The following is a 57,502-nucleotide window of genomic DNA, read 5'->3' as shown; positions in this document are numbered from 1 at the left end:
ATAAAGTAATGTTTGAATTGACTGTGCTGAATCCGAAGATTCAATGGTCACTTCGTATCATTGAAACCTAATTTGAAACCGCTCTTTATTAAGAGAAATTTCTAATTGGATTATCATCAACGAGTGCCCACACAGATTGATAGGTCTATATTGTTAAAGAGCTTGCTTCGTAAGCTTTGCTATCGAAGCGGAGGCGTATTCTAAGGAATTAACTTTCAGTGTCAAACACTTTTTTAAATTAATTTTTAGAAGCTTTTCTTTCGCCTTGTTGCCAACCGCTTTTGCGTTTCCGCTTTGCCCTGACAACGGAGGCGCATTATAGGGAGATGATTTTTCTTGGCAACCCCTTTTTAGAAAAAAAACTAAAAAAAAGCGTCGAGTGATTAAATCTCACTCAAACGCTTAATTTTAGCACTCAGTTGTTAACTTCAAGTAGCAAATAGGCAATCAGTATGTGTCTACCCAGCTCTCTTTAAAGCTGGTGATATCAAGATCCAGTGATTGCGCCGCTTCGATTTGCTCAATTGCCTCTAATTCTTTATTTACACTATTCATCGTCAATGTGTTGTTGTCTAACTCAAACACTTGTTGTTGAGTTTTGTAATAGAACTTAAGCGTAGTGAGCGCTTTTACATCGTCATTGCTCGCGGCTGCTTTAATGCTTTTTAGTTTACGAAATATTTTGTTGTGCAGTTGCTTGAGCTTCCAAACGTACAACACCTCTTCCATGTATGGCCGAGTTTTAATTTGATTCAATAAAGAGAGGGAAGTTGCGACTGCGAGAACGACACCAATCAAATTCCAATGGAAGTTTCCCGTTGATTGTTCAGGTACGACTTCAGTGTTACCAAACAAAACTATAAGCAAGGTACTAAAGGCAAGAGATGAGATAGCGAGCAACGCAACAAAACCGCCAATCACCAGGTTTACTTTCTTTTTATAAATGTCTTTATTTATCTTTTTGATTTCCATATACCGCTCCTAACAGGGTTGCCTCCTATTCTAACTAGCACACTCCGCACGACAATCGAAGCTTTGTAAGTAAGTTCACATTTACTATTAAACTCGCATCCCTTCCCTGCTTGGGTATATACTTCCGCGCATTCACTCTTCCTATATAGAGGCTAAACTCATGCGCTCTTTTGTTTTACGAGCTCGCGCGGCGCCAACCACCAGCAAAGCACTATTAGAAGGTGTTGGTAACGAGGCGCATACCGAGATCCTTGCTCATACCATGATGAACACCATGTTCGTGGCACAATCTCACCGTGAAGATGTGGTTGTTCACTTGGTATTAGAGAGCACGAAGGATTACTCGCGCACGATTACCATTCGTTCAAACGACATTACCAATATTGGTGGTTTTCACGAGTCAACGTTGATCGCTGCCGTTGCCCGTGCGTTGGACGCATCTGTTGGTATGGGTAAAGAGCAGCTTCGTGAAGTCGAACCTGGTATCACCGTTCGTACAGTGAGCTTCGAACGCTTGGTTCAAGAACTAGCCGAAGATCACCAACTTTATATGTTGGACAAGAAAGGCGAATTTGTTCGTGACACAGAAATTGGTGAAAACCCATGTTTCTTGCTAACCGATCACATCCCGATGCCGAAGAAGTCGTTCAACAGCTTGAAGCGCCTAGGTACTGAGAAGATCAGCTTAGGTCCTAAGATGCTTTTCGCTTCTCAGTGTGTGGTATTGATCCACAATGAGTTGGACATCCGCGAATTTTAGTTATTCGCGTACACGTTGCTAGATGATGAAAGAGGACTCGATTGAGTCCTCTTTTTTGTTTCTGATTTTCTATGCCGCGCTTATTTGCCGCCAATACTCAAGCGAGCAAAACGCACATCTGGCGCGAAGAAAGTGCGGCTATCATTAATAAGCTGGGTATCACCCACAGCTTCTACTTCTTGCAGCATCTTATAGAAGTTACCTGCAACTGTAATTCCGCGCACAGGTTGAACACGTTGACCATCACGACACAAGAAACCACTCGCACCAAATGAGAAATCACCACTGACAGCATCTGCACCAGAGTGAACCCCTTGCAGTTCCACTAATTCTAGGTATTCACCTGCTTTGACTTCTGGCGCACTGCTGTTGCCTGTCGCAATCACTTTGTGATTCGCTGACACGTCTAAGCTCGATTTTGCACCGCGAGCAGCACTTGCCGTCGACACTGCACCCAAATAACTCGCTGTTTGGCTATTGTGCAATAGCGTATTCAGTTGGCCATTAGCGATCAACACATTGTCTTGGGTGGCAAAACCTTCACTATCAAACCCTGCGATAGCCATACCATTCGGCATGTATGCCGCATCGGTAAAGGTAATCAAGTCACTCGCAACACGTTGACCAAGCTTATCACCCAGTGGCGTAATGCCTTTCATCGCGCTTACACCAGAGAAAGCACTGCCGAAAGCACCGAATAAACTTGCCAGCGCATTGATGTGGAAAATAGCGGGGTAGTTACCCGTCGCAACCGGTACACCTTCAAGAAGATCACGAGCAAGGTTATAACCGCCTTCTATACAATAAGCTGGATCCAACTCATCAAAACGGCGACCTAGCGACATTCTTCCCGCCATCGACTGTTTGCCGTCTTTTTCAAACAGGGTATACGCGTAACAAGTGAACGATCGCTCGAAATGTTGACATAACGTACCTTGAGTATTCGCGATGATGAGCTGAGTTTCACCGTCACTGTAACCATTGTATGGTGAGCTTGAAGCGTGAGGCAGAGCCACAACACCTTGCTCAAGCGCAAGGGACAGTTCAATTTTCTCATCGACCGATGTGGTATCGTCTTGCGCAATTTCTGCAATATCAGTGGTGATTTGGCTGTTCACGCAACTAATGCTCTGATGTTCATCTTGCTTGGAAAAGCGAGCACTTTGCAGCGCGTTTGTGAGCATCAAATCTAAACTTGGTTGCTCGAGTGATTCAGAATAACTTGTCGCGACACGAGCATCTTTAATAACTCGAACACCCAGCACTTGACTTGAGCTTACTTTGTACTCATCCAGCTTGCCTTGGTTTGCTTTCAGCGAAAAGCTGCTGTTGCAGTTTACAATGACGTCCGCTTCTGCGCCTTGACGCTTTGCTTCTGATAGTACGTAATCAACCGCATTAAGAAGTTGTTTTTCTTGGCTCATTAGTTACCGCCTCCTACCAGAATATTATCTACTTTCAGTGTTGGCTGACCGACTGTTGTTGGTACTGAACCACTTACTGAACCACACATGCCCGGCGCAAGCGCCATGTCTTTGCCGACCATGCTGATTTCTTTCAACACTTTTGGACCCGTACTGATCAGCGTTGCTGTTTTCAGAGGTTTGGTGATTTTGCCATTTTCAATGAGGTAAGCTTCACGAACAGCAAAGTTAAACTCGCCCGTTCCCGGTTGAACCGAGCCGCCGCCCATCTTCTTCGCATAGATACCACGTTCGATACCTGCCAGCATGTCGTCAAGTGAATGCTCACCTTCTTCGATAAAGGTGTTACGCATCCGCGAGGTTGGTGCGAACTTGTAGTTTTGACGACGACCAGAACCCGTAGGCTCATAACCTGTCTTCATGCCACCCATTTTATCGACCATGAAGCTGGTTAGCTTACCGTCTTTGATCAGTTGAGTGCGCTGAGTCTTCATGCCTTCGTCATCAACATGAATCGAGCCCCATTCGTTGGTCATGGTGCCATCATCTACAGCATTCACTGCAGTGTGAGCAACCATTTCGCCCATTTTGTCGTGGAATACGGACGCTTTCTTCGCAACCGAAGTGGTTTCTAGTAAGTGACCACACGCTTCATGGAAGATAACGCCGCCAAAGCCGTTACCAATTACCACTGGCATTTCACCTGATGGACAAGCATCAGCGCCAAGTTTCACTAACGCTTGCTGCGCGATAGTTTGACCCAGCTCTTTTGCATCAAGCTGTTCGCTGAACTCCCAACCAGCAAGAGCGCCAGGACCTTCCATACCAGAAGACTGCTCATTACCTTTTTGAGCAACGGTGTTACCCGCCACACGAATGTAGTGACGCGTATCGTCTACATGCAAACCTTCTGAGTTGAAGATAGACACTTGCTGCTCGCGCTGAAGCACACTACCAATGAACTGGCTGATGTACTCACTTTCTGCACGCGCAGCTTGGTCAACTTTCAATAGAAACGCGATTTTTGAATCTAAGTTAGCATCCTGACTTAACGGCATGCGGCAACCGTGTTGGATTGGGTAGCGGTTCAAATTCAAAGAACCTGCTGACGCGATTTGTTCACGCTTGTCTTTTGCCGCAAGCAATGACGTTACGCGTTTTAGCTCGGCTTCGTCCGTGCTATTGGTGTATCCATAAAGCACTTTGTGACCGAAGAAGAGGCGAATGCCGATACCAAAATCAATCCCCGAATTGATCTTGTCCACCTCACCAGATGCGATCTGGACGGTGTTAGTTTGATGATGTTCAACGAATAGTTCAGCGAAATCAGCCCCTAAAAAGAGAGCATGATCGATCACTGACTTCGCTGTTGCAGAATTAAGCATGAAGTCTCCTTGCTCGATGATCGTCTTAGCCTTCCTAATTAACTGTCGAAAAGTTCAACAAAGTTAAATTGGCAACGCGTTAAATTTTAACAGTTTTTTAACCTTGTTTTGTGCTAATCCTTGCTTAACGAGACCACGATTATTTATTAAATATTCCAGGTTCAGCTCTTTCACCAGAGCGTTGCACTAGTAAATTCCACACGACGAACCATTTAGATGCTTACTCTATCACTCACCTCGCATAATTGAATACTCAATAATAATTACTCTCAAAAAACGTATCCCTTCTACAAGGGGCCTGCTATCATCCGAGCGAAATAGTCGGGGGGCCACGCGATAAGCGTTGGCTGAGATCGAGATTCGAGACCCGTTGAACCTGATTCAGTTAGCACTGACGTAGGGAACTATGCGCACTTTGCCTTTCGCCGCTCCTCTTTGGCGAGCGATAACGATCGAACAATCGATCTATCCACAACGGTCAAAGTCAGTTCCTATACGTCTTGTAGTAGGAGCGACCATGACGCAGCAATCACAGCCATCTTTACACCAGGCACAATCACCTATAACCACCCCAGTTGTCTTAACCATCGCAGGCTCCGACAGCGGCGGCGGCGCAGGCATCCAAGCCGATATCAAAGCGATGTCCGCAACTGGCAGCTTTGCCTGCTCAGTGATTACCGCCATCACCTCACAAAACACGCAAGGCGTTTCTGCGATTTTCCCTATTCCTCTTGATCACGTTGAAAGCCAACTCGATGCGGTGTTTACCGATCTCAATATTGTGGCGGTAAAAGTCGGCATGCTGGCGGATTCGAACATCATTAAAGTCGTTGCTAACAAGATTAAGCAATACCAACCTAAACATCTTGTGATTGATCCCGTCATGGTCGCCACCAGCGGCGATTTGCTACTTGAGCAATCAGCAATCAGCACATTAAAAGAAGAACTAATTCCACTGGCAGACATCATCACTCCTAACCTGCCAGAAGGTGCAGCATTGACGGGTAAGCCAGTGCCTCAATCAGAATCTGAAATGAACGATATGATTACCGACCTTCGTGCACTTGGTGCCAAAGCTATTCTGCTCAAAGGCGGTCATCTTGAAGAAAATGAAAACAGCAACGATCTGCTGATCATGCAAAACAGTGCGGAGTTAATCAGCGCCAAGCGTTTTCCGACCAAAAACACCCACGGTACGGGCTGTACACTGTCTTCCGCCATTGCGTCTTACCTTAGCCAAGGCAACAACCTACACAAAGCGGTGCACCTTGGTAAGCAGTACATCAGCCAAGCTATCGCACACGCTGATGAATTGGAAGTGGGGAAAGGTCACGGCCCTGTGAATCACTTTTTTTCGGGTCATACTTATGTTCGCTAACGCGATTGGCATTCAGCTTTCCGACGCCAGTTTGCAATACAAAGACAGCCAAACACCGACTTTAGCGGGAGTGAACATGACCATTCCTGTCGGTCAATGGACGGTATTACTCGGACGAAGTGGCTGCGGGAAAACCACAATATTGCGTTACTTAGCTGGCCTACTGGATGACCAAGTTGACTGGCATGGCGAACTCATCACAACCGATGGCGCTGCACTGCATGACCGTATCGCTTACATGGCTCAGCAGGATTTATTGCTACCGTGGCTTAACGTGCTGGATAACGTCTGCCTCAGCTCGCGCTTTTCTCACGCCAATTCAAATCCAGCGGATGAGAAACAACGCGCTCTCAACTTGTTAGAGCACGTTGGGTTGGCAGATTACGCTTACGCCAAACCCGCTCAACTCTCCGGAGGTATGCGACAGCGCGTAGCCCTTGCTCGCACTCTGATGCAAGACAAACCTTTGGTTTTGATGGATGAACCTTTCTCGGCATTGGACGCCGTGACTCGCCACAAATTGCAAACTCTCTCTGCCGAGCTACTAAAAGACAAAACCGTTGTCTTGATTACACACGATCCGCAAGAAGCGGTGCGATTGGCGCATCAACTCTATGTGTTACAAGGCACGCCAGCTCAAGCACAGCACTTGGTTGTTCCGAACTCCAAGCAACCAAGAGCTCTCGATGGAGAGTGCGCAGTTCTGCAGCAAGCGATTTTGGATCAGTTGGAGAAAGACTATGAGTGATATGACTCAGTACAACTCCGTTTCGGCGCGTATTAATAAAAAGGAACGCGTGACTCATCCGGCGTTGCGTCTGCTGATCAGCGCAGCCGTGATCTTAGGTTTGTGGCAACTCATTGTAGTGGTGTTTGACATGCCAAGCTTTATCTTGCCTTCGCCAATTGAAGTATTGGATAGATTAGTCACTCGATACGACGTGCTATTCAAACACACTTGGGTAACGGCACAAGAGATCCTACTTGGCCTCGCACTCGGCTTATCAATGGGTTTGCTATTCGCTTTGCAAATGCTGATGTTCGAGCCGCTCAAACGCTGGCTATTGCCGATTCTTATCGCCAGCCAAGCAATTCCAGTATTTGCTATCGCGCCAGTGCTCATGCTTTGGCTGGGTTACGGCATTGCATCGAAAGTAGTAATGGCGGCGATCATCATCTTTTTCCCCGTCACGACATGTTGCTACGACGGTTTACGCAATACACCAACTGGTTACCTCGATCTTGCCAAAACCATGGGCGCATCGAAATGGCAATTACTGCGCCATATTCAACTACCTGCCGCCCTACCAACGTTAGCGTCTGGTATTCGCGTTGCCGTGGTTATTGCGCCGATTGGTGCCGTGGTAGGTGAATGGGTCGGCTCAAGTGAGGGCCTAGGCTATCTGATGCTGCAAGCCAACGCACGCATGATCATCGATGAGATGTTCGCTGCCCTATTCATCCTCGCCGCGCTGTCTATCGCACTCTATTTCACCACTGACAAATTACTGAAAAAAGCCATTCCCTGGGAAAACAAATAGGGAAAGAAAAAGGAAGACCCCCGTGAATAAAAACAAACTCATGAGCGCTGCTGCTCTGCTCGCTTCAATCGTTTCAACTAACGTACTTGCTGCCGAAAAGGAGCTTACTTTAATGCTGGATTGGTTCGTTAACCCGAACCATGGCCCTATCGTGATCGCACAAGAGCGCGGCTACTTTAAACAGCAAGGTTTGAAGGTAGATATACAAGAACCCGCCGACCCAAGCACTCCACCCAAACTAGTTGCGGCTGGCAAAGTCGATATGGCGATTTCATACCAACCTAGCCTGACCATCGACGTAGCGGCTGGCTTGCCATTAATTCGCTCTGCGACCTTGATTGCTACTCCCCTCAACACATTGATGGTGTTGGATAACGGCAAGAACGACAACCTTGGCGACCTTAAAGGCAAGAAGATCGGTATTGCGATCGCAGGTAACGAAGAGGCGACAATCGGCACCATGCTTGCGCAGGAGAACGTGAAGTTTTCTGACGTGCAAATCATCAACGTCGGTTGGGCACTCTCTTCCTCTCTTGCCTCAGGGAAAGTAGACGCTATTTGGGGCGGCTTGCGTAACTTCGAAACCAACCAACTTGCGCTAGAAGGCTACAAAGCCAAAGCCTTCTTCCCAGAAGAACACGGCGTACCAGCGTATGACGAACTGGTGTTTGTGGCGAATGCAAAAACCTACGACAAAGCGGCTATTAAAGCGTTCAACAAAGCGCTGGAGCAAGCGACCACTTACATCGTCAACCATCCTAAAGAGTCTTGGAAAGAGTTTGTCGCTTACTCGCCAGACACGCTAAACAACGAGCTCAACCAACGCGCTTGGAATGACACGTTAACTCGTTTCGCGCTTCGCCCATCAGCAGTCGATCTAAAACGCTACGACGATTACGCCGAGTTCATGTACTCACAACAAATCATCGAAACGCTACCAAAAGCGAAAGATTACGTACCGAGCTTTGACTAATTACGAGATAGCCCAATTATGAAATACCAAGATTTGATTAACGCTTGTCGGCAAGATTGGCAAGAATACACCGAGCATGCCTTCGTGCAGCAATTGGCCAAAGGCACTCTGGCTCAACCTTGTTTTCTGCATTACTTAAAGCAAGATTTCTTATTCCTAAAACAGTACGCACGAGCTTATGCGCTGGCAATCTACAAAGCGCGTACGTTAGACGATATGCGCCGCGCACTACCAAGCGTACATGCGCTTTTAGATTCAGAGATTGCCCACCATGTTACCTACTGCGGTCAGTGGGGATTAACGGAATCTGATCTCGAAAACGAGCCGGAAGACTTTGGCACGGTGGCTTACACGCGCTACGTATTGGATGCGGGAATGACGGGTGACTTAGTTGACTTATATGCCGCGCTCGCCCCTTGCTCCATCGGCTACGCCGTCATTGGTAAAATGCTGATTGAAGATGAAAACACGGTATTCGAAGGCAATCCTTACGCAAGTTGGATTAACTTGTACGGCGGTGAAGAGTTCCAATCTGGCGTGGCAAGTGGGGCCGAACACTTTAACCAGCTACTGGCTGAAATCGACATCCACAGCCAGCGCGGTCAAAACCTGATTCAGGTCTTCAAAACCGCAACGCGTATGGAAGTGGCGTTTTGGCAACAAGGTCTAAACGCGCAATAAGGTTAATTGGAGAATCTCATGTTAATAGAACAAATCACTCAAGCATTAACCGCAGTGCGTCAGCAAAAGCCTTTAGTCGTGAACATTACCAACTACGTGGTGATGAACAACACGGCGAACGCTTTGTTGGCTATCGGTGCTTCGCCAATCATGGCGCATTCAAAGCAAGAAATGGCAGAAATGATGTCGTTTGCTGGCGCTTTGGTGATCAACATCGGCACCCTAGACAGCGTTTGGACGCCGCGCATGAGCTATGCCGTCGAGCAAGCCAATTCGAACGGTAAAATCGTTGTGCTCGACCCTGTCGGTTGCGGTGCAAGTTCACTGCGCACCGAAACCTCGCGCGAAATCGCCCGTCTTGCAAACAAGTTAATCATTCGTGGTAATGCGTCCGAAATCATTGCTCTCGCTGGTGAGCAAGCGCAAAGCAAAGGTGTAGATGCACTCGACAGTAGTGGTGCAGCCCTTGAGGCGGCTCACTTCTTAGTTGAAGAATACGGAGCGAGCGTGGTGATCTCCGGCGAAACTGACTACATCGTGACAAAAGAGCAAACCGTCCAGCTGAATAATGGTCACGAGATGATGCCATACGTAACGGGCATGGGTTGCACGTTAACCGCACTGACTGGCGCTTTCGCAGCAATCGGCGAGGAAACAGGCCTTGCTGCGGCAGCGGTGCTTGGCGTTGTGGGTGAAATTGCGGCTGAGCAAGCTCGAGGGCCAGGTAGCTTGCAAATGCATCTTTTGGATGAGCTTTACCAACTGGATGAAGAAACACTGGCAACACGTCTTAAATTACAAGTGAGATAAATCGCTTCTCAATGCTTTAAACGCCTCTCACTCCAACGAAAGTGGGAGGCGAAAGGAAACACAATGAACGCCTATCGTTTGTATTTGGTCACCGACGACCAACAAGATTTATCCACTCTCAAACACGTTGTAAGAAAGGCGGTAGAAGGTGGGGTCACCATGGTGCAGGTGCGTGAAAAACATGGTGACGTTCGTGCATTTATTGAACGAGCTCAAGCCGTAAAGACGATCCTTGAAGGCACTGGAGTCCCGTTAATCATCAATGATCGTGTTGATGTTGCCCTTGCTGTTGATGCTGATGGTGTCCACTTGGGGCAATCAGATATGCCCGCAACTATCGCTCGCGAGTTGATTGGACCAAACAAAATTCTCGGCTTATCGATTGAGACTGAAGATCAACTGGCAGAGGCGGATTCTCTGCCCATTGATTACATCGGCTTGAGTGCCATCTTCGCTACGCCGACCAAAACCAACACCAAAAAACACTGGGGTATTGAAGGTTTGAAGATGGCGTTGAACACCACGTCCTTACCAATCGTCGCTATTGGTGGCATCAACGAAACCAACATTCCTGCCCTGAGTGCGACAGGTGTGCATGGTTTGGCTTTGGTTTCTGCCATTTGTCATGCAGAAAACCCAACCAAAGCAGCAGAGTACTTACTTTCTCTGATGGATTAAGACCCCAACGCTTAAGGATGAGCGCCTTTACCCTCCGGATAAATGCCATCAATTCATCACTCAACCTTCATTCTCTCGTCAAATTGACAAAGCGTTGATAAGTTTTTCACGCCAGATAACGTAAGATAAGCCCCTTATTTTAACGTGGTTGAATAACCCTCAATAAAAACAAAACGCTCTCAATGAAAACCAAAAAATATGGATTGATGATGCTCGCCTTGTTTGTTCTTGGCATCATCCCAATGTCGCTGTTTGGCTCTTATCACAATCTCACTTCACAGGTGCCTGAAAGTCTGGGTATTACTTTTACTTTGCTCACAGATTCTGCTGGCAGCAAAGGCTTTTTAATTACCTTAACGCTGCTACTGCTTTCTTTATTTCGCTTTAAACCAAGTAGCACTGAGTGGATGCAAAAACTCTCAATGTTAGGGCTGTTACTTGTGATTGGCTTTGCCAGCAAAACGGGGCTAAAACTGATGACAGAAAGCCCGCGCCCGTACACGGAATTGCTCGCAGCAGAACAATTGATTGAAACACCAGAAACGTTTTATCAGTTGGAGACAAATCAACAAGCCAACGTAATTAACCAGATTTCTGAACAAGTCAGTGATTGGCGGACACGCCATTGGCAAGGCGAGAAAGACTATTCTTTCCCATCCGGTCATACAATTTTCGTTTCGATTTGTCTGGCTTTCTTTGGTGGGTTGTTCTTACAGAACAAGTGCTATACCTCTGCACTGTCATTATGGATGTGGGGAATGAGCGTCGCATATAGCCGCTTATGGCTGGGCATGCATCGCCCTGAAGATTTAATAGGTTCGGTCTTGTTTGTCGCGATTGTATTTACTTTACTCCCGACATTTCAGATTAAGAAACAGATGCCGTTTGTTTCTCTCGCTTCGCGCTAATGTGAACGATGACTAGATAAAAAAGAAGCCAGCGATTCGCTGGCTTCTTGCTTTCAAGCGCTACTTTTTTCTAGCCATTTTTTGGTGGTTCAAACGCTGTTAGTTCTAATTCTGGGCCAGTGTATTTTTCAATACGAACCAGTGCCGAGTTCGCCGCACAGCCGTTTGCAAGTCGAGAGGTCGGAATATCCAACGTTAACACATTACAACCGCCGTTCTTACAAATGCCGGTTTTCGGATCCAGATCCGGCCAACCGCCTTCATGAATACACACTGAACCTTGCTTGATTCGGTCAGTCACTTCTGCGCCAACCAATACTTGGCCACGGTTGTTAAACGCACGAACTAGATCGCCCGTTTTAATACCACGCGCTTTCGCATCTTCAGGGTGAATCCAAATAGGTTCACGGTTTGCAATTGCGTACTCTTCTCGAATCTTCGCGTAGTTAAACTGGCTGTGTAGACGATGCGCTGCGTGCGCGGTCATTAACTGCAACTCGCCATCTTTTGCATTGCCAGTGTACTCGGTTGGTGCCATCCACGTTGGGTGTGGAGGACAGTCTTCCAACTGGTAACCTTCAATCGTTTTCGAGAAGATTTCAATCTTACCACTTGGCGTACCTAGCGGGTTCATGATCGGGTCTTCACGGAAATCCGCGTAACGAACAAACTGTGCGTTCTTCTCGTTCCACTTCATCTCGATCAGTTGGTTATCTTCCCAGAACTTGCTGAAGTTCGGCATTGCTACGCGAGAGCCACGGCCACCTTGTTGCGCCGCCTTGTAGAAGCCGTACAGCCATTCCATTTCAGTCTTGCCTTCGGTGTACACGTCACGGCCACCCGGAGCTAGCATCTCTGCCATGTCCGCGAATACATCGAAGTCATTACGCGCTTCACCTTGCGGCTCAACCACTTTCTTCATTGGCACCAAGTGTTGGTTACTGTAGTCACCCGTCATCGTTAAGTCGTTACGCTCGAACGATGTGGTGATTGGCAGAACGATGTCCGCATGCTTCGCAGCCGCAGTCCAGTAAGGTTCTGAAATCACGATCAGCTCAGGCTTTTGCCATGCTTTAATCAAGCGGTTGGTGTCTTGGTGGTGAGTAAAGTTCGCACCACCTGCCCACCAAATCATCTTGATATCTGGGAACGTCAGTTCATGACCGTTGTGATGGTAGGATTGACCTGGGTTTTCCAACGCCTCGACAATACGCGCCACAGGGAAGCTTTGCACCGCGCCAGATACCGCCCAGTCGTTACCCGCAGAAGAGCCGCCACCCAGTGATGCTGAAATCGCAGGAAGCACGCCAGCGTCACGAGCAGGGTTACCACCGTTTGAGTAGTGGTAAGAGAAACCAAAACCACCACCCGGTAAACCGATTTGACCCAACATTGTTGCCAGTGTAACCAGCATCCAGTGACGCTGTTCACCGTATTGTTGGCGCTGCATGCCCCAACCCGCCATCAGCATGGTGCGGTTTTTACTGAAGATGTCAGCCAGTAGCTCAAGTTGCTTCGCAGGTACGCCACAGATTTGCGATGCCCACTCCGCTGATTTTTCTACGCCGTCTTCTTCGCCCATCAGGTACGCTTCAAATTTGTCGTAACCAGCGGTGTATTTATCGAGGAAGGCTTTATCGTGCTTACCTTGTTTCACCAAGGTGTGTGCGATACCCATCATCATCGCTACGTCGGTCATTGGGTGAGGAGCAATCCACTCCGCATTCTCACCAAAAAACTCAATGGTTTCAGAACGAATAGGGTCAATCGCAATAACCGTCTTGCCTGATTTTTTCAATTGATGGAAGAACTCAAGACCAGCGCAGTCTGTTGAGCTCCACGCGATTTTTAGGGTGTTGATCGGGTTTAAGCCCCAAAGCACAACCACATCGCTGTGCTCTAGTACCACTGGGTACGTGGTTTGTTGCTCGTACACTTCGATAGAGCCCACAACGTGCGGCATGATGATCTGCGCAGCACCCGTTGAGTAGTCACCCAAGTGGCCTGAATAGCCGCCCGCCATGCTCATGTAACGTTGCAGCAAGGTTTGTGCTTTGTGCAGCACGCCACTTGAACGCCAGCCGTAAGAGCCAGCAAACACAGAAGCCGGGCCATATTCTTTACGAATTCGCATGTGCTGCTCGTGGATCAGCTTGTAAGCCTCATCCCAAGACACACGCACAAACTCATCACTACCGCGCACACCTTCTGGCGACGATGGGTTTGCCAAGTAGCCTTTACGTACCATTGGGTACTTCACACGCGCCTTGGTATGCACTTGGTCAGGCCCAGTAGTTTGTAGACTATTTGGTACAGTTTGTGGCAGAGCATTAGTGGTCGATACTAGCTTGCCATCTTTCACTTCACATAACATTGGGCCCATGCGGCCCGCAGTCAAAATGCCCTTACCACGCTGGTTTGAAGACGCAATAGACATAGGCGCAAAAGAAGTAAATGCCATGGCGCCAGCCGCCAGACCTGTGCCTTTTAGAAATCCACGACGGGTTAAATTAGTCATAATCTTATCCTTCTATTTATCGTTAGTGACCAACCACATCTTTCGCGTGGTGCTGGAAGAACTTAGTAAGAATTTCTAGGTTTTCGGCAGTGATGTCTGTTCGATCACCCATACTCTTCGCCACTGGTCCCCATGCGTTCACCGTGAAGTGATTTGAAGGAATTTTCGCGTGACAAGTTGCACAATAAACGTTGTCTAGCTCTTCTGCGTATGACCAAACTGGGTCAAGCGTATCTACAACAGGAGAATCGATCGTGCCTGTTAGTGACACTGCGCGCCATTCGTTGCCGTAAACGTCGGCCTTAAACTCACCGCCCTCAAGAGCTTGCTGACCTTGCTCGGTTAGCGTTGCTACGATGGCACGTTGACCTTCACCCATGTACAGCACTTGCTCTGCGCCTTTCATTTGGAATGCGTCCAACTTAACAGTACGCTCATCACCTTCAGAGCTGATTACTTCTAACTTCGTCGTTGGGTTAATTTTACCCATCTCACCCATTGCGATTTCAGTCACAGGATAAACGACTCTGGCACCAGGTGATGTTTTTGTGGTGAAGCTCATCAACGTTTCAAATGCCTTGCTGTCTAGCTCAGCTTCTGGTGCAAAGTGAGCAACGCCTTTGTGACAATCGATACACGTTTGATCGTTCGCTTTTGCGTACTCGTGCATTTTCGCTGCATCGCGAGATTGCTCAAATTCTTCCATCGCGTCAAAGTCGTGGCAAGAACGGCACGTTGCAGAGTCGTTTTCACGGAACTGCTCCCACACCATCTCCGCAAGCTCTTTGCGGTGCGCTTCGTATTTTTCTGGCGTGTCGATCTTGCCAGTCACGAACTCATGGTAGATGTCTTTCGATGCACGAATCTTCGTGATCAGGTAGTCCATCGGTTCTTGTGGGATGTGGCAATCAGAACACTCGGCACGAATGCCTTTCGCATTACTGAAGTGCACTGAGCCTTGGTACTCTTTGTAAGGGATTTCCATAGAGTGGCACGAGAGACAGAACTCAGTATCAGAGGTGTAATGCATTACCGCTGCAGTACCACCTAATGTTAACCAGCCCACACCAATGCCGGCAGCAACCAGCAGTGCAACATATCGTTTTTTTATTGACATAATTAGCAACACTTCCAAATAAAATGTAATTATAGATCGCAAAATACTACTTTATGGGTAGTTCTCTCTTGATCCACATCATTTCCGTGTTGCTCTATGTGTCTCAAGTATGAAATTTCGTTATTTTCATCTCATAAATGAATATTCAGTAAGAATTCATTACCCAACCAGGCATTCACCACACAAATCACTTTTGTAAGTGCAACCGTTTGATTAAAGAGATAAGAGGATGAGAAACTGGCTCTCTACATAAATGCTGTAAGGACACGCATGTCAGTTTATATTGAGACTCACCGAAGCCGATTAAGACCTATCGAAGCCAGCGATTGGGAACTATTTCAGCGATTACATTCCGAACCAGAGATCATTGAGCTCTGTTTTGATCGCCCGAGCGAAAAACAAATAAAAGAAAAATTTGCTTCGCGATTATTACCATGGACACCAGACAGTCCGCACTGGCTTTGCCTCGTCATACTAAATAAGCAATCTGAACAACCGATTGGCGTCACTGGCCTTGCCATTGAAGAAGGTAACGCAGAGGTGGGTTACTTACTTTTGCCTGAATTTCATGGCCGACAGTTTGGAACAGAAACCCTTCAAGCGCTTCTAAATTGGGCGAGAGCAACACATGACATCGACCGCTTTTCCGCTACGGTCACTGAAGGGAATATTGCTTCAGAGCGTGTTCTCATGAAGTGCGGATTCGAGCTATCTGAAGTCATTCCTGACGCATACCAAATTGGCGACAAGCGTTACGCCGACAAAATCTACTCGCTACAAAAATAAGGATGTATTTTGAATAAAGTAGTCATCGTTACTGGCGCAAGCCGAGGCATTGGAGCCGCAACAGCGAAAAAACTGGCCGAGCAAGGGTATGCCGTGTGTGTTAATTACCGTGCGCAAAGTGAAGCAGCTCACCAAGTGGTCAGAGATATACAAGCAAATGGCGGAAAAGCGATCGCCGTTCAAGCAGATGTATCGGACGAGCAACAAGTGCTCAATCTTTTCGATGCAACAGAAAACGCACTAGGCTCAGTCACCCATTTGGTCAACAACGTTGGCATTCTATTTACTCAGTCACCGTTGGCGGAAATCAGCTTGGAACGCTTTCAGAAAGTAATGAACACTAATGTGAATAGCTGCTTTCTCTGTTGTAGAGAAGCGGCGAAGCGATTCAGTACTGGTGGCGCAATTGTGAATGTTTCTTCTGGGGCATCACGCTCAGGCGCGCCATTCGAATATGTCGATTACGCCACATCAAAAGGCGCAATGGATACCTTAACCAAAGGGCTATCGCTTGAATTGGCAGACCGAAATATTCGCGTCAATGGCGTTCGACCTGGTTTCATTTATACCGATATGCACGCCGATGGTGGAGAACCAAACCGAGTGGATAGGCTCAGCCCTCAAATTCCACTGAAACGGGGCGGTACGGTAGAAGAAGTGGCGAATGCGATCGCTTGGCTACTCAGTGATGAAGCTTCTTATGTTACAGGCTCTTTTATCGATCTTTCAGGCGGTAAGTAAAATGGAAGTCAACATTCGACAAGCAACTCCTGACGATTTGGATGCAATTTTTGAATTAAACCTACAAATCAACGCACTGCATTTTGCCAACGCGCCTGAAGCTTTTGTAGCACCTTCGGAAGACGACCGAGCGTTCCTCACTCAGGCTCTCGAGAATGATGAACGCTTGTTTTTAGTCGCAGAACATGAAAAGGAGGTAGTCGGCTTTTTAACCGCGATGATCACTCAGAATGAAACCGTCAGCTTTCTGATCAAAGATCCAATTTGTCGAGTAGGAACGATTGTTGTCGATGAGGAGCAGAAGCAGCAGGGCATCGGTCGCCAACTGCTTGAGGTCTGTGAGCAATGGGCGCGCGATGCCAATGCTACACAAGTTCGATTAGAAGTGATGGAATTCAATCAACCAGCACAGCGGTTTTACGACAAGCAAGGTTTTAAAACTAACTCACGCATTATGCTGAAACATTTGTAACGATAACGACAATTAAGCGCTTTTCACGACTAAAGCCACCTAAATCGCATTTATCGATGCAATTTATCCCCTGATTTTAGAAAAGACGATATGATGTGCGGATAAAGGAGATTCGAACATGATTTATCTTTTCGATTGGGGGAACACCTTAATGGTGGATTTCCCTCACGCACAAGGAAAAATGTGCGATTGGGAACACGTAGAAACGATTCCTCTGGCCAAAAAAACACTGGCAACACTTTCCCAAAATCATGCTATTTACATCGCGACCAGTGCGTCTGATTCCAACATGGAAGAGGTTCAGCGTGCGTTCGTCCGCGTCGACTTAGACCAGTACTTAAATGGCTACTTTTGTTTTGCCAATCTCGGCATCGCTAAAAACCAACCTGAGTTTTATCTTGCTATCGCAAAACAGCTAGGGGTTAACGTGAGTGAGTTAACTATGGTTGGCGACTTGCCCTATAAAGACATTTACCCTGCAATGCAAGCTGGCGTAAATACGATTTGGTTTAATCCAACAGGAGCCAATGCGCCAGCCGATCCCATTCCGAATCAAATTCGCTGTTTATCTGAACTCGTACCTTAACCATCACTAACCTGCACTAATCAAGGAAGATGAATGCAAATCAGACCCATCCAGGTAAGCGATATCGAGCGCTTTACCGAACTGTGGAACCGAGTCTATGCCGAAGGTAAATACCTGCGCAGTCCGGCTCCAGATAAAGACACCCTGACCAATATTTTACGTCGCGTAGAACTTGAATCGATTCCTCAATTTGTTGCTTTGGACCATCACGTTCTGATTGGTAGTGTAGAGATTTTTCCTGCCGAACTGTGCGGTTATGAAGGCGGTCAACTCACTAGCACAGGCATTTTAGGTATTCATATTGATAGAACATTCAGAGGAAAAGGGCTAGGTAAGCAGCTATTGTCTGTCGCACTTAAAAGTGCCTGGGAATATGGTTACGACACCATTCTACTTAATGTTTATAAGGACAACCTTGCCGCGATAGCGTTGTACGAACGATTTGGATTTGAGCACCATGGTGAACTAGGAGAAGTCACTCTCCCCAATGGCGAAGTGTTGATGAGTCAGAAGATGATGTTAAGCGCGCCTAACAACCCTCAGTAACGTGCCCTCGGACGATAGACTCTGTGGATGCTTGATTTACATAATAGAAATAGCATGCCTCTTCTGCCAAGGTATACCCTTGCGGCCAAATGTACACCACCCGATCAAGACCTGACTGGTCGACAAATTGATAATCGGGAATAGACACAAAGTGGGTACTATTTGGGTGTTGCTGACCAATAATACAAAAGTCACTGCCTTTGCAGGGAACATCAATTTTGGACACGCCACTCTGCGGCAAATCGATTTCTAATAACGCGCCAATGCTATTGGCGCTCGCTTCTGGCATACCACTTAAGGTTTTTACGTTCCTATCAATATAGTGGACTTGGTTTTGCTCGGCAGCATTGTCTATCACCACTCGGGCGTTAAAAAATTTAAGCGCGGTACCCAATGACGAATTGGAACTGTGTAACATCGACGCATAGGCTTGGCGATGAATGTGGAGTAGTGTTGGCAACGCAGCCAAAGCGATGAAAGCCAAAGTGGCGAGCACTATGGTGATTTCCATCAGAGTAAATCCCTTTAATCTCACTTTTTTATCTCAGCAGAATGAATGGTCGTTTGCCTCACATCCATGTGAGACCTTGCCAATATATCGCTGATTTAAAACGTTTAAAGCCCTAGTAGATGACAAACAAGAGTCATGGGCCAAAGTTGAGACCGCTCGCCAAGTTACTATGCAAACGCACACATTTATGTGTCAATTTTAGGACTTTATTTATCAATCACTTATTTACTGAAGTAGATTACCCGAGTAGTGGAACGTTATTACGAACAAGTCCGCGACGTACGTTAGTGCACATCTTCCCGAAACGACGGATCTCATCAAACTGCGGAATCACACCCCGCTCCATTGCTGACTCCCAATAAGTAACCTCTGAATCGACCATTTCTAATAATTTCTTTGGACAACCGATGCACTGCCCTTCCGGCCCACACACAAAGGTTTCCGGTTCGTAAATCGGTAGTTCCGCTTTTACTTGCTCGATGATATTACGCATCGCGGTCATTCGGTCTGGCTTTGCCGTCATCACTCTGCTCCACGGATTAAGATGAAGCAGAATTGTACTCACTGGCACGTGAATGTCCCTACCCAATTTAGGTATATTCTGTTTGAACCGATTTTTTTATCGTCAGATCTGGCTTTTTAACCACTAGATAGACCGCCGTGGCCGCCAATGCAAAGCCAGAAATGCCCATCCAATCAAACGACTCACCAAACGCGAGCCAAGCTTGAATCGCGGTTGTTGGCGGCACGAGGTAAAACACAGACGCCACACTCGAAGACGCGCCATTTCTCACCATGTACAGCAGCAGCAGAATAGCCACACAAGAGAGCACGACGACCAACCACAACACGGTCAAAATAAACTCCAGTTCCCACTGAACTTGCATGGTTTCAAACTGCATCGCAACAGGCAGAAACATGATGAGTGCGGCCAAATATTGCACCGTCGCACCACCAACCATATCCACCTGTTGGCAATGTTTTTTCTGATACAGCGTCCCTAACGTGATACCAACCAAAGACAGTAAACAGACTCCAATGGCTAAGAACTTATGTTGCTCAGACTGCCACTCCATGTTTCCCATCAGCACCATAGCGATGCCGACAAAGCCTAGAGCCAAACCCAGCCATTGCGAGGGTTTAAATTCCTCACGAACAAACACCACCAGCAAAGCCGCGGTTAAAATCGGCTGAATGCCCACCAACAACGAACTCAGCCCGGCAGGCATACCCAAATCAATAGCGAAATAAGTGCCGCCTAAATAGAAGCCATGGATCAACACACCCACCACACAGCTGTGCCAAAAATCGCTTCCTGTCGGCAACCTTCTACGCAATACCGCCACAAGAACCAAAAACAGTAAGACATTGAATGCCATACGGATAGAAAGTAGTGTCGCTGGCTCGGCATATTGCAAACCAAAACGCGCACCAACAAATCCAGAAGCCCAAAGGATGACAAATACAAAAGGGATGGCTCGGATTAACATGATCGCCTCACTCACGCTTGTTTTATGTTTTGAGATACTGTTAATGTAATTAGGTACAGTGTTTTCAAAAAGTGACAGATGGAAGTATTTTTATGGGTACAGATTTATTGGAAAGCGGTGAAGGGAATAAGTACCTCGTGGTGGAAAAGCACCTTAAACAAGCCATCAATGGTGGCGTTTACCAAGTGGATGATCGACTACCCTCCATTCGCTCATTGAGCCAAGAATTAAGCGTCAGCAAAAACACCGTGATTCGTGCGTATCAAGAGCTGGAAGCGCAAAACTTGGTGTACTCGGTTCCCAAGTCGGGTTATCGAGTAAAAATCGCCTTGCCGACTTCTCGCTCAATTCCGGATCCGACTCGCGTGGATTTGCTCTCGATCTGCAAAGAAATCCTCACGTACCCTGAATACCAAGAGCGTTTGCCCGCAGGCTCTGCCCACCCAAACATTGACTCCCCCGCGATCAAAAGCTTGTACGCCGAGATTGGCCGCCACAGCCGCCAGCAAACGCATGTACCGAGCCATTACCAATTACCACCCGGTGATCACCTCTTAATCAAACAACTGGCGAAAATCACGCAAGATTTGGGCACACCAGCCAAGTTGGATGAGATAATGGTGACGCACGGCGCGCAACAAGCAATTAGCCTAGCGCTGCGCGCAACGACACAAAAAGGCGATATTGTCGCGGTGGAGTCCCCTTGCTATTTTGGCAACTTATTGATGCTCGAATCACTCGGCCTCAAAGCGGTGGAAATTCCGAGTTGCCCACGAGACGGTATGTGCCCCGAAGCCTTAGCAAAAGCAATGGCGACATGGGACATAAAAGCGATCATCGTAACGCCAAACTTCACCAACCCAACTGGTGCCATGATGCCGCTAGAAAAGCGCCGGCAATTGCTATTGGCGTCTGGCAATATTCCTATTATCGAAGACGATGTGTTTGGCGGGTTAAGTTATAACAAGCCTTTGCCAAGCTTGAGGTTGCTCGATGACAAGCAACGCGTAATTTACGTGAATTCGTTATCCAAAACGCTCGATTCGCGTTTGAGAATTGGTTGGATGTTGGCGGGGCGATATCGAGATCAAATTGAGCAATATCTACTGTGTGAGAACATGGGCAGTTTGAATCTGATGCAATCTGCCGTGGCAACGTTTCTAACGTCAGGCAAGTATCGAACGCATACTGCGCGAATGGGTCGGGTTTATCAAAACAACATGCGCCGATTTATCCAGATGCTTCATCAATACTTAGATGAATACGAATCTCTAAAAAATCGATACCAGATCAACGCCGTGCAAGGTTCGTTCTTGCTTTGGTTGCGCCTGCCCAAAGAAACGGACAGCTATGCGTTGTATCAAGCGTGTAATCAACACAGAATCAGCCTACTTCCCGGTACCGTATTTGGCACTCAAGGACAATATAGACATTGCGTGCGCCTCAGCGTAGCAAACTTTGGTAGTGAAACCGATTGGATTCACGCGATGCAAACACTGGCAAAGTTGATAGCAAAGCATGTTCGTTAACTCGCTCTTGCTAAATGAACTTATGCCCGCATACGTAGACTGGTAACAACAAAAAACTCCACGCAAAGGTGGAGTTTTTTCGTATCGTTATCGCCCTCAGTGCGACTTAATTTGCCACATTCTCGCGACGTTTTCGGCTAAATTGGCAACGTTGACGTCGGCCTCTTTCATGGCCTCAGATAAGCTCATCGCCTTTGGCACGCAAGCAAACACCGCATCAATGCCGCATTCATAGACCGCCTGATAGTTGTCGCCCACACAACCAGCCAATGCAACGACTGGTAAATCAAACTGCTTGGCCACCTGAGCAACTCCCATCGGCGTTTTGCCATGTGCGGTTTGATGATCGATTCGACCCTCGCCTGTGAATACAATATCCGCATCCGCAACATGCTGAGCAAGCTTGACCGTTTCAAGCACAATCTCAATTCCCGGTTGCAAACGTGCTGGCGTGTACCCGAGCAAGGCCGCCCCCATACCACCAGCAGCACCTGCGCCTTCACGCGTCAGTACGTGCTTACCCGTCGCTTGTTCCGTCAACTCGCCAAACTTGCGCAATGCGCTATCGAGCAGAGTGACGTCTGACGTCGTCGCTCCCTTTTGCGGGCCAAAGATAGCCGACGCGCCTTTGTCGCCACAGAGTGGGTTGTCAACATCGCATGCTACCAACACTTCACAAGTTGCTAAACGTGGGTCAAGACCAGAAATATCGATGGAGGCAAGCGCCGCTAACCCGCCTCCATTTGGGGTAATTGCATGACCAGATTCATCAAGAAACGTTACCCCCAACGCGGTCAACATGCCCACGCCACCATCATTAGTAGCGCTGCCGCCCAAACCAATGATTAAGCGTTGAATACCGCGGTCTAGCGCGTGTTTGATCAGCTGTCCGGTACCGATGCTGCTGGTCAGTTTTGGGTCGCGAGCGTCACTCGGCACAAGGTGCAGCCCACTAGCCTCCGCCATTTCAATAACCGCGGTTTCGCCGTCGCCGAGGATGCCATAAAACGCTTCAACATCATTCCCTAATGGCGCAGTCACTGTTGTGAAGACTTGTTCGCCTTGAGTTGCATCTATCAAAGATTGAACCGTGCCTTCGCCTCCGTCTGCGACCGGAACCGTAACAAATTCGGCATCATGCCATACGCGAGCAAGACCCGTTTTGATCGCCTCGCTCACTTGTTTGGCGGTTAAGCTTTCTTTAAATGAATCAGGTGCAATTACCACTTTCATACGTATTTCCAGAGACTTATAAGAGAACGAGACTCAAAATGTACACCAATGCCATTGCCGTGACACCTTGAACGAGCGTAGCCATGGTTTGCGCGCGGTACGCTAAGCCCACCGACATGCGGCTAAACTGCGAAACTACCCAGAAGAAGCTGTCGTTTGCATGAGAAACCGTCATCGCACCAGCACCGATCGCCATCACTGTTAATACGCGGCCCATTTCTGAATCTAGCCCCAATTGCGTAAGCATAGGCGCAACCAAAGCCGATGTGGTCACCAATGCAACCGTTGACGACCCTTGCGCCGATTTTAGCGCAGCCGCAACGATAAATGGCATGAAAATGCCCACACCTAGCGCTGATAACGTCGTACCCAAGTATTCACCTAGCGGCGTTGCTTTTAATACCGCGCCAAATGCGCCACCCGCACCGGTAATCAAAAGAATAGGCGCAGCAGCCGTAATACCTTGGCTGATTCGCTCGCCAAATTCTTCAATCTTGTTGTCTGATTTTAGTAGGCGAACAGAAAGGAACAGGCCAATCACCAACGCCGTTAGTGGCTGTCCTAAGAAAGTCAGCACATCAAACACAAAACCTTCGCCTAGCGGTAAGCTTGGGAATTTCGCGATAGAGCCAAAACAGATCAATAAGATTGGAACAAAAATAGGAGCGAATGCTTGGCTCGCCGTTGGCAGTTGGCCGTAAGACGCTTTGAGTGCTTGCCAGTCATGCTGAATTTCCTCTGCGGCTTCAATGCCATCTGGTTCAACATGTTGGAATCGGTTCGCCCACAACATACCCGCTAACGCCGCAACTGCTGCAACAAACACACCCACACCAATCACTAAACCAAGGTTAGATTCCAGGCCTAAGTTACCCGCAGCGGCAATAGGGCCAGGAGTTGGCGGCACAAACGTATGTGTTGCGTATAGGCCAGTTGCCAACGCCACACTCATTGCAACGCTTGAGGTTTTTAAACGCTTCGCGAGTGATTCTTTGAGCGAGTTCAGAATGACAAAGCCTGAATCACAAAATACCGGAACAGAAACGATGTAACCGATGATGCTCATAGTCAATGTTGGGAAACGCTCACCCAACACTTTAATAACCGTATCGGCCATGGTGATCGCCGCACCACTTTTCTCCAAAATAACACCGATAATGGTACCTAAAACGATAACCAAGCCAATGTAACCAAGGATGCCGCCAAAGCCAGAAGCAATGGTTTTGGCAATGCTATCTGCCGGTAAGCCGTAAGCAAATGCCGCAAGGAACGCTGCGATGATCAGCGCTAAAAAGGGATGTAATTTGAATTTGGTGGTCGTGAGCACAATAAATGCGATCACCCCAAGCAGGATTAATATAAGGTTCATGATAACTCCATTTATTCTTATTTTGCTGAGCGAGTCCGTGTTGGCTCACTCAACATGTAGGGACGCATGAATTATTAATCGTTTGCTTTCGAATTCCTTTAGGCGGAGTGACAAATGATGTGGTCAAAAAATGACGCGTATTGTGCAGATGCACAATATCACGCCATTTTTGAGAGCCGAGTCGCAATATAAAGCTCCGCTAACCCCACAAAATTGGAGGTTGGTAGCCCTGTTATCTCAGTGATTTTTTCTAACCGATAACGCAGAGTGTTCCGGTGAATAAACAGCATTTTAGAGCATTCTGTTACATTGCCATTGCATTCAAACAACGCATCTAGGGTTTTCAGTAATTGCCCAGATTTGTCTTTCTCTTTCAACCGTTTCACGCCATCAATAATTTGTTCACCTTGCCAAATATCCGCCAACGGCGCCAACAGCACAGGCAAACGAAGTTCATCGAACAGGTACTTACGTTTCTCTGGGTAGAACTGCTTGCCAATGGCTAATACCTGCTTTGCGCTTTGGTATGACAACGCGACATCTTTAGGCTCATTAAACAACTGCCCTAGCGCAATGTGAAACGTATGCGAATCGTGATCGCTTAAACGCGACATCAACTTATCAATGCGTTCACTTTCGATTTGGCTATCCCATTGCTTGGCGGAATGACACGGTTTCAGCACCACAATTTCATTCACTGAGACAATCGCAACTAGGTTGTTACGCTCTGGGTATTCAAGCAACTCAACAATATTGCGCACACTCTTCATGCTTTTAGAGGCGGACGGCGTCGAGACTTCAATCACCGTTGCCACCCGTGGTTGAGTAACATCGATAGAAAGACGCATCGCCCAATCTTTCAGCTCTTCATCGGTTAATTTGCCATTGATCCAAGCCAGAATAAACTCTTCGCGATGACGTCTGTCCCACTGAAATGTTTCCACCAGCGCAGCTTGCTCGATTGTCAATTCAGCGGTCATTTTGACCAGTTTGGCGAAATCTCGGATTTTCTCTGGCTCGCCTGTCACACCAACAATACCGACCACGTCGCCATGCAATTTCAACAGCATGTTGATTCCGGGTTTGACACCCTGCAACGTCAAACATTGCTGCTCATTCAGCTCTAGTGAATCGCCGTGATTCAACGCCAATACCGCGCCATCATGAACTTGCCCAACGCGTTTAGGATCGCCACTGCCAATAATGATGCCTGCTGAGTTCATCACATTCACATTGTGACCAATGATGGACATGGTTCGATCAACAATTTGCTGTGCTAAGGAGTGGTCGAGAATCACCATTTCGATTTTCCAGATTGACAATTTAATCGTTCAATAAATCACAAATAGCCAACTGTCGCGACGATATAGTTAAAAATAACTGAAACAGCTCAAAGCATTACTCAATTAACCACACTATAAAAATGGATTAAACCCTCATTTTGAGCTGAGAGTTATATACTTAGAACAAAGGTCACCGATGCATTCGTCACTGTGCATCGATACCGCTCGTCTACCTACAGAGGAGGAAACAACATGGAATTACGTAATAAATCGGGTGAAGTCGCAAAAATTGCAGATAATCTCACATTAAAGGAAATCACAGAAATGGGCTACACCGTAGATTTATGCGATGAAGCATTTGACCCCGGTGAGCATTGGAAAGCGGAAGGTAAAACGCAAGGTATGGGCGAGTACCCAGAGGAGTAAACGTCCTGACGGGCCAGCGCACGAAGCGCTCCATAAACAGAAAAACCGAGCGACTTAACGCTCGGTTTTTTACTTTTGAACTTCTTGAATAAACAAGCCCATCTCTTCAAGATAATTGCCGTTTGAGCATCCCCAATCGGTGACTTCAATCAGCTCGGTAACTAACTGTCCAGATTCATCATTTTGTACTCGCTGCACAAACGCTTCAAAGCGTTCTAACTGCGCCTGAGTTTTAATGCCATGCACAGCATATTCTACAAGCAAGCCGTTGTATGTCTGCCAGCGCTGTTCACCTGAAACATCACTGCTTAAAATTACAGAGCACTTTTGTTGAATGTTCTCAACCGCATCATTTCTTGGCGGCGTGACAGAAGAGCATCCAACCAAAATCGTACCTAGCGCCAATAGCGTAACTTTTGTCTTATTTATCATATCGTTTCCATATGTACTGCCGCGATATAGAAATATTATTACACATGACAAAGATCATCGAGAGCGCCTCGCAGATTAATTACCTGATGAACTGTAAAATCCGTGCCAGTCTTAACACTGCGCACTCCGAACTCATAACAACTCTCGCTAACTCATTAAAATGTAAACAAATAGTAAAATCACGTTTACGCAGTACACTACCAGCAAATTAATTTGTCCCTCCTTTATTATCAACAAGCGTGCAATAATTAGGGGTCTACTCCCAACCATTTGAAGGATCAAAATGACCGCAACGGATTATCTCAACGACCTCAATCAACGTTACCTCTCGATTCACCGCACCAAAGAAGATTTCTTTTGGGAAACTTACATGGGGATCAGCGATGACCATGATGGCTCGACGCAAGCACAAACCGCATGGACAAGCTTTTTGAGCAACGCCGAGCAAATTACTGCCATCAAACAACAGCTTGAAGCCGCGGACTCAATTACCGACCCACAAGAGAAACAGCAAACCATTACGGGTCTTTCTGGTTGGCTGGCGATGTTTGAATCTCACGCAATCGAGGGCGAAAAAGCACAAGCGTTGAAAAATCAACTCATTGCCTTTGAAGCTGAGCTCTTCGAGAAAAAACAGAACCACGTACAAACGTTTACCGATGAAAACGGCGAGCAAGTGGAAGGTTCACTGCCAGTATTGAGCTCAACCATTCGCACCAGCAATCATGAAGAAGTTCGCCAATCGGCTCATCAAGCGTTGCTGAACCTTGAACAATGGCTACTGCAAAACGGCTTTATAGAACTGATCAAACTGCGCAACCAGTTCGCTCGCTCACTTGGTTATGCGACCTTCTTTGATTACTCCGTGCAAAAAACGGAAAAGATGAGCTCTGAGCAGCTATTCGAGATTTTGGAAGATTTCGAACAACGCACGCGAGATGCGCACCTAAACAGCTTAGAAAACTTGGCGAAAGAGAAAGGCGCAAGCGCGCTAACAGGCTTCAACTTTGTTTACTCGTTCGCGGGTGACGTCATGCGTGACCTTGACCCATACGTGCCGTTCTCAAAATCTCTGAGACGCTGGGTAGAATCGTTTGGTCGTCTGAATATTGATTACTCTGGCGCGATGCTAACGCTGGATTTGTTAGACCGCAAAGGTAAGTACCCGAACGGGTTCTGCCACGGCCCGATCCCCTCTTTCTACAATCAAGGCGAATGGGTCGCAGCGCAGGTGAACTTTACCAGCAATGCCAAACCAGACCAAGTGGGCAGCGGCTACGATGGTATTAACACGCTGTTCCACGAAGGTGGCCACGCAGCACACTTTGCGAACGTAAAAATGAACGCGCCTTGTTTTTCACAGGAGTTTGCGCCAACGTCGATGGCTTATGCAGAAACTCAGTCGATGTTCTGTGACAGCCTGTTAACCGATGCCGATTGGCTAAAACAATACGCACTGGATGATGAAGGGAATCCGGTTCCTGATGAGATCATTCAAGCGATGATCAACAGTCGTCAGCCATTCAAAGCTTATGAAGAACGTAGCATCTTGGTTGTGCCGTACTTTGAACGCGCGTTATATCAACTTAGCGATGACGAGTTAACGCCAGAGCGCATCACTAAGCTGGCTCGCGATTGTGAAAAACAGATCCTTGGTTTGGAATGCAGCCCTCGCCCACTGATGGCGATTCCACATTTGCTATCCGATGAAGCAGCTTGTGCGTATCAAGGTTATCTACTCGCGCACATGGCGGTGTATCAGACCCGCGCATACTTCCTTGAGAAGTTTGGCTATCTGACGGATAACCCAGAAATTGGCCCACTGCTGGCAAAACACTACTGGCACGCAGGCAATCATTTGTCGCACAACGAAACCATTTTCAGCCTGACTGGCGAGGGGTTCAATGCTAAGTACTTGGCAGATGTATGTAATCTATCGCCAGAGCAAGCGTGGGAAGTACAGCAGAAGAAAATCGACTCACTTGCGACGCGAGAACGAGCACCAGTTGCTTCACTGAACGCGACGATTAAAGTCGTCGACGGCAGTAAAGAACTGGCAAGCAACGTCATCTCTGACGAACAAATGTGTGACGATTTTGAACGTTACATCGTAGAGACTTACGGTCGATAACACGCCAAGAGCCAGAAGCCACGCTTCTGGCTTTTTACTATTAAGGCACAACAAAAGGAAGCGCCATGCATCAACAAATCATCAAGTTCTGGTTCGAAGAGCTAACGCCTCAAAACTGGTTTGAAAACAACCCAGAACTGGACAAACATATTGCGTCACGATTTGCCTCGGTACTAGAACAAGCCGCTCGTTGTGAACTGTTTAATTGGCGTGACAGCGCACAAGGACGATTGGCCGAAATCATCGTCCTCGACCAGTTTTCACGTAATGTGTATCGCAACACCCCAAAAGCGTTTGCGCAAGACCCGCTCGCATTAGCATTGGCTCAAGAAGCAATTCGGTTAGGGCACAATCAAGAATTAGCGCCTGAGCAGCTAAGCTTTTTGTACATGCCGTTTATGCACAGCGAATCGCGCCTCATTCATGTCGAAGCTGAGAAATTGTTTCGCGCATCAGGGCTTGAAAATAACTACGATTTTGAGCTAAAACACAAAGCCATCATCGACCAATTTGGACGTTACCCACATCGCAACGCCATCTTGGGTAGAGAAAGCACACCTGAAGAGTTAGCATTTTTGCAGCAACCCGGTTCCAGCTTTTAACCATCAATAACAACGAGAACGTTGAATGAAATTAGACGCCATATTGTGGGATTACGATGGGACACTCGTAAACTCTGTACCGAAAAACATCGAAATCACCAAAGCGATCTTAGCCATCGTTGCCCCGCACTTAACTGGCGATAATTTACCGAAATATCTCCATTCAGAAGCCAACTATCACTACGCAAACCACGCGGCGAAAAACTGGCAAGAGCTCTACGTGGATTACTACGGCATGTCCCATGATGAAATGCTGCAAGCTGGCGGTTTATGGGCAGAGCATCAAGAGAAAAACCAAACACCAGTAACCCTGTTTGAAGGCATTGATGGCGTGATTAAAGAGTTTGCGCAGCTGCCTCACGGCATTTGCTCTCAAAACTCACAAAGCAATATTCGTCGAGTGCTGTCCGACAACGGCATCAGCGCACCGTTTAAATCCATCGTCGGGTATGATGACGTCTCGAATGGGCACCAAAAGCCCGATGCGTACAGTGGCATCAAATGCGTTGAGTCGATTTTTGGTCACGCAGAAAATAGACAGCTGATGTACATCGGTGACCATGAAGCCGACACGCAATTCGCACGCAACATCGAACAGCAGTTGGGTGGCCAAAGTAAGGTGATTGCCGTTGCAGCAGCGTACAGCGGCGCGATGCCTGAGCGTTGGAGCGTGCAACCAGATTACGTGGCAAGAACGGTTGACGAGCTGTTTTCGATTATTGCTCAACACACGTAATTTTTGACTGCGGTTTAAGGCCAACACCTTGAAAGCCAGCGCTCACCTTGCCCTTTCAGACATTGAAACAATTTTAGCCACTACACTGGAGGCCCCATGGTTACATGGCCATGTTTATTGAAACTCGATGGCGACGATGAACTTATCTATTTGCGTTCTCATGCCGATCTTGATTCCGAATGCGAAGCGCTCATTTGGGGGCCAGATGATTACGTAATTGACTCAAATGGCAACACGTTCGGGTTGCAATACAACGATTCGAACACCACCGTTTTACAACCGGGAGAACGCACTCTGTCCGTCGAGGAAGTTACGTCGCTCATCCAGTCGCATGAGTTTAGTCTCGTACAAAGGTGCATCATCAAAATTCACTTCACCTCGGTACAGCAAGCAGTTGAGGCATTAGCCAATTAGCTCGAACTCCGCCCCACTGATTACATAAAATTATTATTTTTATAATTTATGATAATTTCATGTAATTAAAACCGCACCATATACTCTCCCACATCGAAACAAAACAACGTTTAAGCACACATGTTGGGAGCAAACAAATGAAAATGAATCATGTCGGTATTATGGTCGGAGATATGGATAAAGCGGTTGAGTTTTACACGCAAGCGCTTGGTCTAAAAGTCGTTATGGGTAACACGAAAGTGATTGAAGAACGCGAAACCGCAATTGGCAGAATGTGTATTGCGGTCTTTGGTGAGGGCTTTAAAGGCTTCAACATTGCGCATCTAGTGACAAGCGATGGCATCGGACTTGAGTTATTTGAAATGAAAGAGCGCCAAGCGCGCCATGAAGTGGATTTTTCTCGCATCGGTATCTTCCATTTCTGTTTGCAGACGGACGACTTTGAAGGTGCAATCCAGCGCACTGAAGCGTTTGGTGGCAAAGTTCGTATGGACATCATGCGTTACCACCCAGAAGACGATAACAAGCCTGCGAAAATGGTCTATCTAGAAGACCCATTCGGCAACCTGTTCGAACTTTACTCGCACACTTATGAAGAAACTTACGCTTCTGAATACGAGTAATTGCATCAAGCAACACAACCGGGATCAGTGCGTTATCGAACCCGGTTGTTCAAACCGTTTCACCAACCATTGTTACGACTCAATGCCTAACGACTTCATCAACGATTCAACGGTATTGTTAACCCACAATATCAACGGATCATTACGGCGCTTTACGCTGTAAACGTAACCGAAGTTACCTTCTAATTTCGGCAGCGCGTCATCAAATTCAATAAAAGAAAAACGCTTATCTAACTGATTGATCAAGTGACGCGAACAAGGAAACAACACATCGCTATCCGCAACCAAATTCAAAATGGTGTTAATGTGCGTGGTACGCAGTTGAATTCTTGGGACAACTGAAAAAGGCTGTAATAAGCGCGAGATGTGATCTTCTTTTTCATTCCAATGTTGGATGATGTGAACCGCGTACGCGTACTCTGAAATGTCATCCAAATACATGCGTTTGCCACCATGCGGATGCGTCGCGCGACAGGCCAGAGCAAAGTCGTCCCGCCCGCCTTTTTTCTGAACCAGATGCTTCGGCAATTCCATAGGGAAATAGTTGATGCCAAAAGCGATTTCACCCGCATCGATTTTGTCTGGCGTGGTTTCCGTCCAGTCTTCGATCACCAAGTTCATAAACGGCGCTTCTTTGGCTAGCAGCTGAGTAAACGCGGCAGAAAACCATTGCGCAATGGACGAGTTGATCGCAACACGCAGAACACAGCTTTCGATCGCGGGATCAAAACTATGAGAAACATTCACTAGCTTGTCGATGTCGTTGATGATCCCAGACAGCTGCGCTTTGATCTCTTCGGCTTTCGGCGTGAGCTCCATATTGGTGCCCTTACGCACTAAAATGTCGTCGTTAAACAAATCCCGAATTTTACGCAAGCTTCGACTCACAGCAGGCTGGCTGGTGCACAAACGCTCCGCAGCCGTTGTGGTGTTGCGTGTTTCAAGAATCACCGCAAGCACCTTGAGCAAATTGTAATCAAAGTTCATCAACGTTATCTCTTTAGCTTTTCTCACAGCATATCACTTTTGATATAGACTAAATACTCACAATTCATTTCTGTAATAAACGGGTGAACGACTAAGCTTAGCTGGAAACATATCCTCACAAACAAATGGATGAAACCAGCCATGAAACAAAAATTACTCGTTACTCTATTGGGATTATCAGCGCTAGGAGCCAGCTCTGTATTTGCGGCTAACACCAATGTTGATCTTGCAGAAGATGCTTATATCTACGGCTACTCTATCGATGAAGCGTACAAGTTTTTCTATCACACGGCGGTAGAAAACAACTATCCGCTCAACCGCTTTCAGAATATTCGTGCTCTAGCTGATGACTCTTACACCGCTCACCCAACCATTAATAACGATACGCTTCACCTTATGGGCTGGTTAGATGTTGCTGCAGAACCTGTCATTGTGAGCGTGCCTGATATGGATGAAGGCCGTTACTGGATCTTGCATACAATGGACATGGGCCACTACACCAACGCAGCGTTCAGTTCTCGTACTCGCGGCACAAAAGGCGGCCAGTTCATGTTTGCAGCACAAGATTGGCAAGGTGAAGTGCCAGCTTCTGTCGACGAAGTGGTTCGCGTAGACAGCAACCTTGTGAAGCTGATGGGTCGCATCATGGCAGTGAATGACGAAGATGCGAAAGTCGCGCTTAACTACATGGACCAATGGAACATTCGTACCCTATCGGAATATTTAGGTAAGAACGGGCCAAAACCAGTACAAAGAACGTACCCAGATCCAAAAAATTCAACATGGCTTGAACGCGTGAACTTCGTGCTATGTGATGGCTCGATGGGTAATGCAGACAAACAGTGGTTGGACAAATACCAATCTATCGGCGTTGAACCATGCAAAACTGACTTCACACCTGAGTAGCTAAAACTGGCAAAAATTGGTGAGAAGAAAGGCATGGAACACCTCGTCGAACTTGCGCCTAAAATGACAGATGCTCGTACGTTGCTTGGTACACGCGATACCTTGGGTGATGCGCCACGCGATATTTTTGCAGAAGGTACTTACCTTGGTCAGTGGGGCTTACCACCTATCGAAGCGTCTTACCGTAAATCAGATTTCGACAGCACTGGTCAAAAACTGGATGGTTCGAAGCATGATTACGTGATGCGCTTTAAAGCGCCGAACGTCAGCGAATTCTGGTCTGTTACTATTTACGGCAACGACAACCGTTTGATGGCGAAAAACGACCTAAACCGTCACAGCCGTGGCGACCGAACCATGAAAGCGGACAAAGACGGTTACTACACCATTTACATGAGTGCGAACGAGAAAGGCCGTGCAGACGATCCAAACTTCTTGCCAGTACCTGAAAAACCGTTCTACGCCATCATGCGTTTCTACGGCGCTGACGATGCAATCCAAAGTGGTGAGTATCAAATGCCTGAAATCAAAGTAGTTAAGTAATTCGTTTTAACGAACCACTGCTCTGTCGCCTCCTTAGCTCGTAAGTGCGTTAAGGGGGCTTATTTCAAGGTGGGTGTCTAGGGCGAACATCTAGCCCAAAAATCAAAGAGCCACCCACTCAATCTAGTGATTATTTTTATTTAGGTATCGTATGGATTTTAATCTAATCCAAACCTTTTTAATTGTTGCTGAATATCAATCTTACTCTCGCGCCGCAGAGCACCTAGGGCTAACTCAGCCAGCGATTAGCGCATCCATGAAGCGTTTGGAAAAAGAAACCAACAAATCGTTATTTGTGAAGGATGGGCGACAAATCAAACTCACTTCTGTAGCGCATCAGTTACTACCTAAATTTCATCAGGCGTTTGCGATGATCAATGATGCCATTTCCGATCAAAGCACTTTCCGCCTGAGCTGTAATGAAGCGCTGATCCACCGCATCACACCAACCAACACGATCAGCATTTGCGCCGATACGGATTTACCTTCGTTATTGAATGATCTACGACTTAAACAGATCGATTTGATTATTAGCCCAACGACCATTCATGACCCATCGTTTATCAGTGAATCAATTTTTGAAGAGCCAATGGTGGTGATTTGTCGTCAAGATCACCCACGTATCGCAGGAAAAATCGAACAAGAACAGTTTTATTCTGAAAAGCACTGTCGGTTTGTCGGAGACGAAGACTTCCCAGTTAGCGACACCGAAGTTCACCAGCCAGGGCTGCAAGAGCGTGATGTGGAAATGATGGCAACATCGCTCTCTGGCATGATGCTCTATGTAGCGAAACACGATTGCTTAGGCGTGCTTCCCCTGTCTTTGGCGCAGAAATGGCAATCGGCTTTGAATCTGCAAGTCATTCAAACTCCAATGCTTTCCGAGCCAGTCAGCTATAAACTGATTTTCCATAAACGAGATGAATCCAACACTTCCCATCAGTGTTTGCGAGCTTGGGCGCGTGACCAATTTGCTACAGGCCTAAACGCCTGACTCGGTCGCACATCAAGGCGTTTCGCCAAAAACTCTTTCTCTCTTCTTAAACGCACTCTTTATGACTAAATGCGCATATGTTAAAAATGGCTTAACGATCAATATGGACGTTCAGGTCGTATACTTTTTCATAACCGCACAAAAGGAGTGAAACATGCCCACCAACAACCCAATCGCAATCCAAGCCCTTGATCATGTCGTGTTAAGAACGTGCAACCTCGACGCCATGTTGCATTTCTATCGAGATATTTTGGGCTGCCCTGTCGAGCGCGAAGTAATGGAGCTTGGTTTAACCCAGCTTAGGGCTGGTAACGCATTGATTGATGTGGTGACGGTGGACAGCGAGTTAGGACAACTTGGCGGAAAGCCACCAGTTCAAAATGGTCGTAATATTGACCATTTTTGCCTGCAACTAGCGCCTTTTTCAGAAAATGAAATGCTGGAATATCTGCGTTCACGCGGCATTGAAGCCGAAGAGTTTGCGAAGCGGTATGGCGCACAAGGGTTCGGTAGATCACTCTATATACATGATCCGGAAGGAAATGTTGTCGAGTTAAAACCTCAAGTCATTGATGAGTAAGCTACACTTAACTGTGTTACTGACCATTTGTTTCTCATCATTGTAGAAGGCTCAAAAAAATGAACGCGATCTCGTTAGTCCAAGGCGACATCACCACCGCACATGTCGATGCCATCGTGAATGCAGCAAATCCGAGAATGCTCGGCGGAGGTGGCGTCGATGGTGCCATTCATCGCGCAGCAGGGCCTGCGCTTATCAATGCGTGTTATGCCGTTGATGATGTCGACGGTATTCGATGCCCGTTTGGTGACGCACGCATTACTGAGGCTGGCAATTTAAACGCGCGTTACGTCATTCATGCCGTTGGCCCGATTTACGATAAATTCGCCGATCCAAAAGCGGTGTTGGAATCTGCATATCAACGCTCGCTGGATCTCGCGCTCACCAACCACTGCCAAAGTGTGGCGCTGCCTGCGATTTCTTGCGGAGTGTATGGTTACCCACCTCAAGAAGCAGCAGAAGTCGCGATGGCCGTTTGTCAAAGACCGGAGTACGCGGTACTCGACATGCGCTTTTACTTGTTTAGTGAAGAGATGCTTTCGATATGGCAACACGCCCTGACCCAGCACTAAAATCTTTGTGACAAGAGGCATAAAAAACCGGACTGCCAATACAGTCCGGTTTGTCTTATTTATCAATGAATTATCATTTTTTAAGCGCTACAAATGCTAGGGGTCATCCAAAGCGCCTAATGTGTGCGATCTAGTTTTTGAAGAATCCGTTGTACATCATGTACAAATGCGCCGCAGACCAAGAGAAGTTCGACGCACCTTGTACCGCGCCCGTCTCAGGGTTGTAGTTTTCACGGATTGGCATGTCACCCGTCATACCTTCTGCGTTGTTAAACAACTCATTCGCCATTGCAATCGCTTCTTCTTTGTAGCCGTAGTTTTCCATCGCACGGAAGCCAAAGTACACTTGGTCTAGCCATACACGACCACGCCAGTACACATCTTTACCGTAAGCAGGGTTGGTTTGCGATGCGGTCGGCAAAGGCACACCCGTTCCTTGGAATTTATCTGGCGTGTTGAACTCGTCTTGATCACGCATCACCGCGATCACTTTATCGGCATGCTCTTGCGTTGCTGCACCATTAAACAGCGGCGACCAACCTTCAGGGCCTTTTCCACGTTCTACAATCGGCAAACCCGCACAGCCATTTGCAAGAGGCGCAGGAGTAGTGCCATCTTCAGCCACATTTAAGTGAATGTCGTAGAAGAATCCTGTGCTTTCATCAAACATACATTGGTTAATGTAAGTCTTGATTTTTTCTGCGCCGTTAAGGAATTCTTGCGCACGATCTTTACCTTCTACGCCATCGGACACCAACTTCGCCATTTCCGCTAAGTATTTGTTGTCTGAGTACATGTAAGAGGCTTGATCCACCGATTCTTGCAGCATAGAGAAGCCAAGCAGCTCGCCGTCCGCAGCATTATTGTTGGTGCGATTTTCTGCAAAACGAACTTCCCAATCTTTCTTCGCAAGATCGAGTTTCGCTAAGTTTTCCGCTGACGTATTGCTGTACACCCACTCTTCGCCTTCCAGCTTGATGCTGTTATCAAAGCCGTACGCACTTGCCGCGTAGCGACCAAGTTGATCCACATTTTTGTCTGGATTGCTGATGTCTTCAGCTTGCGAATTCATGTTGTGGATGTTGTAGATAAAGCCAAAACGAGCCGCGTTATCCATGCCCGATTCCCAGCCAGCCGCTTCTTGTGCGCCGACGTGAATCGTCATGTAATCCACTTCATCAAGAATCTTATTGTAAGACGCCATGCCTTTTACTTTATAAGAATTGCCGTTTTGCTCGATGATGTCTTCTGCCGGAATAATGGTCGTGAAGTTAGGATCCCGCGTTTCTACCCAAACGTACATCACGCCTTCTTCCGTGTTGTGTGCTGGGTCCACTGCCGCGCCGTATTCAGGCACACCATTTTGGTTGTGGTCGCGGTTTGATAGCCACCAATCGTGGTATGCCACCAACTTCGGATACATTTCATCAATGAATTTTTGCGCGTCTTCTGGGCGATCAAACTGGTTCACGAGAGCGTGATACACCTCCATCACAGACCATGCCGCCAACGATGGTTTCGTATTGCGTTCGTTCCAGTTTTCAGAGCCAGCACCACCACGACTAACAGGTTTGGTGTACGTCAACACATCCAGCAAGTAGCCTTTGTCTTGCGGACGAATCTTGTCATCAGCTTGAACTTGCTCTTGGAATACCGTGCGAATGTTGTCCATCGCAACATCTGGGTTGAAATGCGCCATCGCGTACGCTTGTTTCCACGAATCCCACGGCCATGTTAAGTTACCAGAGAACCAACGCGCAGTGACCGATGGCGTGACTGTCGCTTGTTCAATATCGCCCGCCGCAGAGCGCCAGTTACCGTTTAGGGTTTCCATCGCTTTTACGGCCACACGAGCTTGGTCTGCTGTCGCTTCTTTGTTAATGAGACCATTCGCTAAGTAGCCATCCCAACGCGCTTTCGACGCTTCCATGTATTGAGTTGGATTCGCCAATACATCTTGCAATTTCAACGATTCTGACTGCACTTCTTTCGCATTGTGCAGGTTAGAATACGCCGTATAAACCGCCGATGTTTGCTCAGCTGGTAGGCTCATCTCCGCGGTAGAACTGAATGAGGTTTCGTTGGTGAACGTCTTCGTCGGTAGAGAACGAGTAATGCGGAACTCGGCATCGCGGTCATTACGAATCGCCCAGTTGTCTTTCATCTCGCTAAAGTTAATTTTAATGCCGTTCTCGATGGTCGAAATCCGGCGCTTGTAATCTGGGTAGTACTGCGCCACGGTTTGGTCTTTGCGCGTCGACAGCGCGTATTTCACTAACTCGCCGTCCCACTCCAACGCCAAGTTCATATCACGATCAGTTTTGTTAGTGATGAGCGTTTCCACCAGCGAAGAACGATCAGTCACGAAGCGCAGCACCATTTGCACGTGAATATCGTCCAAGTCCAACACCTGCACTAACGCACCTGGAATGGAATAGATTTTCGCTTCTGCGTCCGATAAATCGTAAGTTTGGCCACTCACTTTGTCAGTCAACGTGAGCTTGTCGAACGTTTGGCCAGACATAAAATGCGCGTACTCTTGCGTCACTTGCATAATACCGCCGAAAGCGCCATAACCCGCCGCATCTTCAGGTAGCAAATGGCCATGCCACGCGCCGTTATCCGTCAACGCGTTGTACTTCAGGTTCGAATAACTGTCGTAATCACGCAGGTAAGTTGGATTACCAGTACGATCAATCACGTTAGTAAATTCCGAAGTTGGCGCCTGTGGTAAACGGATTTCAGTTTTATCATTGGAACCACATCCAACAAGCGAAATAGTAGCCCCGATCAGAATGGCAAGTGTGCTCTTTTTAAACATACTTTTTCCCTATTATTTGCGTTATTTTTATATTCTCATTTATATAAATGAGTGTTTTTAGTGTGCAGAAGCCCGGCTCGCACTAAATAAGCACAAGCTTCCGATAATTATTCTTTTATTTTTCTTTAGCGATAGTGATGGCTTTTAATAAATCGCCATTAATATTCGGAATTGTGTCAGCCAAAAATATCTGATTACCAGGTGTAAAAGTGAGTAAAACGTTTTTTAGTCGTTGACTGTTTTCACTGGTTTTATTTTGAACATCAAACTCAATTAATTTGTTGTACACTTCATTTGCCAGCTTTTCTTCTTGTTCTTCGGTAATCGCAATACGTCCAACACAAATTGGGGGTCGAATATCGTGACTAAACACTTCTTCACGAAAGCGCTGTGCAAATAGCGTGTCTAAATTTGAACCTTCTTCAAAAATAAAGCGGCCTGTATCTTTAAATTGATAGTGTTTATCCCCTTTCAGTTCAATGTAATCCATCATTTCTAGTGCACGTAAATAGAGCGCAACGGAAGTATCACTCAGCTGGTATCTCCGTGCGATCTCTTCTAAAGACCACTCAGGTCGACGCAAAAGATAAAGAAAATCAAATAAGTGAGGATATTGATGGAAAATCTCACTGTTGGTGTCGGTGATAAACTGTTCACTCTCTTGCTGCAGCTGCTTACCTCGCATGGATAACTCAACCAAATCCGTATCTAGGTGCGTGGCGTACAACAAGATTTTATCTAAACCAAGAGACGTATTGTGAAGCTGTCTTTTTATAGTAGAAAGCGGGATTCCAAGTCCAATAGAAAGCTCAGAATATCCAATGCCTTTTTCTTTTATTTTTTCTCGTAAAGCAGCAAGTAAATACGTTGCAGAATTATTCATCTAACAATGCCTGTATTTTATTTATTCAGCATCCATGATGATAAATTCAAGAGAGTCCTACTCTTGTGATTTTGGTCTCAATATTCTATCTTGTTGGCGTAAAACATATCTTATCCATTAAATTTTTTTACTTTTATTTAACTGGATGCATTTTACCCACCCTGAACAAGTTATGGCCATTGATCTATGGGCTTATCAAGATAATAGTCAGTATAATTGTTTTGAAGAGTAAAATTAAGATGGCAAAGATTTTTACTAAAACTTTTCTGATAAGAGCGCAAATTTTCAGATGAAAAGTATCAAAAAATGACACCAATCGATTTATAAAAGCGTGAGATCACAATTGGAAAGTGAACCTATGGAAATTTTGAATTTCAATGACCAGTAAAAACCTTGTTATATTCTGAAAATAACAAGGTTAATTTATAAAATAATTATTGAAGTAAGATCATGTTATTAAGTCAAAATTATATCTGGCTCACATATTTCTTTTTCTCGCCACCATTGTTTATTTATATGTTCTTGATGAACGTAAAAACTCTGCCCCGGCATTGGCGTCAGCAGCGTTATATGTTCTTTTTGACAATGGGTAAGCAAATCTAAAATCGGTTCGTCCCAGCGGTGAGTAAACAGTTCGTATGTAGCCCAATGTACTGGCAACAGTTTTTTCGCATTTAAATCGCGAAACGCTTGCACGGTATGATGAGCCTGCATGTGCCCCCAGTTTTCGACCGGATAACCTTGGCCTTTCACATCGGCAGCCACCTCCAAACAGGCAATGTCGATTGGTCCACATCGCAGTGCGATCTCGGAAAAGTGCGAATCGTAAGCTGAATCGCCACTAAAATAGAGCGTCTCTTCTTTGCCTTTGATGACCCAAGAAGCCCACAGGGTCGCGTTTTTATCGAAATAAGTACGACCCGAATTATGGTTAGCAGGCGTACAAATCAGTTCGATTCCAGCATAGTGCACGCTATCCCACCAATCGAATTCCACGATGTTGTCTGCGCAAACGCCCCACTTTATCAGATGCTTGCCAACCCCTAAGGGTACATAAAACGTCACGGGTTTATCGGCGTAGAAACGTATGGTCGATGCTTCTAAATGGTCGTAATGATCGTGCGAAATCACGATAATTTCAGGAATCGGTAAACAATCTCTGGCGTGGGTATTGGGAATATTGCGTTCAAACCACGCTTTTGCGACGAACGGAGAAGCGTAATCAAATACCGGATCGGTCAGAATTCGAATGCCATCGACCTCCACCAGCATGGTGGAATGGCCCAGCCAAGTAACGCGCATCGATTCACTTCGCTGCGCAAACTGCGTGGGTTGAATTGGGGAATGTGGCAGATGTTCGTTAGGACTCAACGGCGTTCTACCACCAAGATAACTCCAACACACCTGCCAGAATGATTGCGGACTAGGCACATTTGGCATCTCGTTTTTAACGCGGCCGTTTTCAAATTGAGGCGAGTGGTGAACACGGTGCGCCAACTGCGCATGGTAGGTTTGAGGCGGAATCAGTGAATCTGGCTTTTGTGTCTTTTGTTCACTCGTTAGGTATGTGCGCTTAAGTATCGTCTCAGACATATCGTTATTTTGTCTCGCTTGTGAACGCTCAACAGTAGGTTTATTAAAACGTGCGTGTATGTCTATTTCGTGACCAAAATGAGGTGTAAGATGAAGGTTCAGTTTCAATCAAACGTCTTCTATTTAAGGATACGGTTCTCAAACCTTCTGAATACTGCGTCGGTTTGAAAGGAGAAAACTATGGTGACTTGCAGCCAATACGATTTTATTGAAATCGCCTGTATGTTTAAGCTCCCTATCGAGATCACGCTAAAAAATGGTGAAACTCATCAGGGCAACGCGTTCGACACAGGCTACGACATGCAGCGACAAGAGTGCTTGTTTTTAGATATGGATGGTGAGCACACCGCCTTCCCGACTGAACAATTAGTCGCAATGCGCGCGCTCAAAGCCAATCCGCATTTTGACGAAGTGACGTTTGAGTAAACGTCCTTCTTTCACTGACGCCGTCCAATAAAAAACGCCTCTCAAGCTGACACAACTTGAGAGGCGTCCTCTTACACGGTTCACCTGAACTTGTTGTTATTCACGCGACCGGATGAAAACCAGCATCGGCATCATGATCACGAACATCACTCCCACAAGCTGGAAGGTGTGCACAAACGCGACCATTTGCGATTGCTGCTGCAACATCTGTTGGTATTGGTCTAACGCAACCGGGTCAGTAATGGAAAGCCCCTGATTGGCCGCCCAGTCATGCAAGTTGGGGTTATAAGGATTAATACCCTCTCCCAGCGCATGCCATTGCTGCTGACTATCTCGATATTGGAACGTGGTGGCGATAGAAATACCAAACGAACTACCAATGGTACGGAACAGATTGTAAATGCTCGCCGCCGCGACAGATTGCTCTTTCGGAATCGTTAAATACGCCAAGGTGGACAGCGTCGAGAAGGTTAAACCAAGCCCCATGCCCTGAATCATACTCGGCATCACAATCCAAAATGTATCGATCTGCAGTGAGTATTGCGTCATCAAATAACTACCAATCCCGATGCAGCTCAAGCCAAAGACTATTTTGATTCTGGGATCGAATTGCGGATTGAGTTTAATCACCAAAATCAACATCGCCGCTGACGCCAATCCACGCGGTGCCATTAACAAGCCAGTGGTTGAGACCGGATAATTCAGCAAGCTTTCCAACAACATCGGTTGTTGAGTCGTCAGACCAAACATCGCCATCGACACCACAGCAATCATCAGCGACGAGACCATAAGATTTCGGTCTTTAAGCAGCCATAATGGCGCTATTGGGCTTTTGGTTTTCCAACTGCGATAGATCCACATCACCAATCCCATGACCGCGAGCAATATCGCCGTCTGGATCATGCGTGAGTTGAGCCAGTCTTCTTCGTTCCCTTTATCCAACACAAACTGCAACGCGCCCACACCTAACGCCATGTAACCGATGATCCACCAGTCAAAGTTAGGTTTGGATTTGTTGTCGATGTGGATATAGCGATAAATCAAAGAGGTACAGATCAAACCGAATGGCAAGTTGATGTAAAATATCCAGCGCCAGTTGATGTTGTCGGTGATCACGCCACCCACAACTGGGCCCAAAATAGGACCAAGCAAAATGCCGATGGAGAAAATCGCCATCGCTTTGCCTTTTTGCTCATACGGATAAATCTGCACTAACGTCGACTGCGCCAATGGAATCACCGACGCGCCGAAAGCGCCTTGGATAATGCGAAATAGCACCATCTCTTCAAGAGACTGTGCTTGCCCACAAAGCGCACTGGCAATCACAAAACCGATCACAGCAACCAGCATGACTTTGCGTTCACCAAAGCGCGACACCCAGAAACTGGTCATCGGAATGAAGATCGCTTCCGCCATGCTGTAACCCGTCAGCACCCACGTAATTTGGTCTGCTGTTGCGCCCAACGCGCCCATCATGTGCGATAGCGACACGTTCGCAACGGTCATATCGATTAACACCATGATGGCAGAAAGCATCACGGCGACGGTGGCAATTCCCCGTTTGTCTACCGTAATTTGATGACTCATTGCACGCTACTTTGCAAATCAATGGTGACTTCTGAGCTCGCACCCACGCGAAGTTGCGGCGCATCGGCCGGTACTTCTAATGCCAAACGTACAGGGAAACGCTGTTTGATTTTAACCCAGTTACCCGTTGCGTTTTCTGGTGGCATCAAGGAGAACGATGTACCACTCGCAGGCGACAGCTGTTCTACCGTTGCTTTCCACACCACGTCTGGGTACATATCAATCACCACATCCGCATGCATGCCAGCTTTAATATGAGTAAGATCGGTTTCTTTAAAGTTCGCGCGTACCCAATAGCTGTCTTTTAAAATCACAGGGAACAGCGTTTGACCCACGCTAACGACCGAGCCCACGTGCGTATTGATTTCTCCGGCAATGCCATCCACTGGTGACGTAATGTCGGTGTAGCTCAAGTTCAGCTCCGCTTGCGCTAACTGCGCTGCCGCTTGTTGAACGACCGCAGCCTCTACGCCTTCTTCACCACGGTTCGCAATGGCTTTTTCTACCGTCGCACGCGCTTGCTCTAGGCTCGCTTGGGCATTAGCAAGTTTGTTTTTCGCCGTATCTAAATCTTGGTCCGACGCCAGTTTGCGTTTCACTAGAGAATCCGTACGTTTGTACTCCACTTGCGCTTCTGTCAGGTTAGAGCGCGCCGCATCTAAGCCCGCAACGGCTTCAGTTACCTGCTTATCGGCAACGTCATGTTGCTGGACCGCCAATTGGTATGCCGCTTTTGCTTGCTTCACTGCCAACAAATATGGGCGTGAATCTATCTTCAGCAGTAGGTCACCTTTATTAACAGATTGGAAATCTTTGACATCCACAGAAACCACTTGGCCTTTTACCTGAGGCGCTACCGACAAAATTTTTGCCCTAACGTAGGCATCTTCCGTGCTTGGATGACTGTCTGAATACTGCCAAGACCAATACATCGCACCAAATGCGATAACACAGAGAGTAAAGAAAACAGTTTTTACCAGCTTAGATCTGGAGGAAGAATGCTTCGCGATGTCGCCGCTCATTTATATTGTCCACTTGTTCAATTATGTGATCAGTGTAGGACTTTTCGATCTTCGGACAATAAAATGATTTGCAAGGTAAAGATCCAATTTTGCATGTTGCTAAGTTGAGTAAATGATGTGCAATCAAAACGAGGATAAAAAAGAGGGGCAGTCCCCGTAACCGCCCCCAAAGTCATGCCAATAATAGTAATGTGCGTGTAACTACTGGTTTTTCTTAGAACTTGTAACCGCCGCTGATCATAAATACCCAAGGGTTAATTTTGACGTCGGTTTTTTGCTTCGCTCCACCTGCTTTGTAAGTTGCTTCTGTTTCAATGTTTGCGTACCACGCAGCAGCGTTGAGGAACCATTGATCGTTGATCATGTAATCCACACCAATATTCGCTGCTAGACCGAATGAGTCATCCAACTTAAGATCTGAAAGACCAGCGCCTTTACCCGTGCTATTGAAGCCCTCATCAAAGAACATGGTGTAGTTGAGACCTGCACCAACGTATGGACGGAACTTACTTTGTGGCTCGCCAAAGTAGTACTGAACCATAAGCGTTGGTGGAAGGTGTTTGGTGTCCGCGATATCACCAAGACCTAACAAATCTGTTGAGATATCGTGGCTGAATGGCGTTGCTGCTAGAAGCTCTAGGCTGATGTTATCTGTGAACATGTAGCCAAACGTCAAACCAAGCTGCGTATTTGAATCCACTTTCAATTCTTCTTGAGAACCAAGAATCTTATCGCTGCTGTCATTTGGAACGACAGACGCCGCACCAACACGAAGAACGAAGTCACCTTGTTTATGAGCGAAAACACTTGGTGACACGAGTGCAGCAACCACTGCTAGACTGCAGATTGTTTTTTTCATTTTTTATTTCCTTTTATAGGGCTTCGTTATGTCGTACCCAAAGGTGTGCCTGCTGACTGGCCTTAGATTTCAAGTAAACTCATCGCCTTGAAGCACACGGGCATCTATATTTTTTTGAGCTGCGCGCAATCTAGCACATAGAAACCCTACTATTTTGATGGAAATCAATTTGTGAAAAATATAGGTTTTTTGTATAGAGAAACGCCATACCGATCAACAAATTATGCAAATCGGATACAATTCTGTAATGCAAACTGTGCGTGTGAGAAGCCATGCCTACTCAAAAACACGAATCCTCTCGCTAGAGCTCGTAGCCAGCAAAAACTTTTTTCTTCCTCTACGTCTTCTATTTTCAAAAAACAACCCACTTAAAACGCTCGTTTGCCCCCTTAAAATTGCGATTTGAGGGGTTTGTAAAACACTGAAATACAAGAAGTTATTTTTCTGGAAAATCAGTCACTTGGAGTGCTAGTCTGCTCGCAGCTAAGGAGAAGACATGTTAAAAACCGATCTCATTTTTGAACGAGAAAACTTTTCTCATCACGATTTTCAGAATGCCACCTTTAAAAACTGCCACTTTTATATGTGCAGTTTCGACCATGCCGATCTGCGCGATGCTAAGTTCATCGACTGTCGCTTTATCGAATCCAAAGCGCTAGAAGGGTGTAGTTTTCGCTTCGCGAACTTAAAAGATGCTAGCTTTACGAACTGTATGCTGGCAATGAGCCTGTTTAACGGCGCAAATTGTATGGGCTTAGAACTGCGTAAGTGCGATCTCAAAGGGGCAAACTTCCAAGGTGCAAACTTTGCTAATCGCGTCAGTAACACCATGTTTTTCTGTTCTGCTTTTATTACTGGCTGCAACCTTACCTACTGTAACTTCGAGCGAGCGTTACTAGAAAAATGTGACCTCTTTGAAAACCGTTGGAACGGTGCAAACCTCGCAGGGGCAAGCCTCAAAGGCTCGGATTTATCTCGTTGCGAATTCTCGCCAGAACAATGGGGAACCTTTAACGTTGAGCAGTGTGATCTGACTCATGTCGAACTAGACGGGCTAGATGTTCGCCGCGTTTCTCTGTTTGGTGTTAAAATTTGTGATTGGCAACAAGAGCAATTGCTTGCGCCTTTTGGACTGATCATTATCTAAGGAAAGGCCATGAACCTGTTTAAAGACTTACCGAATAACCTCGACGAGGAAGTGTTCGAAGACCTGCTGACCCACAAAAACCTGCGTATAGAACGCATTGTCTCAACAGGGCAAACCTCGCCCAAAAGTGGCTGGTACGATCAAGAAGAACATGAAGGGGTATTGGTTCTTAAAGGAGCTGGAGAGCTGACTTTTGAATCAGGTGTAGTGCAACGACTTGAGGCAGGCGATCACGTGACAATTCCGGCTCATACCAAACACAAAGTGAGCTGGACTGACCCAACGCAAGAAACCATCTGGTTGGCAGTATTTTATCAATAAACACAAAACGATCTTAAATCGAAAGATAGGCGCTGAATTTGCTCGATACTACCAAGCCGTCACTGGCACTGTTTGATTTTGATGGCACCATTACCCGAGAGGATATGTTTAGCCTTTTCTTACACTATTCTGCTTATGGCCTGCGCAAGCGAGTAGGAAAGGTCGCCATCATGCCGTTTTATGCGCTGTACAAACTCGGAGTGTTACCCGCTCGTTTTATGCGTCCGCTCAGCAGTTTTATTGCATTTTCAGGGAAAGAAACGCAGCAAATTGAAGCGATTGGCGCTCAGTTTGCCCATGAAGTGATCCCGCTGTACTTACGGCCAGAAGCGATGGAAAGGTTGGCGTGGCATCAACACAGAGGCGATACCATTGTGGTGGTGTCGGCATCACTCAATGCGTATCTCAAGCCTTGGTGTGAAGCGAACGGTTACCACTTGCTGTGCAGTGAACTGATCTCAGAGCAGCCAAAACTGAGTGGCTTTTACCAGCAAGGTGATTGCAGTTTAGAAAGAAAAGTCTCGCGCGTTAAGGCGGCGTTTTCGCTCGACGAGTTTGAGTCTATTTATGCCTACGGTGATACACACGAAGACATTCCGATGCTCAAACTGGCAGACTACGCGATGCTCAACTGGATCGAGTGGAGAGCAAGCGAATAACGATATGTGCTCTGATTTTCAAGACAACCACTCCACCAAAGTGGTCGTTTTAGACTGAAAAAACAAACCCTTCTCACATGAGAAGGGTTTTATTGATCAGGGCCCGAATAAATGGCTTAACGCCATACACCCCATTGACCCGTTGTGCCTGGTTCCTCACCAGACGTCCACCACTGGGCAGTCCATTCTTTACCGTTGTGCGTCACCACATCACCTTGGTCGTAAACGGCCGTCTTGTCCCACAAGTTGGTTGGTTCAACTGGTGGCGGTACATCCGCTTTGATCAGTGACAACGCATAACTGAAGTCTGCGCTTGGCGCTAATACTTGGTTCGCATTCACGTTCTTACTATCGAACATGTAGTGGTTCATCTCTTGATGCCAAATGCCTACATACCAATCGCCCGTTTGCTGCGCGTTAAATTGATCCGCAATTTCTGCCGCCCAAGTCGTCGTATTGTTTGCGCTGATTGGCAGTGAAATATCAACAATTTCATTGCCTGTCGCATTAAACGTACGGAAACGGATGGTGTCACCCGCTTCTACTGGTCCAAAACCTTGCTGAACAAAGTAGCCCAGAGATGTCAGATTATTACCCGGTTCGGTTGGATCAACGGGGTCAGTCGGCGGCGTCGTACCTGTTCCGTTTAACGTAATGTCACTACAGTTGTAGAAACCTTCACCAGCGACATCAATGCGCTGCCAACGAGTATAAAGCACCGCATCGCCCGAGCGATCGGCAGGGAAAGTGACTTGAATACGGTAGCGTTTTTCCGCATCAACATACACGTCACCTGCGGTGTCAATCAGCTCTAAATCACTCCAAGTAAGCGGTTTTGAATCATCATAGGTCGGCTTGGTGAGATAGAATTCCCAGTATGATGGGTTGTGCGGCGCCTTGCCGTAAAACACCAATTCAATCTGGTTATTTGCATCTGGTGTAACATTGGTGCGCTGCCAGTTTGGAGAAGGAATGTTCAAACCTTTTTTAGCCGCGTCTCCAGCAGAACACAGTTCGCCATCTCGGACTACGGCTTTAACATGCTCCATATCTCGGTAATTTGGTACGTTTGCTGCAATTTCACTGCGCTGCACAAACGGGTAAGCACCAGATTCTTCAAAAGCCGCTTTACACGCTTGGTTGGGGATCTCATTGGTCCAAAAACCACCGTCTAAATAACACGTATTTTGACGAGCGCTTGGAAATTCTACCCAGCCGTGGGCATTGACGTTAAATGAGCTCAATGCGGCAACAGCGCTTAAGCTCAAAAGAGGAAGTGTTACATGTGATTTCATCGTTCATCCTTAAATTTGCTGACTCGCCGCTCATGAACACAAGCGGTTTAAGCAAAACTAGCAGGATGAGATTATTTCGAAGGTGAGAATAAAGGTGGAAATTGTAAGAGTGCCATCTGCTTTCCAGCATTTGTTGTGTACTTATCTCATACTCGACTGACTCTTTCGAGTCACTTCAAATTCATGTGCAACAAAACCATGCCACTCTTGACCGACTAACGTTCGTCTTTCGGTGTGTCCATTACCACCATGGTTGTGATCGACTTAACGTGCTCACACTCACCCAGTACATCGGCATGGAACGCTTTATATGCGGCCAAATTTTGCGTTTCTACGCGTATTAAATACTCATTGGCTCCCGTAATATTGTGACATTCCACCACTTCATCTACAAAGCGCACGTGTTCTTCAAAACCAAGCTGTGCTTGCTTAGAGTGCGAGGCCAAACCAATAGACACGTAAGCGACAAAACCCACACCAAGTTGCTGATTATCCAGCACCGCTCGGTAGCCTTTGATCACGCCTTTACGCTCTAAATCTTGCACTCGGCGTAAGGTTGCAGACGGAGATAAACCAACGCGTTCCGACAGCTCCACATTGGAGATTCTTCCGTCTCGCTTGAGCACTTGCAATATTCTTTCGTCAAATCTATCCATGATGATGTTTCATTGCTTATTTAGTTTCTAATCATCAAATAAAAGCACAATATTGACCTCAGTTCTACTTATAGTTGTTCTCAACTTATCGAGAACTGATTCAAGGAACAATCTATGGAATATCATCAACTGGGCGCTTTGGCGTTGTTCGCTTTTGTCTCCACTTTTACGCCGGGTCCCAATAACATTATGTTGATGACCTCAGGGGCAAATGTTGGCTTTAAACGCACCATTCCACACATGTTGGGCATTACCTTCGGTTTTGGTGCCATGTTAATTTTGGTGGGCATTGGTTTGATGAGTCTCTTCAACGCTTACCCGATTACTCACTCCATTTTGAAAGTATTGAGCTTGAGTTATTTGCTGTACTTGACGTACAAAATCGCCACGAGCGGCAAAACCGAAGCAAAACACGATTTTCGCCCGATGTCTTTTTTAGGGGCGGTGGCATTCCAGTGGGTGAACCCAAAAGGTTGGTCGATGGCGTTGACGGCCATTACGGTATACACCAGTGGCGGTTCTTGGCTTGAACTGACTTTTATCGCCGGTATCTTCTGTTTAGCCAACTTGCCATCGGTAACATTTTGGACCGCGGCAGGCATGCAACTTCAACGCTGGTTGACCACATCTAGGCGTGTAAAAGGGTTTAACTATGGGATGGCAGCGCTTTTACTGCTGTCTACTATCCCAATGATATAGAAGACAAAATAGCCGTAAAACCGTGATCTAATACAAAGTTCAGGTAGATACTGAATCAATAATCACAATCTAACGCCACTTTTGGACAATGCCAGGGTCATAGTAGCGAAGCAATGCGCTATTTATTAAAAGCACACTAATCATAAGCCACAGCTATTTTTAATGTTCGTTGCTTGCTCGCAGTAACTGCGATGAATCTATCACCCTGGCCAAAAGCTCATGAGCTTAAGGTCCTTTACACAAGGAGCGTTACACAATGCACACTCGCAAGCTTATTCTTGCTGCCACTTTTGGATTATTATTGGCGGGTTGCAGTCAAACATCCACCACAACCAATGCTGAAGTCATTCCACCCGAGTATCCAGTGGATTATTTCTTTAAAAACAGCGAAGTTTCTAGCTATCAAATCTCTCCTGCTGGTGACTACATCTCAATGATGAAGCCATGGCAAGACCGTAAGAACGTCTTTGTTTATCCCACAGATAATCCCGATCAGATAAAACGCGTCACATCCGTAACAGGGCGTGACATCGCATACTACTACTGGGTTGGCGAAGACACCGTAATTTACTCTCGTGATACGGGAGGAGATGAGAACTTTTATCTCGTGACGGTTAATGTCAAAACAGGCGAAGAGAAAACCATCACACCGACATCCGGTGTTGTGGCATACGTTATCGACACACTAGACAATCAACCCGATGACATTTTGATTTCGAGTAACGAGCGTAACCCGCAAGTCTTTGATGTCTATCGACATAATCTAAAAACAGGCGAAAATACTCTCGTCGCGCAAAACCCGGGCAATGTGCGCTCATGGGGTACCGATCACGATGGCAACATTCGTGTCATCACCACATCAGATGGTGTTAATACCTCCGTTTTATATCGCGATACAGTTGAAGATGAATTTAAGCCGCTAAAGAATCTCACTTTCAAAGAGAGCTTTAGCCCCATTTCATTCACGCCGGACAACAAAAACTTATATGTGGCATCACGAATTACGCGTGATAAATCAGCCATCGTTGAATACGATGTAAAAGCCAATAAAGAAATACGAGAAATCTTCTCTCACCCGGAAGTTGACGTGAATAGCGCTCACTACTCTGAAGCGCTTAATAAGCTGGTTTCAGTCTCTTACGTGACAGATAAAAACCACTATCACTTCTTAGATGATTCCTACCAACAAACCTTCGAACGCCTCTCAGAGAAACTGCCAAATGTAGAAATTTCTGTAACCAGTGCGACGCGAGATGAAAGTAAAATGATTGTCGTCACCTACAGCGATGTCGATCGACCAAATTACTACTTCTACGATCGTAAAGCAGACAAATTGGAGAAATTGGCAGAAAACGCTCCATGGCATAAGCCAGAACATATGGCGAAGATGACGCCTATCCAATACACCGCTCGCGATGGAGAAACCATTCATGGGTACCTAACGCTGCCGAAGGGTCGAGAAGCCAAAGATCTGCCTTTGCTTGTGCTCCCACACGGCGGTCCATGGGCTCGTGATCACTGGGGATTTCAGCCTGAGGTACAATTATTCGCTAACCGCGGTATCGCGGTGCTGCAAATGAACTTCAGGGGATCAACTGGTTATGGTCGCGAGTTTTGGGAGAAGTCGTTCAAGCAATGGGGACAATCCATGCAGGATGACATTACCGACGGTGTCAAATGGGCTACCGAACAAGGTTACGCACAAGATGGCAACGTATGTATTTATGGTGCCTCTTATGGCGGCTACGCAACTCTGGCGGGGGTGACATTCACTCCGGATTTATATAAGTGCGGAATCGACTACGTTGGCGTATCTAACTTATTTACCTTTATGGACTCCATTCCACCTTATTGGGCACCATTCCTTGCAATGTTACACGAGCAAGTAGGCAATCCGAATGATCCTGAAGATGCGAAAATGATGAAAGCCTACTCACCAGTGTTCCATGTCGACCAAATTAAGGCACCCTTATTGGTCCTACAAGGTGCACAAGATCCACGCGTGGTGAAGAGCGAGTCAGACCAAATCGTTGATGCACTGCGCGAACGAGGCGTCGAGGTCGAATACATCGTGAAGGAAAATGAGGGGCACGGATTCCGCTCTTTAGAGAACCGTCTTGATGGTTACCAAGCGATGGATAGATTCCTAAAAACACATTTACTTGAGCAGACTCAGTAAGCCTTTACTTCGTTAAGTTCGAAAGGGCATGTTGGCGTGCCCTTTCTTATTTTTTCTACGTATCTTGCTCGACCCAGTCCCCAGTACTACTGCAATACTCCAATAATCCAGCTCAATTCACAGTGTAAATTTATATAAAGACACTACCCTCTTATGAGAGATCTTGATAACCTTAAATGAGAAAGAGAATAATTATCGAGTAGAGTCAAAGATGAAGAAGAAGCCTCAACCTAAAACGATTGTTGTCACAGATACAGAGACAATTACCCCAAATATGCAGCGTATTACTTTGCAAGGTGAAGCGCTAAGCCAGTTTCCACGCGACTGCGAAGGTAGCTACATCAAGCTATTGTTCAATGAGATGGGCGGTACCGATTTGAGCATGCTAAGCGACGATGACCGACCATTAATGCGAACCTATACTATTCGTCGTTTCCATCCGGAAACACACACCATCGAAGTCGATTTTGTCCGCCACACCACACAAGATTTACAGTGTGGTTTTGCCGCGCGTTGGGCGATGGCCGCACAAAAAGGCGATACGATTAATATCGTAGGTCCAGGCAGTATCTCTAATTTAAATACCGAGGCTGACTGGTTCTTTATGGCCGCCGATATGACAGCACTTCCTGCCCTTTCAGCGAAAATTCGTACGCTACCCGAAGAGGCAAGAGGCTACGCCGTGATCAGTGTGATGTCTGCGGCCGACATCCAGCCCCTACACGCGCCAGCAGGCATGGAGTTGATTTGGCTAACCGAAGGGCAAGCCTTGGCTGATAGCGTTCGCGAACTCGAGTGGTTAGATGGTAACGCTTCGATATGGTGTGCGTGTGAGTTCGATTCAATGCGTGCGCTGCGCCAATACTTCCGCAACGAGAAAGAAGTTGATCGTGAAAATATCTACATCAGCAGCTATTGGAAACAAGGCGTGTCGGAAGACGGGCACAAAGTGATTAAACGTGAAGACGCGGAATCCAATCAATAGTGGTTCATGTCTGTTCGATTCCAGCTCTCATCCCAATAAAAACGCCCGGCACCACCGGGCGTTTTAGCAACATACTTTGTAATGAGGCACTTTAAACCGCTAATCAACAAGCTCTTGCGCCAAAAAGTCGATCAATAACCGCACTTTTGGCGACAAATTGCGACTTTGCGGATACAGCGCCCAAATGCCTTCGCGATCGTCGCGGTAATCGGTCAGCACCTCGACCAACTCACCACTGTCTAACGCTTCTTGAACGTAGTAATCCGGCAGCTGCACTAAACCCAGACCGCGTTTCGCTGCGTCCACCAAAGCAAAACCGCTGTTGCATTTAATTCGTCCCGACACGCGTAAAGATTTATCGCGTTTATTTTCCTTAAAGTGCCAATAGTCGACCGAGCCAACCAAGCACTGATGCCGTCCCAATTCCGACAACGTATGTGGCTCACCAAAACGCTCCAAGTACATCGGACTGGCACACACGTAGGTTTGACGTGAGGAAAGACGCTTGGCGATCATGCTGGAATCTTGCAAGCGGCCAAGACGAATCGCCACGTCCACACCTTGCTCAATCAAATCCAGCTTTTGGTTGGTCAGCACTAAATCAAGATCCACACGCGGGTACTTTTCCAAAAACTGATGCAAAAGCGGCGCGAGGTTCATTTCCCCATACGTCACAGGAGCCGTCACGCGCAGCAAACCGCGCGGTTCGGTCTGCATTTGCGTGACAGCAAGCTCGGCCAGTTCTAACCCTTCCACCAAATGTTTACACTGCTGGTAATAGAGTTGTCCGGCTTCAGACAGGGAGACTTTTCGCGTCGTGCGATGCAGCAATTTCACCGCAAGTCGTTCTTCAAGTGCTGATACCCGACGACTGATTTGTGCCACCGATGTTTTCAGCTTAGCTGCTGCTCCGGTAAAACTGTTGGTTTCCGCCACAGCAACAAATTCGCTGACCCCTTCCCAATTCGCCATGCTGTATTCCTGTCGACCTCTTTTAGACAAATAGTGATGAAAATATTCTCGTCGCGCTACGCTTTGAAAACGGGAGAACTTTACGCGTCAGGCAACGGACGAAGATCGCCGTACTGCGCATCAAGTTCAATGCCGAAGTGTTCTTTCAAGGCATCCAAATAAGCTTGGCCTGGCTCTAACTCCAATTCTGTCTGCTCACCTTGGCTGGTGTATTTGAGTGTGTAGTTAAGCAATGTCACCAACCCACTTTCTGTTGCTTTCGCCGCGACTCTTGCGCTGGTAAAACGCGAGTGAGGAGAAGTGGAAGTAAAAAAGTTGCCACACGCGATATCACCCGCAAACACAAACTCTAAATCGAAGCTATAAAGGTTGTTCCATGTGTCCGTTCCATCCGTTGACAACACTTGAAGGAAGTAACCAAACTGAGCATCTTCGACAAAGCGGAAGGTTTGTAAATCCGTCTGAATCACTTGGTTGAGGATAAACGGCAATGGCACGCGCGGCGTATTGGAGCCAAAGCCCACATCAACAATCCATGCTTGTTCATCCAGCGTCACCAACGTGATTTGATGACTACGGCCAGTTGGTGTGCCCGACACATGCACACGTCCTAGTAAACTGCGTGCTTCAAATCCGAGAGTATTGAGTACCTCAAGCATTAAGCCATTCAGTTCAAAGCAGTAGCCACCACGGGAGTGATACACGGTTTTTTGAATGATGTCTTCAATCTCAACAGAGATGCCACGCTGCAACGCAATATCAAAGTTCTCAAACGGCAGGCTGCGGTGCTGCGCCACGTGTACTTTATGTAATGTTTCTAAATCGGCAGGTAGCTCTCTTGGCAAACCGAGCTTGGTTAAATAGGCATTCAGATCCGTCTTGTTCATAATCACTCTTACTTCGCTGATGGGTTGATTGCGTTCTACTCTAGCCCCTCTACCTAACTTCAGGTCAACTGCCTTTTCCGCTTTCCCTTCCGCGTTGAGGAGGCATCACACTCTTGTTGTCCACTCACCTTAGCATTATTACGTATATGTAAAAATCATTTTCAACATGGACGGATTATCATTTTTATTGAAACACCTAGAATAGATACCAACAAAACGACGCAGCGCAGTAAGCAAACCTTAACTACGCTTATTACGTCACTCCATATACTGAGAATATAAAGGAAAATCCAATGACTGTTGAAATCAAACCTGGTCAAACTCACATCAAATCCAAGGCAATGGTTGCGTGGGCCGCTGGCGAACCACTGAAAATGGAAGAAGTGGATGTACAGCTTCCTAAAGCGGGTGAAGTGCTAGTGCGCATCGTCGCGACAGGTGTTTGTCATACTGATGCGTTCACTCTGTCAGGCGACGATCCAGAAGGCATCTTCCCTTCGATTCTTGGTCACGAAGGTGGCGGTATTGTTGAAATGGTTGGCGAAGGTGTTACCAGCGTTGAGGTTGGCGACCACGTGATTCCTCTTTACACCGCAGAATGTGGCGAGTGTAAGTTCTGTAAATCGGGCAAAACCAACCTTTGTCAGGCCGTTCGTGAAACACAAGGTAAAGGTCTGATGCCAGATGGTACAAGCCGTTTTTCTATCAACGGTGAAACCATCTTCCACTACATGGGTTGTTCTACTTTCTCTGAGTACACGGTACTCCCTGAAATCTCGCTAGCGAAAGTAAACAAAGATGCACCACTTGAAGAAGTGTGTCTGTTAGGTTGTGGCGTAACAACTGGTATGGGCGCAGTTATGAATACGGCAAAAGTTGAAAAAGGCGACACGGTTGCGATATTCGGTCTGGGTGGTATCGGTCTTTCAGCAATCATCGGTGCACGCATGGTGGGTGCAAGCCGCATCATCGGTATCGATATCAACGAAAGCAAATTCGATCTTGCAAAACAGCTAGGCGCAACCGATGTGATTAACCCACAGAAATTCGACAAGCCTATCCAAGAAGTGATTGTTGAAATGACTGACGGTGGTGTTGACTACTCATTCGAATGTATCGGTAACGTAAACGTGATGCGTCAGGCACTTGAGTGTTGTCACAAAGGTTGGGGTGAGTCGGTGATCATCGGTGTTGCGGGTGCTGGTCAAGAGATCTCAACTCGTCCATTCCAGCTAGTTACTGGTCGTGTATGGCGTGGCTCGGCTTTCGGTGGTGTTAAAGGCCGCTCTGAGCTTCCAGAAATCGTAAACCGTTACATGGCTGGTGAGTTTGGCTTGCAAGAGTTCATTACTCATACAATGGGATTGGCTGACGTAAACAAAGCGTTTGATCTGATGCACGAAGGTAAGAGTATCCGTACTGTTATTCATATGGATCAATAATGCTGCCTCAGGCTCTCCTTTTGGGGAGCCTGAATTCATTCTGTTGTTAGAGAGTTTATTCATGACCATTGAAAATGTAAGCCAGGCCAAAGTGTTTGGCGGTTGGCACAAACAATATACACACGAATCCAAAGCCCTAAACTGCACGATGCGCTTTGCGATTTTCTTACCACCGAATGCCACTAAATCGAACCCCGTACCCGCTTTGTACTGGTTGTCGGGCTTAACCTGCACCGATGAAAACTTTATGCAGAAAGCGGGCGCATTTCGTATGGCGGCCGAGCTTGGCATTGCGATCATTGCACCAGACACGAGTCCAAGAGGCGAAGGTATCGCTGACGATGAAAACTATGACCTGGGTAAAGGAGCTGGCTTTTACCTTAATGCGACTCAAGCACCTTGGTCACTGCATTACTTCATGTACGATTACGTGACTAAAGAGTTACCAGAGATCATTGAAAGCAATTTCCCTGTCTCAGAAGTAAAATCCATTTCTGGGCACAGCATGGGAGGTCACGGAGCATTAACCATTGGTCTGAAAAACGCAGAACAATATCGCTCAATATCGGCGTTTAGCCCTATCTGTAACCCAGTCCAATGCCCTTGGGGACAAAAAGCTTTTACTGCTTACTTAGGCAAAGATATTGAAAGCTGGAAGCAATACGATGCAAGTGAGCTTCTCAAGCAAAAACCATCACCACTTCCTATTTTGGTTGATCAAGGTGATGCTGATGGCTTCCTCAACGAGCAACTTAGGCCAGAAGCGCTGGTTGCTGCAGCAAAAGTGCATGATTCAAACCTGAACTTAAGAATGCAATCTGGTTATGACCATAGCTATTATTTCATCTCAAGCTTTATTGACGATCATCTCAACTTCCATGCGAAGTATTTGTTTGCCTAATTCATAGAAGTAACTTGATGAATTAAAAAATAAAGTCACCTACCTAGGTGGCTTTATTTTTGGTGCGTATTAACATACCAATCTTAAATAACATTGGAATAAAGATAGAGAACAATGTAAGGATGAAATCGGGTTTGCTTATACCTCAATCATTAACCCTTCTAATTCTCATTCACAATACAATTCATCGGTTGAAAATAGGATTAATTTCCATTAAAAATCTGCGAACTGACACGAATTCGTTATAGAGCGAAATAATAACGCATATTTCTGACCTTTTAATTAAGAAGTCACTTAATAACCTTGACGTACAGTAAACCGACAGTTACTTTTCAAACATAACATATTATAAAATCTCATCCGGTTGGCTCTATTATTACAATTACAAATAAAGTACCGCTAGCACCTTTGTCCTAGCTCAGCAAAAAGAATAAAACTCAAAGGGCATATGATGCCGTCATTCCGCAGCCAATTTCAGAATTAAAACAATGTGATCCAGTGATCGTTTACAAATGTTAGTGCGACAGACCT

Annotated in this window: 56 protein-coding genes, 1 pseudogene and 1 riboswitch; of the genes and pseudogenes, 34 read left to right on the top strand and 23 right to left on the bottom strand. The window is 46.6% G+C overall.

Translation table 11 applies throughout. The annotated features are described in order from the left end of the window. Positions 1–447: 447 nt before the first annotated feature. Positions 448–972, bottom strand: a complete 525-nt coding sequence (locus ACWYVB_RS21540; RefSeq protein ID WP_145534167.1) for a DUF3087 domain-containing protein — start codon at positions 970–972, stop codon at positions 448–450. A gap of 160 nt (positions 973–1,132) precedes the next feature. On the opposite strand from ACWYVB_RS21540, the gene trmY reads away from it, so the two are divergent. After that, positions 1,133–1,732, top strand: a complete 600-nt coding sequence (trmY, locus tag ACWYVB_RS21535; protein WP_053809662.1) for a tRNA (pseudouridine(54)-N(1))-methyltransferase TrmY — start codon at positions 1,133–1,135, stop codon at positions 1,730–1,732. Positions 1,733–1,812: 80 nt separating this feature from the next. On the opposite strand, the gene ACWYVB_RS21530 is transcribed toward trmY, so the two are convergent. Beyond that, the gene (locus ACWYVB_RS21530) at positions 1,813–3,156 is read right to left on the bottom strand and encodes a TldD/PmbA family protein (protein WP_005391846.1); all 1,344 of its coding nucleotides are present in this window, start codon (positions 3,154–3,156) and stop codon (positions 1,813–1,815) included. Then, positions 3,156–4,541 (bottom strand): TldD/PmbA family protein, encoded by a 1,386-nt coding sequence (locus ACWYVB_RS21525; RefSeq protein ID WP_048625558.1) that lies wholly within the window; start codon positions 4,539–4,541, stop codon positions 3,156–3,158. The genes ACWYVB_RS21530 and ACWYVB_RS21525 overlap by 1 nt, the downstream gene beginning before the upstream one ends. 312 nt (positions 4,542–4,853) lie before the next feature. Beyond that, positions 4,854–4,961, top strand: a riboswitch (TPP riboswitch). A 97-nt stretch (positions 4,962–5,058) separates the two neighbouring features. Between ACWYVB_RS21525 and thiD the strand changes: the two genes are divergently transcribed. The 8 genes from thiD to ACWYVB_RS21485 all read left to right on the top strand — a co-directional run bounded on the left by thiD (position 5,059) and on the right by ACWYVB_RS21485 (position 11,510). Beyond that, positions 5,059–5,919 carry a bifunctional hydroxymethylpyrimidine kinase/phosphomethylpyrimidine kinase gene (thiD, locus tag ACWYVB_RS21520; RefSeq protein WP_457530095.1) on the top strand — a complete coding sequence of 287 codons (861 nt, stop codon included), beginning with the start codon at positions 5,059–5,061 and terminating at the stop codon, positions 5,917–5,919. Continuing rightward, positions 5,909–6,667, top strand: coding sequence for an ABC transporter ATP-binding protein (locus tag ACWYVB_RS21515; protein ID WP_457530093.1), 759 nt, complete (start codon positions 5,909–5,911; stop codon positions 6,665–6,667). The genes thiD and ACWYVB_RS21515 overlap by 11 nt, the downstream gene beginning before the upstream one ends. Then, a complete protein-coding gene (locus tag ACWYVB_RS21510; RefSeq protein ID WP_457530091.1) occupies positions 6,660–7,460 on the top strand; it encodes an ABC transporter permease in 801 nt (266 codons plus the stop codon). Before ACWYVB_RS21515 ends, ACWYVB_RS21510 begins: the two co-directional genes overlap by 8 nt. Positions 7,461–7,482: 22 nt before the next feature. Next, entirely contained in the window at positions 7,483–8,433 is a 951-nt protein-coding gene (locus ACWYVB_RS21505; protein WP_457530090.1) for an ABC transporter substrate-binding protein, read from the top strand. An 18-nt stretch (positions 8,434–8,451) separates the two neighbouring features. Next, positions 8,452–9,114 carry a thiaminase II gene (gene tenA / locus ACWYVB_RS21500; protein WP_085344575.1) on the top strand — a complete coding sequence of 221 codons (663 nt, stop codon included), beginning with the start codon at positions 8,452–8,454 and terminating at the stop codon, positions 9,112–9,114. A gap of 18 nt (positions 9,115–9,132) precedes the next feature. Then, complete coding sequence (gene thiM / locus ACWYVB_RS21495; RefSeq protein ID WP_457530088.1) at positions 9,133–9,924, top strand: hydroxyethylthiazole kinase; 792 nt, start codon at positions 9,133–9,135, stop codon at positions 9,922–9,924. 63 nt (positions 9,925–9,987) lie between these two features. Then, positions 9,988–10,602 (top strand): thiamine phosphate synthase, encoded by a 615-nt coding sequence (thiE, locus tag ACWYVB_RS21490; protein ID WP_395185655.1) that lies wholly within the window; start codon positions 9,988–9,990, stop codon positions 10,600–10,602. 182 nt (positions 10,603–10,784) lie between these two features. Then, entirely contained in the window at positions 10,785–11,510 is a 726-nt protein-coding gene (locus ACWYVB_RS21485) for a phosphatase PAP2 family protein (protein WP_069524768.1), read from the top strand. Between the two features lie 70 nt (positions 11,511–11,580). Here ACWYVB_RS21485 and ACWYVB_RS21480 read toward each other — a convergent pair whose 3' ends face one another. Together ACWYVB_RS21480 and ACWYVB_RS21475 are read right to left on the bottom strand one after the other, a co-directional pair. Then, on the bottom strand, positions 11,581–14,028 hold the full coding sequence (locus tag ACWYVB_RS21480; protein WP_268978476.1) for a trimethylamine-N-oxide reductase 2: 2,448 nt from the start codon (positions 14,026–14,028) through the stop codon (positions 11,581–11,583). Positions 14,029–14,050: 22 nt separating this feature from the next. After that, a complete protein-coding gene (locus tag ACWYVB_RS21475; protein ID WP_085344579.1) occupies positions 14,051–15,145 on the bottom strand; it encodes a NapC/NirT family cytochrome c in 1,095 nt (364 codons plus the stop codon). Between the two features lie 270 nt (positions 15,146–15,415). On the opposite strand from ACWYVB_RS21475, the gene ACWYVB_RS21470 reads away from it, so the two are divergent. The 5 genes from ACWYVB_RS21470 (at position 15,416) to ACWYVB_RS21450 (ending at position 18,276) form a co-directional block, all read left to right on the top strand. Beyond that, a complete protein-coding gene (locus tag ACWYVB_RS21470) occupies positions 15,416–15,931 on the top strand; it encodes a GNAT family N-acetyltransferase (protein WP_457530085.1) in 516 nt (171 codons plus the stop codon). A 9-nt stretch (positions 15,932–15,940) separates the two neighbouring features. After that, complete coding sequence (locus ACWYVB_RS21465) at positions 15,941–16,672, top strand: glucose 1-dehydrogenase (RefSeq protein ID WP_006740993.1); 732 nt, start codon at positions 15,941–15,943, stop codon at positions 16,670–16,672. A 1-nt stretch (position 16,673) separates the two neighbouring features. Beyond that, a complete protein-coding gene (locus ACWYVB_RS21460) occupies positions 16,674–17,144 on the top strand; it encodes a GNAT family N-acetyltransferase (RefSeq protein WP_124008234.1) in 471 nt (156 codons plus the stop codon). Positions 17,145–17,262: 118 nt separating this feature from the next. Next, positions 17,263–17,730 carry an HAD family hydrolase gene (locus ACWYVB_RS21455; RefSeq protein ID WP_170902858.1) on the top strand — a complete coding sequence of 156 codons (468 nt, stop codon included), beginning with the start codon at positions 17,263–17,265 and terminating at the stop codon, positions 17,728–17,730. A gap of 33 nt (positions 17,731–17,763) precedes the next feature. Continuing rightward, positions 17,764–18,276: a GNAT family N-acetyltransferase gene (locus tag ACWYVB_RS21450; RefSeq protein WP_374092856.1), complete on the top strand. Its 513-nt coding sequence runs from the start codon at positions 17,764–17,766 to the stop codon at positions 18,274–18,276. Here ACWYVB_RS21450 and ACWYVB_RS21445 read toward each other — a convergent pair. The 3 genes from ACWYVB_RS21445 to ACWYVB_RS21435 form a co-directional block, all read right to left on the bottom strand. Further along, positions 18,260–18,787: a hypothetical protein gene (locus ACWYVB_RS21445; protein ID WP_005391876.1), complete on the bottom strand. Its 528-nt coding sequence runs from the start codon at positions 18,785–18,787 to the stop codon at positions 18,260–18,262. The genes ACWYVB_RS21450 and ACWYVB_RS21445 overlap by 17 nt on opposite strands. A 238-nt stretch (positions 18,788–19,025) precedes the next feature. After that, positions 19,026–19,310 (bottom strand): hypothetical protein, encoded by a 285-nt coding sequence (locus tag ACWYVB_RS21440; protein ID WP_046875577.1) that lies wholly within the window; start codon positions 19,308–19,310, stop codon positions 19,026–19,028. A 67-nt stretch (positions 19,311–19,377) separates the two neighbouring features. After that, positions 19,378–20,277, bottom strand: a complete 900-nt coding sequence (locus tag ACWYVB_RS21435; protein WP_047009764.1) for a DMT family transporter — start codon at positions 20,275–20,277, stop codon at positions 19,378–19,380. 92 nt (positions 20,278–20,369) lie between these two features. Here ACWYVB_RS21435 and ACWYVB_RS21430 point away from each other — a divergent pair, with 92 nt between their 5' ends. Then, complete coding sequence (locus ACWYVB_RS21430; RefSeq protein ID WP_457530080.1) at positions 20,370–21,806, top strand: aminotransferase-like domain-containing protein; 1,437 nt, start codon at positions 20,370–20,372, stop codon at positions 21,804–21,806. A 96-nt stretch (positions 21,807–21,902) separates the two neighbouring features. On the opposite strand, the gene ACWYVB_RS21425 is transcribed toward ACWYVB_RS21430, so the two are convergent. From ACWYVB_RS21425 to ACWYVB_RS21415, 3 genes are all read right to left on the bottom strand, one after another. Further along, positions 21,903–23,039 carry a glycerate kinase gene (locus ACWYVB_RS21425; protein WP_457530079.1) on the bottom strand — a complete coding sequence of 379 codons (1,137 nt, stop codon included), beginning with the start codon at positions 23,037–23,039 and terminating at the stop codon, positions 21,903–21,905. A 16-nt stretch (positions 23,040–23,055) separates the two neighbouring features. Further along, positions 23,056–24,408 (bottom strand): GntP family permease, encoded by a 1,353-nt coding sequence (locus ACWYVB_RS21420; RefSeq protein ID WP_046875581.1) that lies wholly within the window; start codon positions 24,406–24,408, stop codon positions 23,056–23,058. Positions 24,409–24,566: 158 nt separating this feature from the next. Further along, positions 24,567–25,709: a sugar diacid recognition domain-containing protein gene (locus ACWYVB_RS21415; RefSeq protein ID WP_457530098.1), complete on the bottom strand. Its 1,143-nt coding sequence runs from the start codon at positions 25,707–25,709 to the stop codon at positions 24,567–24,569. Positions 25,710–25,943: 234 nt separating this feature from the next. Here ACWYVB_RS21415 and ACWYVB_RS21410 point away from each other — a divergent pair, with 234 nt between their 5' ends. Continuing rightward, positions 25,944–26,117, top strand: a complete 174-nt coding sequence (locus tag ACWYVB_RS21410) for a hypothetical protein (protein ID WP_005391896.1) — start codon at positions 25,944–25,946, stop codon at positions 26,115–26,117. A gap of 69 nt (positions 26,118–26,186) precedes the next feature. Here ACWYVB_RS21410 and ACWYVB_RS21405 read toward each other — a convergent pair whose 3' ends face one another. Continuing rightward, positions 26,187–26,549, bottom strand: a complete 363-nt coding sequence (locus ACWYVB_RS21405) for a hypothetical protein (RefSeq protein WP_047009761.1) — start codon at positions 26,547–26,549, stop codon at positions 26,187–26,189. A gap of 283 nt (positions 26,550–26,832) precedes the next feature. On the opposite strand from ACWYVB_RS21405, the gene ACWYVB_RS21400 reads away from it, so the two are divergent. The 5 genes from ACWYVB_RS21400 to ACWYVB_RS21380 all read left to right on the top strand — a co-directional run bounded on the left by ACWYVB_RS21400 (position 26,833) and on the right by ACWYVB_RS21380 (position 31,055). Then, positions 26,833–28,680 carry a M3 family metallopeptidase gene (locus tag ACWYVB_RS21400; protein ID WP_457530076.1) on the top strand — a complete coding sequence of 616 codons (1,848 nt, stop codon included), beginning with the start codon at positions 26,833–26,835 and terminating at the stop codon, positions 28,678–28,680. Between the two features lie 65 nt (positions 28,681–28,745). Next, entirely contained in the window at positions 28,746–29,282 is a 537-nt protein-coding gene (locus ACWYVB_RS21395) for a DUF924 family protein (RefSeq protein WP_031855860.1), read from the top strand. A 25-nt stretch (positions 29,283–29,307) separates the two neighbouring features. Beyond that, positions 29,308–30,018, top strand: a complete 711-nt coding sequence (locus tag ACWYVB_RS21390; protein ID WP_268809318.1) for an HAD family hydrolase — start codon at positions 29,308–29,310, stop codon at positions 30,016–30,018. A 96-nt stretch (positions 30,019–30,114) separates the two neighbouring features. Further along, on the top strand, positions 30,115–30,432 hold the full coding sequence (locus ACWYVB_RS21385; RefSeq protein ID WP_395205634.1) for a DUF4144 domain-containing protein: 318 nt from the start codon (positions 30,115–30,117) through the stop codon (positions 30,430–30,432). 137 nt (positions 30,433–30,569) lie between these two features. Further along, positions 30,570–31,055 (top strand): VOC family protein, encoded by a 486-nt coding sequence (locus tag ACWYVB_RS21380; protein WP_395205633.1) that lies wholly within the window; start codon positions 30,570–30,572, stop codon positions 31,053–31,055. Positions 31,056–31,127: 72 nt separating this feature from the next. Here the strand turns inward: ACWYVB_RS21380 and ACWYVB_RS21375 are convergent, their stop codons facing one another. Then, positions 31,128–32,042 carry a LysR family transcriptional regulator gene (locus tag ACWYVB_RS21375; RefSeq protein WP_029846112.1) on the bottom strand — a complete coding sequence of 305 codons (915 nt, stop codon included), beginning with the start codon at positions 32,040–32,042 and terminating at the stop codon, positions 31,128–31,130. A gap of 141 nt (positions 32,043–32,183) precedes the next feature. On the opposite strand from ACWYVB_RS21375, the pseudogene ACWYVB_RS21370 reads away from it, so the two are divergent. The 4 genes and pseudogenes from ACWYVB_RS21370 to ACWYVB_RS21355 all read left to right on the top strand — a co-directional run bounded on the left by ACWYVB_RS21370 (position 32,184) and on the right by ACWYVB_RS21355 (position 35,637). Continuing rightward, a pseudogene (locus ACWYVB_RS21370) lies at positions 32,184–33,491 on the top strand (DUF1254 domain-containing protein). A gap of 151 nt (positions 33,492–33,642) precedes the next feature. Then, positions 33,643–34,485, top strand: coding sequence for a LysR family transcriptional regulator (locus ACWYVB_RS21365; protein ID WP_375222610.1), 843 nt, complete (start codon positions 33,643–33,645; stop codon positions 34,483–34,485). A gap of 154 nt (positions 34,486–34,639) precedes the next feature. After that, on the top strand, positions 34,640–35,065 hold the full coding sequence (locus tag ACWYVB_RS21360) for a VOC family protein (protein WP_053809671.1): 426 nt from the start codon (positions 34,640–34,642) through the stop codon (positions 35,063–35,065). Between the two features lie 59 nt (positions 35,066–35,124). Further along, entirely contained in the window at positions 35,125–35,637 is a 513-nt protein-coding gene (locus ACWYVB_RS21355; protein WP_053809672.1) for an O-acetyl-ADP-ribose deacetylase, read from the top strand. Between the two features lie 130 nt (positions 35,638–35,767). Here the strand turns inward: ACWYVB_RS21355 and ygjK are convergent, their stop codons facing one another. From ygjK to ACWYVB_RS21340, 3 genes are all read right to left on the bottom strand, one after another. Beyond that, positions 35,768–38,458 (bottom strand): alpha-glucosidase, encoded by a 2,691-nt coding sequence (ygjK, locus tag ACWYVB_RS21350; protein ID WP_134646372.1) that lies wholly within the window; start codon positions 38,456–38,458, stop codon positions 35,768–35,770. Between the two features lie 115 nt (positions 38,459–38,573). After that, complete coding sequence (locus tag ACWYVB_RS21345) at positions 38,574–39,341, bottom strand: hypothetical protein (RefSeq protein ID WP_020841655.1); 768 nt, start codon at positions 39,339–39,341, stop codon at positions 38,574–38,576. Positions 39,342–39,797: 456 nt separating this feature from the next. Further along, entirely contained in the window at positions 39,798–40,934 is a 1,137-nt protein-coding gene (locus ACWYVB_RS21340) for an MBL fold metallo-hydrolase (protein ID WP_074190682.1), read from the bottom strand. Between the two features lie 180 nt (positions 40,935–41,114). On the opposite strand from ACWYVB_RS21340, the gene ACWYVB_RS21335 reads away from it, so the two are divergent. Beyond that, positions 41,115–41,360: a Rho-binding antiterminator gene (locus ACWYVB_RS21335; RefSeq protein ID WP_005460845.1), complete on the top strand. Its 246-nt coding sequence runs from the start codon at positions 41,115–41,117 to the stop codon at positions 41,358–41,360. Between the two features lie 96 nt (positions 41,361–41,456). Here ACWYVB_RS21335 and ACWYVB_RS21330 read toward each other — a convergent pair whose 3' ends face one another. The 3 genes from ACWYVB_RS21330 to ompW form a co-directional block, all read right to left on the bottom strand. Beyond that, a complete protein-coding gene (locus ACWYVB_RS21330; protein ID WP_457530069.1) occupies positions 41,457–42,947 on the bottom strand; it encodes an MDR family MFS transporter in 1,491 nt (496 codons plus the stop codon). Continuing rightward, positions 42,944–43,969, bottom strand: a complete 1,026-nt coding sequence (locus ACWYVB_RS21325; RefSeq protein ID WP_199804137.1) for an HlyD family secretion protein — start codon at positions 43,967–43,969, stop codon at positions 42,944–42,946. Before ACWYVB_RS21325 ends, ACWYVB_RS21330 begins: the two co-directional genes overlap by 4 nt. A 214-nt stretch (positions 43,970–44,183) precedes the next feature. Further along, positions 44,184–44,828: an outer membrane protein OmpW gene (gene ompW / locus ACWYVB_RS21320; protein WP_005391962.1), complete on the bottom strand. Its 645-nt coding sequence runs from the start codon at positions 44,826–44,828 to the stop codon at positions 44,184–44,186. Positions 44,829–45,324: 496 nt separating this feature from the next. On the opposite strand from ompW, the gene ACWYVB_RS21315 reads away from it, so the two are divergent. From ACWYVB_RS21315 to ACWYVB_RS21305, 3 genes are read left to right on the top strand one after another with little or no spacing between them, the layout of a single operon-like run. Next, positions 45,325–45,975, top strand: a complete 651-nt coding sequence (locus tag ACWYVB_RS21315; RefSeq protein WP_047009754.1) for a Qnr family pentapeptide repeat protein — start codon at positions 45,325–45,327, stop codon at positions 45,973–45,975. A gap of 9 nt (positions 45,976–45,984) precedes the next feature. Continuing rightward, positions 45,985–46,296, top strand: a complete 312-nt coding sequence (locus ACWYVB_RS21310) for a cupin domain-containing protein (RefSeq protein WP_457530065.1) — start codon at positions 45,985–45,987, stop codon at positions 46,294–46,296. 38 nt (positions 46,297–46,334) lie between these two features. After that, on the top strand, positions 46,335–46,955 hold the full coding sequence (locus tag ACWYVB_RS21305; RefSeq protein ID WP_006740967.1) for an HAD-IB family hydrolase: 621 nt from the start codon (positions 46,335–46,337) through the stop codon (positions 46,953–46,955). Positions 46,956–47,071: 116 nt separating this feature from the next. On the opposite strand, the gene ACWYVB_RS21300 is transcribed toward ACWYVB_RS21305, so the two are convergent. Both ACWYVB_RS21300 and ACWYVB_RS21295 read right to left on the bottom strand, forming a co-directional pair. Further along, positions 47,072–48,250 (bottom strand): lytic polysaccharide monooxygenase, encoded by a 1,179-nt coding sequence (locus tag ACWYVB_RS21300; RefSeq protein WP_100088169.1) that lies wholly within the window; start codon positions 48,248–48,250, stop codon positions 47,072–47,074. Positions 48,251–48,465: 215 nt separating this feature from the next. After that, the gene (locus tag ACWYVB_RS21295; RefSeq protein ID WP_031813570.1) at positions 48,466–48,906 is read right to left on the bottom strand and encodes an Lrp/AsnC family transcriptional regulator; all 441 of its coding nucleotides are present in this window, start codon (positions 48,904–48,906) and stop codon (positions 48,466–48,468) included. Positions 48,907–49,020: 114 nt separating this feature from the next. Here ACWYVB_RS21295 and ACWYVB_RS21290 point away from each other — a divergent pair, with 114 nt between their 5' ends. The 3 genes from ACWYVB_RS21290 (at position 49,021) to ACWYVB_RS21280 (ending at position 52,769) form a co-directional block, all read left to right on the top strand. Further along, on the top strand, positions 49,021–49,605 hold the full coding sequence (locus ACWYVB_RS21290) for a LysE family translocator (RefSeq protein ID WP_006740964.1): 585 nt from the start codon (positions 49,021–49,023) through the stop codon (positions 49,603–49,605). 256 nt (positions 49,606–49,861) lie between these two features. Beyond that, positions 49,862–51,784, top strand: coding sequence for a S9 family peptidase (locus tag ACWYVB_RS21285; protein ID WP_150334805.1), 1,923 nt, complete (start codon positions 49,862–49,864; stop codon positions 51,782–51,784). A gap of 211 nt (positions 51,785–51,995) precedes the next feature. Beyond that, positions 51,996–52,769 (top strand): siderophore-interacting protein, encoded by a 774-nt coding sequence (locus tag ACWYVB_RS21280; protein WP_046875598.1) that lies wholly within the window; start codon positions 51,996–51,998, stop codon positions 52,767–52,769. 99 nt (positions 52,770–52,868) lie between these two features. Here the strand turns inward: ACWYVB_RS21280 and ACWYVB_RS21275 are convergent, their stop codons facing one another. Both ACWYVB_RS21275 and ACWYVB_RS21270 read right to left on the bottom strand, forming a co-directional pair. Further along, positions 52,869–53,741 (bottom strand): LysR family transcriptional regulator, encoded by an 873-nt coding sequence (locus tag ACWYVB_RS21275; protein ID WP_020841645.1) that lies wholly within the window; start codon positions 53,739–53,741, stop codon positions 52,869–52,871. 80 nt (positions 53,742–53,821) lie between these two features. Then, a complete protein-coding gene (locus ACWYVB_RS21270; RefSeq protein ID WP_457530061.1) occupies positions 53,822–54,628 on the bottom strand; it encodes an arylamine N-acetyltransferase family protein in 807 nt (268 codons plus the stop codon). Between the two features lie 293 nt (positions 54,629–54,921). On the opposite strand from ACWYVB_RS21270, the gene ACWYVB_RS21265 reads away from it, so the two are divergent. Both ACWYVB_RS21265 and fghA read left to right on the top strand, forming a co-directional pair. Then, complete coding sequence (locus ACWYVB_RS21265; RefSeq protein ID WP_005391984.1) at positions 54,922–56,070, top strand: S-(hydroxymethyl)glutathione dehydrogenase/class III alcohol dehydrogenase; 1,149 nt, start codon at positions 54,922–54,924, stop codon at positions 56,068–56,070. A gap of 61 nt (positions 56,071–56,131) precedes the next feature. Then, the gene (gene fghA, locus ACWYVB_RS21260) at positions 56,132–56,971 is read left to right on the top strand and encodes an S-formylglutathione hydrolase (protein WP_047009747.1); all 840 of its coding nucleotides are present in this window, start codon (positions 56,132–56,134) and stop codon (positions 56,969–56,971) included. The last annotated feature ends 531 nt before the right edge of the window (positions 56,972–57,502 follow it).

It is taken from the genome of Vibrio sp. JZG10 (assembly GCF_054064075.1).
Note: the sequence above shows the minus strand (reverse complement) of the source record. Positions and strands in the feature narration are given on the sequence as shown.

Bases quoted from the DNA above. Each gene is read 5' to 3' on its own strand.
- ACWYVB_RS21450 (WP_374092856.1), top strand. From the start codon at position 17,764: ATGCAAATCAGACCCATCCAGGTAAGCGATATCGAGCGCTTTACCGAA.
- ACWYVB_RS21275 (WP_020841645.1), bottom strand. From the start codon at position 53,741: ATGGCGAATTGGGAAGGGGTCAGCGAATTTGTTGCTGTGGCGGAAACC.
- ACWYVB_RS21390 (WP_268809318.1), top strand. From the start codon at position 29,308: ATGAAATTAGACGCCATATTGTGGGATTACGATGGGACACTCGTAAAC.
- ACWYVB_RS21385 (WP_395205634.1), top strand. From the start codon at position 30,115: ATGGTTACATGGCCATGTTTATTGAAACTCGATGGCGACGATGAACTT.
- ACWYVB_RS21295 (WP_031813570.1), bottom strand. From the start codon at position 48,906: ATGGATAGATTTGACGAAAGAATATTGCAAGTGCTCAAGCGAGACGGA.
- ygjK (WP_134646372.1), bottom strand. From the start codon at position 38,458: ATGTTTAAAAAGAGCACACTTGCCATTCTGATCGGGGCTACTATTTCG.
- ACWYVB_RS21310 (WP_457530065.1), top strand. From the start codon at position 45,985: ATGAACCTGTTTAAAGACTTACCGAATAACCTCGACGAGGAAGTGTTC.
- ACWYVB_RS21485 (WP_069524768.1), top strand. From the start codon at position 10,785: ATGAAAACCAAAAAATATGGATTGATGATGCTCGCCTTGTTTGTTCTT.
- ACWYVB_RS21265 (WP_005391984.1), top strand. From the start codon at position 54,922: ATGACTGTTGAAATCAAACCTGGTCAAACTCACATCAAATCCAAGGCA.
- ACWYVB_RS21355 (WP_053809672.1), top strand. From the start codon at position 35,125: ATGAACGCGATCTCGTTAGTCCAAGGCGACATCACCACCGCACATGTC.
- ACWYVB_RS21325 (WP_199804137.1), bottom strand. From the start codon at position 43,969: ATGAGCGGCGACATCGCGAAGCATTCTTCCTCCAGATCTAAGCTGGTA.
- ACWYVB_RS21530 (WP_005391846.1), bottom strand. From the start codon at position 3,156: ATGAGCCAAGAAAAACAACTTCTTAATGCGGTTGATTACGTACTATCA.
- ACWYVB_RS21345 (WP_020841655.1), bottom strand. From the start codon at position 39,341: ATGAATAATTCTGCAACGTATTTACTTGCTGCTTTACGAGAAAAAATA.
- ACWYVB_RS21400 (WP_457530076.1), top strand. From the start codon at position 26,833: ATGACCGCAACGGATTATCTCAACGACCTCAATCAACGTTACCTCTCG.
- ACWYVB_RS21435 (WP_047009764.1), bottom strand. From the start codon at position 20,277: ATGTTAATCCGAGCCATCCCTTTTGTATTTGTCATCCTTTGGGCTTCT.
- ACWYVB_RS21510 (WP_457530091.1), top strand. From the start codon at position 6,660: ATGAGTGATATGACTCAGTACAACTCCGTTTCGGCGCGTATTAATAAA.
- ACWYVB_RS21415 (WP_457530098.1), bottom strand. From the start codon at position 25,709: ATGGTGATTCTCGACCACTCCTTAGCACAGCAAATTGTTGATCGAACC.
- ACWYVB_RS21270 (WP_457530061.1), bottom strand. From the start codon at position 54,628: ATGAACAAGACGGATCTGAATGCCTATTTAACCAAGCTCGGTTTGCCA.
- trmY (WP_053809662.1), top strand. From the start codon at position 1,133: ATGCGCTCTTTTGTTTTACGAGCTCGCGCGGCGCCAACCACCAGCAAA.
- ACWYVB_RS21480 (WP_268978476.1), bottom strand. From the start codon at position 14,028: ATGACTAATTTAACCCGTCGTGGATTTCTAAAAGGCACAGGTCTGGCG.
- ompW (WP_005391962.1), bottom strand. From the start codon at position 44,828: ATGAAAAAAACAATCTGCAGTCTAGCAGTGGTTGCTGCACTCGTGTCA.
- ACWYVB_RS21375 (WP_029846112.1), bottom strand. From the start codon at position 32,042: ATGAACTTTGATTACAATTTGCTCAAGGTGCTTGCGGTGATTCTTGAA.
- ACWYVB_RS21475 (WP_085344579.1), bottom strand. From the start codon at position 15,145: ATGTCAATAAAAAAACGATATGTTGCACTGCTGGTTGCTGCCGGCATT.
- ACWYVB_RS21315 (WP_047009754.1), top strand. From the start codon at position 45,325: ATGTTAAAAACCGATCTCATTTTTGAACGAGAAAACTTTTCTCATCAC.
- ACWYVB_RS21445 (WP_005391876.1), bottom strand. From the start codon at position 18,787: ATGGAAATCACCATAGTGCTCGCCACTTTGGCTTTCATCGCTTTGGCT.
- ACWYVB_RS21380 (WP_395205633.1), top strand. From the start codon at position 30,570: ATGAAAATGAATCATGTCGGTATTATGGTCGGAGATATGGATAAAGCG.
- ACWYVB_RS21440 (WP_046875577.1), bottom strand. From the start codon at position 19,310: ATGACGGCAAAGCCAGACCGAATGACCGCGATGCGTAATATCATCGAG.
- fghA (WP_047009747.1), top strand. From the start codon at position 56,132: ATGACCATTGAAAATGTAAGCCAGGCCAAAGTGTTTGGCGGTTGGCAC.
- thiD (WP_457530095.1), top strand. From the start codon at position 5,059: ATGACGCAGCAATCACAGCCATCTTTACACCAGGCACAATCACCTATA.
- ACWYVB_RS21330 (WP_457530069.1), bottom strand. From the start codon at position 42,947: ATGAGTCATCAAATTACGGTAGACAAACGGGGAATTGCCACCGTCGCC.
- ACWYVB_RS21425 (WP_457530079.1), bottom strand. From the start codon at position 23,039: ATGAAAGTGGTAATTGCACCTGATTCATTTAAAGAAAGCTTAACCGCC.
- ACWYVB_RS21335 (WP_005460845.1), top strand. From the start codon at position 41,115: ATGGTGACTTGCAGCCAATACGATTTTATTGAAATCGCCTGTATGTTT.
- tenA (WP_085344575.1), top strand. From the start codon at position 8,452: ATGAAATACCAAGATTTGATTAACGCTTGTCGGCAAGATTGGCAAGAA.
- ACWYVB_RS21460 (WP_124008234.1), top strand. From the start codon at position 16,674: ATGGAAGTCAACATTCGACAAGCAACTCCTGACGATTTGGATGCAATT.
- ACWYVB_RS21395 (WP_031855860.1), top strand. From the start codon at position 28,746: ATGCATCAACAAATCATCAAGTTCTGGTTCGAAGAGCTAACGCCTCAA.
- ACWYVB_RS21525 (WP_048625558.1), bottom strand. From the start codon at position 4,541: ATGCTTAATTCTGCAACAGCGAAGTCAGTGATCGATCATGCTCTCTTT.
- ACWYVB_RS21430 (WP_457530080.1), top strand. From the start codon at position 20,370: ATGGGTACAGATTTATTGGAAAGCGGTGAAGGGAATAAGTACCTCGTG.
- ACWYVB_RS21280 (WP_046875598.1), top strand. From the start codon at position 51,996: ATGAAGAAGAAGCCTCAACCTAAAACGATTGTTGTCACAGATACAGAG.
- thiE (WP_395185655.1), top strand. From the start codon at position 9,988: ATGAACGCCTATCGTTTGTATTTGGTCACCGACGACCAACAAGATTTA.
- ACWYVB_RS21410 (WP_005391896.1), top strand. From the start codon at position 25,944: ATGGAATTACGTAATAAATCGGGTGAAGTCGCAAAAATTGCAGATAAT.
- thiM (WP_457530088.1), top strand. From the start codon at position 9,133: ATGTTAATAGAACAAATCACTCAAGCATTAACCGCAGTGCGTCAGCAA.
- ACWYVB_RS21340 (WP_074190682.1), bottom strand. From the start codon at position 40,934: ATGTCTGAGACGATACTTAAGCGCACATACCTAACGAGTGAACAAAAG.
- ACWYVB_RS21365 (WP_375222610.1), top strand. From the start codon at position 33,643: ATGGATTTTAATCTAATCCAAACCTTTTTAATTGTTGCTGAATATCAA.
- ACWYVB_RS21405 (WP_047009761.1), bottom strand. From the start codon at position 26,549: ATGATAAATAAGACAAAAGTTACGCTATTGGCGCTAGGTACGATTTTG.
- ACWYVB_RS21290 (WP_006740964.1), top strand. From the start codon at position 49,021: ATGGAATATCATCAACTGGGCGCTTTGGCGTTGTTCGCTTTTGTCTCC.
- ACWYVB_RS21420 (WP_046875581.1), bottom strand. From the start codon at position 24,408: ATGAACCTTATATTAATCCTGCTTGGGGTGATCGCATTTATTGTGCTC.
- ACWYVB_RS21300 (WP_100088169.1), bottom strand. From the start codon at position 48,250: ATGAAATCACATGTAACACTTCCTCTTTTGAGCTTAAGCGCTGTTGCC.
- ACWYVB_RS21285 (WP_150334805.1), top strand. From the start codon at position 49,862: ATGCACACTCGCAAGCTTATTCTTGCTGCCACTTTTGGATTATTATTG.
- ACWYVB_RS21540 (WP_145534167.1), bottom strand. From the start codon at position 972: ATGGAAATCAAAAAGATAAATAAAGACATTTATAAAAAGAAAGTAAAC.
- ACWYVB_RS21360 (WP_053809671.1), top strand. From the start codon at position 34,640: ATGCCCACCAACAACCCAATCGCAATCCAAGCCCTTGATCATGTCGTG.
- ACWYVB_RS21455 (WP_170902858.1), top strand. From the start codon at position 17,263: ATGATTTATCTTTTCGATTGGGGGAACACCTTAATGGTGGATTTCCCT.
- ACWYVB_RS21515 (WP_457530093.1), top strand. From the start codon at position 5,909: ATGTTCGCTAACGCGATTGGCATTCAGCTTTCCGACGCCAGTTTGCAA.
- ACWYVB_RS21470 (WP_457530085.1), top strand. From the start codon at position 15,416: ATGTCAGTTTATATTGAGACTCACCGAAGCCGATTAAGACCTATCGAA.